Annotated in this window: 58 protein-coding genes (2 of these 58 cut by a window edge); 23 read left to right on the top strand and 35 right to left on the bottom strand. The window is 53.0% G+C overall.

From position 1 onward, the window contains the following. The 3 genes in view from G549_RS0108875 to G549_RS0108865 are tightly spaced (each overlapping or abutting the next) and all read left to right on the top strand, a layout consistent with a single transcriptional unit that may run on beyond the window. On the top strand, positions 1 to 437 hold the 3' end of the coding sequence (locus G549_RS0108875) for an aminotransferase family protein (protein WP_051213575.1). It extends 898 nt beyond the left edge of the window; only the last 437 of its 1,335 coding nucleotides appear in the window; the start codon falls outside the window, past its left edge; the stop codon is at positions 435 to 437. Continuing rightward, a complete protein-coding gene (gene kce, locus G549_RS19670; protein WP_051213574.1) occupies positions 438 to 1,382 on the top strand; it encodes a 3,5-dioxohexanoate:acetyl-CoA acetone transferase in 945 nt (314 codons plus the stop codon). Continuing rightward, positions 1,382 to 2,404 (top strand): histone deacetylase family protein, encoded by a 1,023-nt coding sequence (locus tag G549_RS0108865; RefSeq protein ID WP_027834725.1) that lies wholly within the window; start codon positions 1,382 to 1,384, stop codon positions 2,402 to 2,404. The genes kce and G549_RS0108865 overlap by 1 nt, the downstream gene beginning before the upstream one ends. On the opposite strand, the gene G549_RS0108860 is transcribed toward G549_RS0108865, so the two are convergent. Further along, a complete protein-coding gene (locus tag G549_RS0108860) occupies positions 2,405 to 3,637 on the bottom strand; it encodes a M20 family metallo-hydrolase (RefSeq protein WP_210162413.1) in 1,233 nt (410 codons plus the stop codon). Continuing rightward, positions 3,624 to 4,286: a DUF1028 domain-containing protein gene (locus G549_RS0108855; RefSeq protein ID WP_027834723.1), complete on the bottom strand. Its 663-nt coding sequence runs from the start codon at positions 4,284 to 4,286 to the stop codon at positions 3,624 to 3,626. The genes G549_RS0108860 and G549_RS0108855 overlap by 14 nt, the downstream gene beginning before the upstream one ends. Positions 4,287 to 4,374: 88 nt before the next feature. On the opposite strand from G549_RS0108855, the gene G549_RS0108850 reads away from it, so the two are divergent. From G549_RS0108850 to G549_RS0108830, 5 genes are read left to right on the top strand one after another with little or no spacing between them, the layout of a single operon-like run. Continuing rightward, the gene (locus tag G549_RS0108850; protein ID WP_027834722.1) at positions 4,375 to 5,952 is read left to right on the top strand and encodes an ABC transporter substrate-binding protein; all 1,578 of its coding nucleotides are present in this window, start codon (positions 4,375 to 4,377) and stop codon (positions 5,950 to 5,952) included. Between the two features lie 51 nt (positions 5,953 to 6,003). Beyond that, positions 6,004 to 6,951 carry an ABC transporter permease gene (locus tag G549_RS0108845; protein ID WP_027834721.1) on the top strand — a complete coding sequence of 316 codons (948 nt, stop codon included), beginning with the start codon at positions 6,004 to 6,006 and terminating at the stop codon, positions 6,949 to 6,951. After that, on the top strand, positions 6,948 to 8,831 hold the full coding sequence (locus tag G549_RS0108840) for a dipeptide/oligopeptide/nickel ABC transporter permease/ATP-binding protein (RefSeq protein ID WP_210162412.1): 1,884 nt from the start codon (positions 6,948 to 6,950) through the stop codon (positions 8,829 to 8,831). The genes G549_RS0108845 and G549_RS0108840 overlap by 4 nt, the downstream gene beginning before the upstream one ends. Then, entirely contained in the window at positions 8,828 to 9,781 is a 954-nt protein-coding gene (locus tag G549_RS0108835) for an ABC transporter ATP-binding protein (RefSeq protein ID WP_027834719.1), read from the top strand. Before G549_RS0108840 ends, G549_RS0108835 begins: the two co-directional genes overlap by 4 nt. Then, entirely contained in the window at positions 9,750 to 10,514 is a 765-nt protein-coding gene (locus G549_RS0108830) for a FadR/GntR family transcriptional regulator (protein WP_051213573.1), read from the top strand. The genes G549_RS0108835 and G549_RS0108830 overlap by 32 nt, the downstream gene beginning before the upstream one ends. Here the strand turns inward: G549_RS0108830 and G549_RS0108825 are convergent. Continuing rightward, positions 10,501 to 11,712, bottom strand: a complete 1,212-nt coding sequence (locus tag G549_RS0108825) for a TIGR03862 family flavoprotein (RefSeq protein ID WP_027834717.1) — start codon at positions 11,710 to 11,712, stop codon at positions 10,501 to 10,503. The genes G549_RS0108830 and G549_RS0108825 overlap by 14 nt on opposite strands. Positions 11,713 to 11,787: 75 nt before the next feature. Here G549_RS0108825 and G549_RS0108820 point away from each other — a divergent pair, with 75 nt between their 5' ends. Further along, on the top strand, positions 11,788 to 12,471 hold the full coding sequence (locus G549_RS0108820) for a gamma-glutamyl-gamma-aminobutyrate hydrolase family protein (protein WP_036221789.1): 684 nt from the start codon (positions 11,788 to 11,790) through the stop codon (positions 12,469 to 12,471). Here G549_RS0108820 and G549_RS0108815 read toward each other — a convergent pair. Both G549_RS0108815 and G549_RS0108810 read right to left on the bottom strand, forming a co-directional pair. After that, positions 12,468 to 14,906, bottom strand: a complete 2,439-nt coding sequence (locus tag G549_RS0108815) for a sensor histidine kinase (RefSeq protein ID WP_051213572.1) — start codon at positions 14,904 to 14,906, stop codon at positions 12,468 to 12,470. The two genes, G549_RS0108820 and G549_RS0108815, sit on opposite strands and share 4 nt — an antisense overlap. After that, positions 14,896 to 15,567 (bottom strand): response regulator transcription factor, encoded by a 672-nt coding sequence (locus G549_RS0108810; protein WP_027834714.1) that lies wholly within the window; start codon positions 15,565 to 15,567, stop codon positions 14,896 to 14,898. Before G549_RS0108810 ends, G549_RS0108815 begins: the two co-directional genes overlap by 11 nt. Before the next feature lie 58 nt (positions 15,568 to 15,625). Here G549_RS0108810 and G549_RS19665 point away from each other — a divergent pair, with 58 nt between their 5' ends. Beyond that, the gene (locus G549_RS19665; RefSeq protein WP_169449634.1) at positions 15,626 to 16,765 is read left to right on the top strand and encodes an AbrB family transcriptional regulator; all 1,140 of its coding nucleotides are present in this window, start codon (positions 15,626 to 15,628) and stop codon (positions 16,763 to 16,765) included. A 43-nt stretch (positions 16,766 to 16,808) separates the two neighbouring features. Here the strand turns inward: G549_RS19665 and G549_RS0108800 are convergent, their stop codons facing one another. Genes G549_RS0108800 through G549_RS0108785 form a run of 4 tightly spaced genes read right to left on the bottom strand, consistent with a single transcriptional unit; the run spans position 16,809 to position 21,046 of the window. Next, positions 16,809 to 17,960, bottom strand: coding sequence for an ABC transporter ATP-binding protein (locus G549_RS0108800; RefSeq protein WP_425462132.1), 1,152 nt, complete (start codon positions 17,958 to 17,960; stop codon positions 16,809 to 16,811). Positions 17,961 to 17,964: 4 nt separating this feature from the next. Beyond that, positions 17,965 to 18,816 carry a carbohydrate ABC transporter permease gene (locus tag G549_RS0108795; RefSeq protein WP_205468121.1) on the bottom strand — a complete coding sequence of 284 codons (852 nt, stop codon included), beginning with the start codon at positions 18,814 to 18,816 and terminating at the stop codon, positions 17,965 to 17,967. 52 nt (positions 18,817 to 18,868) lie between these two features. Continuing rightward, complete coding sequence (locus tag G549_RS0108790; RefSeq protein ID WP_027834711.1) at positions 18,869 to 19,741, bottom strand: carbohydrate ABC transporter permease; 873 nt, start codon at positions 19,739 to 19,741, stop codon at positions 18,869 to 18,871. A gap of 60 nt (positions 19,742 to 19,801) precedes the next feature. Next, positions 19,802 to 21,046, bottom strand: coding sequence for an ABC transporter substrate-binding protein (locus G549_RS0108785; protein WP_027834710.1), 1,245 nt, complete (start codon positions 21,044 to 21,046; stop codon positions 19,802 to 19,804). Positions 21,047 to 21,295: 249 nt separating this feature from the next. Here G549_RS0108785 and G549_RS0108780 point away from each other — a divergent pair, with 249 nt between their 5' ends. The 9 genes from G549_RS0108780 to G549_RS0108740 all read left to right on the top strand — a co-directional run bounded on the left by G549_RS0108780 (position 21,296) and on the right by G549_RS0108740 (position 31,713). Further along, positions 21,296 to 22,033 (top strand): response regulator transcription factor, encoded by a 738-nt coding sequence (locus G549_RS0108780; RefSeq protein WP_027834709.1) that lies wholly within the window; start codon positions 21,296 to 21,298, stop codon positions 22,031 to 22,033. Then, the gene (locus G549_RS0108775) at positions 22,026 to 23,528 is read left to right on the top strand and encodes a sensor histidine kinase (protein WP_027834708.1); all 1,503 of its coding nucleotides are present in this window, start codon (positions 22,026 to 22,028) and stop codon (positions 23,526 to 23,528) included. The genes G549_RS0108780 and G549_RS0108775 overlap by 8 nt, the downstream gene beginning before the upstream one ends. Before the next feature lie 192 nt (positions 23,529 to 23,720). Continuing rightward, positions 23,721 to 24,896 (top strand): transporter substrate-binding domain-containing protein, encoded by a 1,176-nt coding sequence (locus G549_RS0108770; protein ID WP_027834707.1) that lies wholly within the window; start codon positions 23,721 to 23,723, stop codon positions 24,894 to 24,896. Further along, positions 24,893 to 25,513, top strand: coding sequence for an ANTAR domain-containing response regulator (locus G549_RS19660; RefSeq protein ID WP_051213569.1), 621 nt, complete (start codon positions 24,893 to 24,895; stop codon positions 25,511 to 25,513). The genes G549_RS0108770 and G549_RS19660 overlap by 4 nt, the downstream gene beginning before the upstream one ends. A 3-nt stretch (positions 25,514 to 25,516) precedes the next feature. Beyond that, positions 25,517 to 26,365 carry an ABC transporter permease gene (locus G549_RS0108760; protein WP_027834706.1) on the top strand — a complete coding sequence of 283 codons (849 nt, stop codon included), beginning with the start codon at positions 25,517 to 25,519 and terminating at the stop codon, positions 26,363 to 26,365. Position 26,366: 1 nt separating this feature from the next. Further along, entirely contained in the window at positions 26,367 to 27,287 is a 921-nt protein-coding gene (locus G549_RS0108755; RefSeq protein ID WP_027834705.1) for an ABC transporter permease, read from the top strand. A gap of 39 nt (positions 27,288 to 27,326) precedes the next feature. Next, positions 27,327 to 28,943 carry an ABC transporter substrate-binding protein gene (locus tag G549_RS0108750; RefSeq protein ID WP_027834704.1) on the top strand — a complete coding sequence of 539 codons (1,617 nt, stop codon included), beginning with the start codon at positions 27,327 to 27,329 and terminating at the stop codon, positions 28,941 to 28,943. Positions 28,944 to 28,954: 11 nt separating this feature from the next. Further along, positions 28,955 to 29,899 carry an acetamidase/formamidase family protein gene (locus G549_RS0108745; RefSeq protein WP_027834703.1) on the top strand — a complete coding sequence of 315 codons (945 nt, stop codon included), beginning with the start codon at positions 28,955 to 28,957 and terminating at the stop codon, positions 29,897 to 29,899. Between the two features lie 41 nt (positions 29,900 to 29,940). Beyond that, entirely contained in the window at positions 29,941 to 31,713 is a 1,773-nt protein-coding gene (locus G549_RS0108740) for an ABC transporter ATP-binding protein (protein ID WP_036221786.1), read from the top strand. 1 nt (position 31,714) lies between these two features. Here the strand turns inward: G549_RS0108740 and G549_RS0108735 are convergent, their stop codons facing one another. From G549_RS0108735 to G549_RS0108725, 3 genes are all read right to left on the bottom strand, one after another. Continuing rightward, the gene (locus G549_RS0108735; RefSeq protein ID WP_027834701.1) at positions 31,715 to 31,894 is read right to left on the bottom strand and encodes a PLDc N-terminal domain-containing protein; all 180 of its coding nucleotides are present in this window, start codon (positions 31,892 to 31,894) and stop codon (positions 31,715 to 31,717) included. A gap of 33 nt (positions 31,895 to 31,927) precedes the next feature. Further along, positions 31,928 to 32,812, bottom strand: coding sequence for a mechanosensitive ion channel family protein (locus tag G549_RS19655; protein WP_051213568.1), 885 nt, complete (start codon positions 32,810 to 32,812; stop codon positions 31,928 to 31,930). Between the two features lie 104 nt (positions 32,813 to 32,916). Beyond that, a complete protein-coding gene (locus tag G549_RS0108725; protein WP_027834700.1) occupies positions 32,917 to 34,509 on the bottom strand; it encodes a CHASE domain-containing protein in 1,593 nt (530 codons plus the stop codon). A 141-nt stretch (positions 34,510 to 34,650) separates the two neighbouring features. On the opposite strand from G549_RS0108725, the gene G549_RS0108720 reads away from it, so the two are divergent. Further along, positions 34,651 to 34,884, top strand: a complete 234-nt coding sequence (locus G549_RS0108720) for a CsbD family protein (RefSeq protein WP_036221783.1) — start codon at positions 34,651 to 34,653, stop codon at positions 34,882 to 34,884. Between the two features lie 55 nt (positions 34,885 to 34,939). Here the strand turns inward: G549_RS0108720 and G549_RS0108715 are convergent, their stop codons facing one another. The 3 genes from G549_RS0108715 to G549_RS0108705 form a co-directional block, all read right to left on the bottom strand. After that, positions 34,940 to 35,932, bottom strand: coding sequence for a sensor histidine kinase (locus G549_RS0108715; protein ID WP_027834698.1), 993 nt, complete (start codon positions 35,930 to 35,932; stop codon positions 34,940 to 34,942). A gap of 61 nt (positions 35,933 to 35,993) precedes the next feature. Beyond that, complete coding sequence (locus G549_RS21665; protein ID WP_027834697.1) at positions 35,994 to 36,161, bottom strand: DUF1328 domain-containing protein; 168 nt, start codon at positions 36,159 to 36,161, stop codon at positions 35,994 to 35,996. 36 nt (positions 36,162 to 36,197) lie between these two features. Beyond that, complete coding sequence (locus G549_RS0108705) at positions 36,198 to 37,004, bottom strand: response regulator (RefSeq protein ID WP_027834696.1); 807 nt, start codon at positions 37,002 to 37,004, stop codon at positions 36,198 to 36,200. Positions 37,005 to 37,143: 139 nt separating this feature from the next. On the opposite strand from G549_RS0108705, the gene G549_RS21320 reads away from it, so the two are divergent. Together G549_RS21320 and G549_RS0108695 are read left to right on the top strand one after the other, a co-directional pair. Next, complete coding sequence (locus G549_RS21320; RefSeq protein WP_051213566.1) at positions 37,144 to 37,347, top strand: NepR family anti-sigma factor; 204 nt, start codon at positions 37,144 to 37,146, stop codon at positions 37,345 to 37,347. After that, positions 37,344 to 37,907 carry a sigma-70 family RNA polymerase sigma factor gene (locus tag G549_RS0108695; protein ID WP_027834695.1) on the top strand — a complete coding sequence of 188 codons (564 nt, stop codon included), beginning with the start codon at positions 37,344 to 37,346 and terminating at the stop codon, positions 37,905 to 37,907. The genes G549_RS21320 and G549_RS0108695 overlap by 4 nt, the downstream gene beginning before the upstream one ends. 117 nt (positions 37,908 to 38,024) lie before the next feature. Here the strand turns inward: G549_RS0108695 and G549_RS0108690 are convergent, their stop codons facing one another. The 13 genes from G549_RS0108690 to ectA form a co-directional block, all read right to left on the bottom strand. After that, positions 38,025 to 38,537 carry a Dps family protein gene (locus G549_RS0108690; RefSeq protein WP_027834694.1) on the bottom strand — a complete coding sequence of 171 codons (513 nt, stop codon included), beginning with the start codon at positions 38,535 to 38,537 and terminating at the stop codon, positions 38,025 to 38,027. A gap of 103 nt (positions 38,538 to 38,640) precedes the next feature. Beyond that, the gene (locus tag G549_RS19650) at positions 38,641 to 39,726 is read right to left on the bottom strand and encodes an AI-2E family transporter (RefSeq protein WP_051213565.1); all 1,086 of its coding nucleotides are present in this window, start codon (positions 39,724 to 39,726) and stop codon (positions 38,641 to 38,643) included. A 71-nt stretch (positions 39,727 to 39,797) separates the two neighbouring features. After that, a complete protein-coding gene (locus tag G549_RS0108680) occupies positions 39,798 to 40,226 on the bottom strand; it encodes a hypothetical protein (RefSeq protein ID WP_156905520.1) in 429 nt (142 codons plus the stop codon). Between the two features lie 5 nt (positions 40,227 to 40,231). Continuing rightward, on the bottom strand, positions 40,232 to 40,546 hold the full coding sequence (locus G549_RS0108675) for an ElaB/YgaM/YqjD family protein (protein ID WP_027834692.1): 315 nt from the start codon (positions 40,544 to 40,546) through the stop codon (positions 40,232 to 40,234). A 106-nt stretch (positions 40,547 to 40,652) separates the two neighbouring features. Continuing rightward, complete coding sequence (locus G549_RS0108670; RefSeq protein ID WP_027834691.1) at positions 40,653 to 41,747, bottom strand: PRC-barrel domain-containing protein; 1,095 nt, start codon at positions 41,745 to 41,747, stop codon at positions 40,653 to 40,655. Positions 41,748 to 41,787: 40 nt separating this feature from the next. Next, complete coding sequence (locus G549_RS21315) at positions 41,788 to 42,450, bottom strand: PRC-barrel domain-containing protein (RefSeq protein WP_027834690.1); 663 nt, start codon at positions 42,448 to 42,450, stop codon at positions 41,788 to 41,790. 105 nt (positions 42,451 to 42,555) lie between these two features. Then, positions 42,556 to 42,714, bottom strand: a complete 159-nt coding sequence (locus G549_RS21660; RefSeq protein WP_084634135.1) for a DUF3309 family protein — start codon at positions 42,712 to 42,714, stop codon at positions 42,556 to 42,558. 185 nt (positions 42,715 to 42,899) lie between these two features. Next, positions 42,900 to 43,091: a hypothetical protein gene (locus G549_RS0108660; RefSeq protein WP_027834689.1), complete on the bottom strand. Its 192-nt coding sequence runs from the start codon at positions 43,089 to 43,091 to the stop codon at positions 42,900 to 42,902. A 150-nt stretch (positions 43,092 to 43,241) separates the two neighbouring features. Continuing rightward, entirely contained in the window at positions 43,242 to 44,678 is a 1,437-nt protein-coding gene (locus tag G549_RS19640; protein WP_036221779.1) for an aspartate kinase, read from the bottom strand. Between the two features lie 68 nt (positions 44,679 to 44,746). Beyond that, positions 44,747 to 45,682 (bottom strand): ectoine hydroxylase, encoded by a 936-nt coding sequence (thpD, locus tag G549_RS19635; protein WP_036221776.1) that lies wholly within the window; start codon positions 45,680 to 45,682, stop codon positions 44,747 to 44,749. A gap of 37 nt (positions 45,683 to 45,719) precedes the next feature. Continuing rightward, positions 45,720 to 46,118: an ectoine synthase gene (locus G549_RS0108640; RefSeq protein ID WP_027834688.1), complete on the bottom strand. Its 399-nt coding sequence runs from the start codon at positions 46,116 to 46,118 to the stop codon at positions 45,720 to 45,722. A 3-nt stretch (positions 46,119 to 46,121) separates the two neighbouring features. Next, positions 46,122 to 47,414: a diaminobutyrate--2-oxoglutarate transaminase gene (gene ectB / locus G549_RS0108635; protein WP_027834687.1), complete on the bottom strand. Its 1,293-nt coding sequence runs from the start codon at positions 47,412 to 47,414 to the stop codon at positions 46,122 to 46,124. A gap of 45 nt (positions 47,415 to 47,459) precedes the next feature. Continuing rightward, the gene (ectA, locus tag G549_RS19630; protein WP_036221772.1) at positions 47,460 to 47,993 is read right to left on the bottom strand and encodes a diaminobutyrate acetyltransferase; all 534 of its coding nucleotides are present in this window, start codon (positions 47,991 to 47,993) and stop codon (positions 47,460 to 47,462) included. Positions 47,994 to 48,354: 361 nt separating this feature from the next. Between ectA and G549_RS0108625 the strand changes: the two genes are divergently transcribed. Continuing rightward, complete coding sequence (locus G549_RS0108625) at positions 48,355 to 48,768, top strand: MarR family winged helix-turn-helix transcriptional regulator (RefSeq protein ID WP_117395227.1); 414 nt, start codon at positions 48,355 to 48,357, stop codon at positions 48,766 to 48,768. 4 nt (positions 48,769 to 48,772) lie between these two features. Here G549_RS0108625 and G549_RS19625 read toward each other — a convergent pair whose 3' ends face one another. The 7 genes from G549_RS19625 to G549_RS0108590 all read right to left on the bottom strand — a co-directional run. After that, positions 48,773 to 50,311: an indolepyruvate oxidoreductase subunit beta family protein gene (locus tag G549_RS19625; RefSeq protein WP_051213564.1), complete on the bottom strand. Its 1,539-nt coding sequence runs from the start codon at positions 50,309 to 50,311 to the stop codon at positions 48,773 to 48,775. Between the two features lie 3 nt (positions 50,312 to 50,314). After that, on the bottom strand, positions 50,315 to 52,459 hold the full coding sequence (locus G549_RS0108615) for a thiamine pyrophosphate-dependent enzyme (RefSeq protein ID WP_027834685.1): 2,145 nt from the start codon (positions 52,457 to 52,459) through the stop codon (positions 50,315 to 50,317). Next, positions 52,452 to 53,405, bottom strand: coding sequence for a branched-chain amino acid ABC transporter permease (locus G549_RS0108610; protein ID WP_027834684.1), 954 nt, complete (start codon positions 53,403 to 53,405; stop codon positions 52,452 to 52,454). Before G549_RS0108610 ends, G549_RS0108615 begins: the two co-directional genes overlap by 8 nt. Next, on the bottom strand, positions 53,405 to 54,292 hold the full coding sequence (locus G549_RS0108605; protein WP_036221769.1) for a branched-chain amino acid ABC transporter permease: 888 nt from the start codon (positions 54,290 to 54,292) through the stop codon (positions 53,405 to 53,407). The genes G549_RS0108610 and G549_RS0108605 overlap by 1 nt, the downstream gene beginning before the upstream one ends. After that, a complete protein-coding gene (locus G549_RS0108600; protein ID WP_027834682.1) occupies positions 54,289 to 55,014 on the bottom strand; it encodes an ABC transporter ATP-binding protein in 726 nt (241 codons plus the stop codon). Before G549_RS0108600 ends, G549_RS0108605 begins: the two co-directional genes overlap by 4 nt. Next, positions 55,011 to 55,784 (bottom strand): ABC transporter ATP-binding protein, encoded by a 774-nt coding sequence (locus G549_RS0108595; protein ID WP_027834681.1) that lies wholly within the window; start codon positions 55,782 to 55,784, stop codon positions 55,011 to 55,013. Before G549_RS0108595 ends, G549_RS0108600 begins: the two co-directional genes overlap by 4 nt. 61 nt (positions 55,785 to 55,845) lie before the next feature. Then, positions 55,846 to 55,892 carry the end of an ABC transporter substrate-binding protein gene (locus G549_RS0108590; RefSeq protein ID WP_027834680.1) on the bottom strand. The gene runs 1,162 nt beyond the window's last position, so 47 of the gene's 1,209 nt are visible here — the last part of the coding sequence; its start codon lies off the right edge, out of view — the gene reads right to left on this strand; the stop codon is at positions 55,846 to 55,848.

Genomic DNA, 55,892 nt, shown 5'->3' with positions numbered 1-55,892 from the left:
TCACCAACGCAGCAATGCCGCTGGCGGCCGCCGCTGGCATGGGCGTGCTGGATGTGGTGGAAGATGAGCAATTGTGCGCCCGCGCCAGCCGCATTGGTGGCATGGTTTATAACAGGTTGCGCGACCTTCAATCTCAATATCCGTTCATTGGCGACGTGCGGGGCAAAGGGCTGCTGTTGGCGTTCGAATTGATGGCAGATGCGACCACCAAACAGGTTTTGCCGAAAGAACTTAATGCCCATGCCAAGCTGGTGAATATCGCCTATGACAATGGCTTGATCATCTATTCGCGGCGCACCCGCAACGGGGCAGAAGGCGATCATTTTATGGTCTGTCCACCTTTGATCAGTTCCGCTGCGCAAGTGGATGAACTGATGGGATTGCTGGAAAAATCTTTGGCCCAATTTGCGGATCTTTATCTCAAAGAGGTGGCGTGAATGAGCAATAAAGTGATTGTGAGCTGCGCGCTCACAGGCTCCATACACACGCCTTCTATGTCGCCCCATTTGCCTGTCACAGGTGCTGATATGGTGCGCGAAGGCAAGGCGGCAAGCGACGCGGGAGCGTCTATTTTGCACCTGCACGCGCGCGATCCGGAGACGGGCCAACCCAGTGCAGACCCAGCGCATTGGCAGGGCTTTTACCCGCAACTAGCGGAGCAAAGTGATGCCATTTTGAACATGTCTACCGGCGGGTCAGCCGTTATGAGTTTGGATGATCGTTTGTCGGCGTCGTCTCAACTTCAGCCTGAGATGGCATCGCTCAATTTAGGCACCATGAATTTTGCGCTTTATCCGCTGGCGGACCGGATCAAGAACTGGAAGCATGAATGGGAAGAGCCTTTTCTGCGCAACTCAAACGATCTGGTGTTTAAAAATACACCGCGGGACATTGGGGAAATTGTGCGCACGCTGGATGTGCGACCAACTGTGTTTGAGTTAGAATGCTACGATATTTCTCATCTCTATATGCTTGACCATTTGGCGAATAAAGGGGTGTTGAAACCACCGTTCTTCTTGCAGTTTGTGTTGGGTGTGCTTGGTGGTGCGCCGCCTTTGCCTGAGGTGCTCTATTTCCTCAAAAACACAGCCGACAAATTGTTTGGTGCGGATTACACCTTTTCGGTAATCGGCGCGGGGCGGGCGCAAATGCAAATGGCTGCTTTGTCGATTGCCCTTGGTGGTCATGTGCGCGTGGGGCTTGAGGATAATCTTTATATTGCCAAAGGCGAGCTGGCGACATCGAACGCGCAGCAGGTTGAAAAGGTGAAAGCCCTGATTGAAGCCAATGGCAAGCAAGTGGCGACCCCCACAGAAACACGAGAGCTTTTGGGCATAAACCCAGATACGGACACTCAAACGATCGAGAGACGATATTTGTAATGAAGTTTTTCTTTGACGAAGCCCAGCGACAGCATAACCCGGTCAATTTTCTTTCCTCTGGGGCGCCACAGCCTAATCCGGAGCAGCCCGGGCGTGTGCAAGCTTTGGTGGATGGGGCAAATGCGGCTGGGTTGACCCAAAGCGCGACGGAAGATCACGGCATGGCGCCAATTGCGCGGGTGCACAGTGCTGAATATATCCACTTTTTGCGCCATATTTATACCCGGTGGCAGCGCATCGATGGTGCGTCGCCAGAAGTCATTCCCAACATTCACCCGGACCGACGCACGGTGAGTTACCCGAAATCTGCGGTTGGCCAAGCTGGGTTTCATATGGCCGACACCGCATGTCCGATCTCTGAACATACTTTTCATTCGGCCTATTGGAGTGCGCAAAGTGCGGTGAGCGCAACCAATGATGTTATGGCCGGCGCGAAGGCGAGTTATGGCCTTTGCCGTCCGCCAGGGCACCATGCTTTTGCCGATCTGGCAGGCGGATTTTGCTTTTTCAATAACTCGGCCATTGCGGCAGCGCATTTGAAACAGAACGGGTTACGGGCGGCAATTGTTGACGTGGATTTGCATCATGGCAATGGCACCCAAGGCATTTTCTACGCCGACCCAGATGTACTAACGGTTTCTGTGCATGCGGACCCGATCCGTTATTATCCGTTTTTCTGGGGTCATGCCCACGAACGTGGCGAAGGCGAAGGGTTGGGCACCAACCTCAACCTACCGTTGAAAATGGGCACGGGCGATGAGGGCTTTTTAGAAGCGCTTGATAAGGGCCTGGAGCGTGTGCGGGATTTTGGCGCTGATATCATTGTCGTTGCGCTCGGGCTGGATGCTTTTGAGGGCGATCCCTTTGGCGGACTTTCAGTCAGCGAACAAGGCTTTGCGGAAATTGGCCGACGCTTTGCACAAATGGATTTGCCGTGCGTGATGATACAAGAGGGTGGCTATTTGTGCGATGAGCTGGGCGACAATCTGACCGCTTTTATGAATGGCTTTAAAGGCGGTTGATTAAACCGTCTTCGCCAAATTCTCGATAAAAGATGCTAGGGCATGCACTGCATCGCCCATATCGCTGGGTGCCGCATATTCCTCTGGGTTATGGCTGATGCCATCTTTGCAGCGCACAAACATCATGGCCATGGGGCCAAGATCGGCCATGGCCGACGCGTCATGCGTCGCGCCGGAGGGTAGGGCAAGTGTCCGCCCCAGTTGCGCCTCTACCGCCTTTGAAAGCGGTTGGGTCAGGCTGTCGGCACATTGCTGTGCTGGCTGGGCGTAGGTCTTGTCGTAGCTTATTGTAAGACCATGCCTGTCGGCGATTTCTTTTGCCTGATCTTCTATTTTTTGTGCGGCTTCGGCGCGAATTGCGTCATCTGGCGCTCGCATTTCCACGGTCAACCTTGCTTCATCGGGCACGGAGTTCACCACATTTGGCGAAATGTCGAGCGCACCCACCGTGGCGCGCAGATGCTCAGTATTCAGCGCAAGCTCATGCACAAAGCTGATCAGCTTGCTCGCGCCCACGAGTGCGTCTTGTCGGTTGCGCATGGGCAAGGTGCCCGCGTGGCCGGACACGCCATGAAAGGTCACGCTATGGCGTTCAATGCCGCATATGGCGGTCACCACCCCAAGGGACAAATCTTCATCCTGCAGCATGGGGCCCTGCTCAATATGTACTTCAAGAAAGCCCAAAGCCTGATTGTTATTGCGCTTAAGTTTCGGGATATTTTCTGGCGAAAGGCCGAAGGCGCGCATCGCTTTATCGATGGAGATGCCATCGCGATCTTTCAGGTGAAGCACCGCAGGGTCATAGGTGCCGGCAAGCGCCCGCGAACCAATTAGTGCGGTGGGAAAGCGCACGCCTTCCTCGTCTGCAAAGGCAAGTATTTCGACGTTGAACGGCAGCGTTTTGCCCTCGGAACTGAGCTTTTTGAGGGCAAGAATGGGCAGAGCAACGCCCATAATGCCGTCATAGGCTCCACCATGGCGGACGCTATCTTGGTGCGACCCCATATAGAGCGTCTGGCTGGCCCCGGTAAAACTTGTTCGGCCAACCAATGTCCCTGCTGCGTCCAAATGTGTTTCCAGCCCGGCATCGCGCATCCAGCCCTCAATCAGCGCCAATGCGTCGGCATGTTCGCGTGTGAAGGGCAGGCGGGTTACGCCGGGTCCGTCTTCAGAGATTTTTGCGATTTCGGTAAGGCGTTCAGCCGCCAATTGTCCCCAATCAATCAAGGCCACGTTCCCTATTTTGCAAGGTCGGTACGGTGAGGTGCCAGTCGCGATATTCACCCGTCATAGCCCGCTCATAAAGCGCACTCAGATCTGTGAGTGGCTTTTCGCTATAGTCGATGCGCAGATCTATGGGCGCTTCCTTGGGTGATATAATCAACATCGCAGCGGACATGAGGCCGCGGGAATCGCCACCGGATTCCTGCGCTGCATGGAGCGCACTAAGCAGGCGTTCGCCCATATGGCGGTTGCCTTCCTGATAGCCTGCAATGGCATCGGAAATAACATTTTCATGCGCCAAAAGATTGCCAGAGGCGACACCATTTTCAAACTTTTGGGCCAAAGCGATCTGCGTGTTCTTGCTGCCGGTGAAGGCCGCTGCATTGCCCTTCGAATCAAGGGCTGCCAACTGCCGCGATTCGCGGCCCTGATCGGCACCTGTTACCGTGTTCACCGCTTCTTCAACGGCTTTTCCTTGCTGCAATAAATCTAAAATATCGTCGCGCCAGAATGTGCTGGGGGCGGCGCCTTGGCTGGCGGAGAGCCCCACATTGACGCGCCCACGTAACACCCAGCCACCCACACAAAGTGAGCCGGTGGCCGCAGCGGCGCCAAGTTGCTTGGTCTCTGGATCGAACACAAGAATTGAGTATGTCATAATAGCTCCTTGGGTTCTATTTATCATGAAAAATTGACGCTTGCAATTTATCATGATAAATACAGTTTGATCCGAAAGGGAGGTCAATATGCAAATTCTGAAATTAACGCGTCGCGCATTCGTCGCGGCCTCTATCGCAGCGTTGGGGATGTTCCCCGCGCTCACAAGCGCCCATGCGCAAACGCCAGCGGACGTGCTGGTGGTGGGCCAAATTGCAGAACCAAAATCATTGGACCCGGCGGCTGTCACCGCGGTTAATGATTTTCGGATTCTGGTGAACCTTTATGAAGGCTTGGTGCGCTACAAGCCCGGCACATTGGAAGTTGCTCCGGCTTTGGCTGAAAGCTGGGACATTAGCGAAGATGGCACTGAATATACCTTTAAGCTACGTGAAGGGGTTACCTTCCATGATGGGACGCCATTGAACGCTGAAGCGGTGAAGTTCAACTTTGACCGTATGTTGGATGAGGATCACCCTTATCACAACACAGGTCCATTCCCGCTGGCCTTCTTCTTCTCTGCTGTTGAAGAAACGATGGCGGTTGATGATTTGACAGTGAAGTTCAAGTTGAACGCGCCATATGCGCCATTTATGTCGAACCTTGCTTACCCAACAGGTTTGTTGGTGTCACCCGCTGCGGTGAAAGAGCATGGTGAGGATATTGGTCGTCACCCAACAGGCACAGGGCCATTCAAATTTGTTGAATGGGCATCAAATGAGCGTGTTGTTGTAGATCGGTATGCCGATTATTGGGGTGAGCCAGCCGGTGTGCAAGCCGTTGTGTTCCGCCCGATTACAGATGCCAATACCCGCGTGGCTGAAATGCTCGCTGGTGGTATCGACATGATGGTGGAAGTACCGCCAACCGCATTGTCTCAATTCCAAGGTGATGATTTCACCATTGTTGAGCAAGCTGGTCCGCACGTTTGGTTCCTGATTTTGAACGCCAAAGAAGGCCCATTTGCCAACAAGCTTGTGCGTCAGGCCGCCAACTATGCCATCAACAAAGAAGCACTTGTGAATGATGTGCTGGAAGGTACAGCCGCAGTTGCTGCTGGCCCAACACCACCTGCGTTTGCGTGGGCATATAATGAAGAGCTGGACCCATATCCTTATGATCCGGAAAAAGCCAAAGAATTGTTGGCCGAAGCGGGTGCGGAAGGTGCTGAGTTGACCTTCTATGTCACCGAAGGCGGATCTGGCATGCTTGATCCGGTTGCCATGGGCACGGCCATTCAGGCGGATTTGGCTGCTGTGGGGCTTGATGTGAAAATCGAGACTTATGAGTGGAACACCTTCTTGGGTGAAGTGAACCCTGGCCTTGAAGGCAAAGCTGATATGGCTGAGATGGCGTGGATGACCAACGATCCAGACACCTTGCCTTATCTTGCCCTGCGCACAGACGCATGGCCCGAAAATGGTGGCTTCAACTCTGGCTATTATTCCAATGAAAAAGTGGATGAGCTGCTTGAAAAAGCCCGCACATCTACAAGCCAAGAGGAACGTGCTGAACTGTATCGTGAAATGCAGGTTATCGTTCAAGAAGACGCGCCATGGGTGTTTGTGGCCAACTGGAAGCAAAATGCAGTGACCAACGACCGGGTGGAGAATTTCGATCTCGAACCATCCTTCTTGCTTCACCTGCAGAATGTGACCAAGAACTAAAACTGAATTGGCGGGCATAACGTCCGCCAATTTCTTTGATAGGGGGGAATAATGGCTGCCTATATTCTCAAAAGGCTGATATCGGCCATTCCGGTTTTATTCGGCATTACGCTCATTGTGTTTTTGATCATGGCGATGATCCCCGGTGATCCGGCGACCGCAATTTTGGGCGCCTATGCGACACCGGAAAATGTGGCAAAAATCAATAAAGACCTTGGCCTGGATGCTCCCCTGTTTCAGCGCTATTTCATTTGGTTGGGCAATATGCTCACTGGTGATTTCGGGCGCTCCTTTTCATTGAACCGGCCGGTTCTGGATGAAATTCTCGATCGGTTCAGCGCGACGCTTATTTTGGCGGGCATCAGCTTTGTGCTTTGCGCCATATTTGGCATTTTGGCCGGGGTGATTTCCGCTGCCCGGCAGTATGGCTGGGCCGACAAAGCCATCACCTTCACCGTGTTGATCGGCATTTCAATTCCGTCCTTCTTTTTGGGCATGGTGATGATTTTGGTTTTTGCGGTGCGGCTGCGCTGGTTCCCGGTTTCGGGCATGTACGCCATTTATGGCGGCGGCGATTTGCCTGATCTGCTCAATCATTTGGTGATGCCGGCATTGGCCTTGGCTGCGGTGGCGACAGGTGTCGTAGCGCGAATGTCGCGCTCGGCGATGCTTGAGGTGTTGCGGCAAGACTATATCCGCACCGCACGCGCCAAGGGCGTGCACGAGCGCAAGGTGATATTGGGGCACGCGCTGAAATCAGCGATGGTGACCATCATTCCTGTGCTCGGCATTCAAGCCGGGTTTGTGCTGTCCGGCGCGGTATATATTGAAATGGTTTTCCAATGGCCTGGCATTGGCCGCATGTTGGTGGATGCGATTTTGAAACGCGATATTTTGCTGGTGCAAGGCGGTGTGGTGTTCGTCGCGGCCTGTTACGTGCTGTTCAACATTATTGTTGATGTGGCCCAGTCTCTTCTCGATCCGAGGATCAAATCATGATCCAGTTTCTCAAACTATTATTCCGCAACCGTTTGGCAGGCCTTGGCGCTGTCGTGCTGACTTTCATTTTGCTGCTGGCACTGTTGACGCCGATTTTGCCGCTGCCCGATCCTGACATCACCGCGACCGGGGACCGCTTTATGCCGCCCTTCTCGGATGGCCATTTATTGGGCACTGATCATTTGGGACGCGACCTGCTTTCCCGCTTGATGTGGGGCACGCGATTGTCGCTGGCGGTGGGTGCAGCGGCAGCTTTAATCGCGGCCTTTATCGGTTCGACCATCGGGATTGTCGCCGGCTTTTTGAGTGGTCGCACGGACAATGTGATTATGCGGCTTGTCGATATGCTGATGGCCTTTCCCTATATCCTGCTGGCGCTGGCGATTGTGGCGGCGCTTGGGCCCGGGCTGATCAACGCTTTGATCGCTGTGGCTGCGGTCAATATCCCGTTTTTCGCGCGGAATATACGTGGCGTCACGGTTGGGTTGGCCAACAAAGAGTTTGTCGATGCGGCGCGGCTGAGCGGCATGAGCAATATCCAGATCATATTGTCTGAAATTTTGCCCAATGTGTTGCCGGTGATTGTGATTGCCATGTCGACCACTGTGGGGTGGATGATTTTGGAAACCGCGGGCCTGTCCTTCCTCGGCCTTGGGTCGCAACCGCCACAGGCGGATTTGGGCTCTATGCTTGGGGAGGCGCGCGCCGCACTGATCACCTCACCACACACCTCGATTGTGCCGGGCATCATGATCTTTTTGATCGTCATGTCGATCAATCTACTGGGCGATGGCGTGCGGGATGCGATTGATCCGCGCTTGAAATCGGGCGCGCTGTCGCGGCCTTTGCCTGCCACAATTGTGGAACGCAAAGAGACGCCGCCAGTTGCGAGCGATGATTTGTTGGCGCTGCAGGATCTGCGCACCGAATTTCATGTTGGTGACCGGACTTATAAAGCGGTGGGCGGCGTTTCGCTTAAAGTGAATAAGGGCGAGTGCCTTGGCATTATCGGCGAGTCTGGCTCTGGCAAATCGGTCACCGCCTTGTCGGTGATGGGGCTGGTGGCCTCACCGCCGGGCAAAATTGTGGGCGGCGCGGTTAGCTTTCAGGGCAATGATCTTGTGGGCGCATCTTACGACGAATTGCGCGCGCTGCGCGGCGACCGTGTGGCCTATATTTTCCAGGACCCGCTGTCCACGCTGCACCCGCTCTATAAGGTTGGGGATCAACTGATCGAGGCGATGCAGGCACACCGGCGTATGCCGCAAAAAGAAGCGCGGGCGCGGGCAATTGAGTTGCTCGATTCCGTCCGCATTCCGAATGCGGCGCGGCGGGTGGATAATTATCCGCACGAAATGTCTGGCGGTATGCGCCAGCGTGTGTCCATCGCCATGGCGTTGGCCAACGAGCCGGATGTGATCATCGCGGATGAACCGACGACGGCGCTGGATGTGACGGTGCAAGCACAAATCTTGTCGTTGCTGGATGATTTGCGGCGCGAGCGTGACTTGGCGATTGTCTTCATCACCCACGATTTTGGCGTGGTGGCGCAATTGTGTGATCGCGTCGCGGTGATGTATGCGGGGCGCATCGTGGAAGAGGGGCCAACAGCTGCTATTCTTGATGATCCGCAACATCCTTATACCAAACGATTGATGGCTTGTGTGCCGGAATTGGGCGGCGGCAAGCGCGAATTGCACGCCATTGCCGGGTTGCCCCCTGCTGTGGATCGGTTGCCGCAAGGGTGTGCGTTCGCGCCGCGGTGCGAGTTTGCGCAAGATGTGTGCAGGCAAGGTGAGATCAAGCTAGAGCCAAATGGCGACCGCGCCGTGCGGTGCCTATTTCCCGATAAGGTTAGCCAAACTGAGGTGACATCATGAATGCACTTGAAGTGAAAAACCTCACCAAGACGTTTGAGGTAGGCAAAACCCTGTTCACGAAAGGGCAGGGCGTGAAGGCCGTGCGTGGCATGAGCTTTGATGTGCGTGATGGTGAAACGCTGGGCATTGTGGGTGAAAGTGGCTGTGGTAAGTCCACCTTGGCGCGGATGCTGGTGGGGCTGTTGCCGCCCAGCGAAGGCGACATTCAGATTGAGGGCAAAGTGCAGGACAAGGCCAACCCCCGCGAGTTTGGCCAGATGATCCAATATGTGTTTCAAGACCCGATCTCTAGCCTGAACCCGCGTAAAACCATCCGTCAGATTATTGAAACGCCGTTAAAGCGGTTGCATGGCATGGGCAAAGCCGAGCGGAGCAAGCGGATCAGCGAGATTTTTGCTTCGGTCAATCTGCGGGAAGAGTTTTTGGATCGCTATCCGCACGAATTTTCCGGTGGGCAGGCGCAGCGGATCGGCATTGCGCGGGCTTTGGCCGCGGCGGCCCGTATCCTGATTTTAGATGAACCTGTGTCCGCGCTGGATGTGTCGGTGCAGGCGCAAGTCTTGAACCTGCTTGCGGAATTGAAGAAAGAGTTTGGCCTCACTTACCTGTTCATCAGCCATGATTTGGCAGTTGTGGAAGCGGTGAGTGATCGGGTGATGGTTTTGTATTTTGGGGCGATTGTGGAAGTTGGGCCAGCCGATGCCATCTTCAAACATGCCAAACACCCCTACACCAAATTGCTGGCGGATAGTGCGCCAGTGGTGGGGCGGGCGCTGGAAGCGCCAAAGCAAAAGGCCGATGAATTGCCTGATCCGCTCAACCCGCCAAAGGGCTGCCCGTTTGCCAAGCGCTGTATATATGCTACTGACATTTGCGAAACCACTGATCCGGCGCTAATCGAAATGGGAGAAGATCACTTTGCCGCTTGTCACAACCCAATCAAAGGATGAGCCACGGCTGAGCCGGCCTGTCCGCGTAGCCGAAGCCATAAAAGACTGGGTGGTGGAAAAAGGGCTTAAAAAGGGTGATCGCCTGCCAAGCGAACCGGAGATGATCGAGCAGTTTGGCATGGCCAAAGGCACCATCCGTGAAGCCATGCGGATATTAGAGGCGCAGGGCTTGGTGCGCACCCGCACCGGACCTGGTGGCGGCAGCTTCGTGCACGAAGTGTCCAAGCAGCGGGCGCGGGCCTTGCTGGGGAATTATTTCTATTTCCAAGATCTGACCATTGCTGACATTTATGAGCTGCGCTGTACGCTGGAGCCACAATTGGCCGCTTCGCTCGCGGGCAAATTGTCGGATGAGTTTTTGGACCAGCTTGAGGCCAATATTGCCAGCTATCCGGAGCCGGCCCAGTCGGCGGATGAAGAGCGCGAGCAACATATCGCCTCGCTGCGGTTTCACGCTTTGCTGGCCACGCAGTCCAAGAATAAGCTGCTGGGTTTTTTGATCGACTTTATGACCAACATGCTGGCGGATCTTACGGTTTATCGCAAATTATATAACCCACCGAATGTCGAGCTTTGGCAGCGAGGCCGGGACTATCAGGAGCATCTGGTGCAGGCGCTGCGCGATGGCGATGCGGCAGCTGCACATCAGATTATGGGTGACCATATGGCGACCGCGCAAACCCTGATGTCGCTGCAAGAAGCGGAAATGCAAAAGCGGTTTATTTCTGAATAGCCCATTGCATCAACCCCGATGCCGCGGCGCGGCCCGTGGCCAAGCAAGCGGTGATCAGATAGCCACCCGTTGGCGCTTCCCAATCAATCATTTCACCCGCTACAAAAAGGCCGGGGCGCTTTCTGAGCATGTAGTTGGAATCCATTTCATCCCATTTCACGCCGCCTGCGCTGGAAATGGCGTGGGTGATCGGTTGGGGCGCGATGATTGGTAAGGGCAGTGCCTTGATCAATTGTGCGAGTTCTGCTGGCGTGCGTTTGCTGACGTCAGGTTGCACCTCGCGCACAAGCGCGGCCTTCGCGCCGGTGAGTTTGGCGCCTTTGCGCAACAGGTTGGACAGGCTTTGCTTGGGCTTTTGTTTTTCCAGTCTGGTTATGAGCTTTTCCACCGTTTGGCCGGCGACCAGATCAAGGACCAATTCGGCCTTACCTTTTTCCGCGATTGCGTCGCGTAAAGCGGCGCTGTGGTGGTAGATCAGGCTGCCTTCAACACCATTCTTTGTAATGACAAACTCGCCCAATTGGGTGCCAAAATCGCTTGTGGCCCCAACGGATTTGATGGGCGCGCCCGCAAACTTTTCTTTAAAATGGTCACTCCATTCCACCACAAATCCACAATTGGCGGGTTGGAAGGGCGCAATATCGATATCAAGCTGATTTAGATATTCAATCCAGTCGCCGTTGCCACCCAAACGGGGCCATGAGGTGCCGCCGAGGGCGAGAATGGTGCCGTCGTGCTGGGCTTTCACTATACCTTCGGGGGTGTTGAACACCAATTTGTCGGCATCAAATCCGGCCCAGCGGTGTCGGGTTTTAAGGGTAACGTTTAAATCGTTCAGCCGCCCCAGCCAATTGCGCAGCAATGGTGACGCTTTCATGGCCTTCGGGAACACGCGACCAGAGGAGCCGACAAATGTTTCTGCTCCCATTTCATTGGCCCAGCGGCGAATATCCATGGGCATCAAATCGTCAAGTGCTGGCGCGAGGGCGGCTCTGGCGCGACCATAGCGAGATTTGAACTGGTCAAATTCTTCATTGTGGGTGATGTTTAGGCCAGATTTGCCTGCCATCAAAAATTTGCGGGCCGGGGTGGGCATGGCCTCATAGATGGTGACATCGTGGCCATGTTGGGCCAAAAGTTCTGCCGCTGCTAAACCCGCTGGCCCACCGCCGATGATCGCAAAATTTGAATTTGTCATAGCGGCAACTGGTGCCATAGGGTGCGTTAGGTTGCAAGACAATTGCGTTGTGTCGACCGTGTGCGAGGAGTGAGAATGCTGCCTAAAATTGCGATTTTGTTGGATGAGAATACGAGTGAAGGCGGCACCCGCTATGAGTTGGGCAAAAACTATGTCGAGGCGATAGTGCGGGCGGGCGGCCAACCTGTTGGACTATTCTTTTCGCCAGGCCAATTGATTGAGGCAGCTGATATTTATGATGGCCTTTTGTGCCCAGGCGGGCGGTTTGCCTATCCCGATCACTTCTACGCACAGGATTGGACATCAAAGTCGCCAGCAAGCGACCGTTTTCAATCGGAGTTACAGTTGGTGGAGGCATTTCTCGCGCGCGACAAGCCAGTGTTGGGTATCTGCGCCGGTATGCAGCTTTTGGCCTGTATTCGCGGCGCCAAGATGACGCCTGATCTGGTGACGACCGAGCATGTTGGCAGACATGATGGGGCCGATTTGTGGCATGAAGTGGATATTGTGCCGGAGACAAGATTGGCCACGATCACTAAAGCGCGCTCAATTGAGGTCAATAGTTTGCATCGCGAAGCATTGGTTGCTGTGCCCGATACTGTGGTAATTGGCGCTTATTCTGATGATGGAATAATCGAGGCGATTGAATTACCGGATCAAAAATTCGCCATCGGGGTGCAATGGCACCAGGAGAAGTTTTGTCGCGAAGAACATCCCGGCAACGCTTTATTTGATGCGTTCATCGCGGCCGCGTCCTAGTCGATATTTTGCACGGCTTGTTGCCAGCTTTCCAAAAACTTTTCGCGTTTCATCTGATCGAGATAGGTCAACAGGCCGATCGACAGCCGGATAGGCACAAAGCGGCCAGAATCGATTGAGAGCAGATTGTCCCTATTGGCTTGATTGATGCTCAAATATTTCTCTGAAATGGGCAGGAGGCCGGACCGTTCGGAAATCACGGATTGCCCGGCGTCGGAGAGCAGGAATTGCACAAAATTCCGCGCCCATTCGCGATTGTCGGCTGCTTTGGCGACAAACACTGTTCGCGACATAACCGGGTTAAAATCGTCAAAGAAATGCACGCCCAAATCTGGATTATCTTCCAGGGCATTCAGCGCATATGAGCCGATCACGTTGAGGCTCATTTTCAGTTCGCCCCGGGCCGTGGCTTCTATCATGCTGCCGGTGCAGCAAAAAACGCGTACGCCGGCCCGTCCCAAGCTTTCCGCGATGCGGAAAAACTGTTGTGACAGCCGTGCTTCTTGCGTGGCGAGCAGATAGCCCGCGCCAGATTTTCGAATATCGTAATACCCGATTTGCGCCCGCAGCAAATCTTCGTTGTCGCGAATGAAATTGGCCATTTCCGCATGGGTTTCAGGCAGGCTCTGCCCTTCAAATGTGGGCTTGTGATAAATCACGGCTGCCGGTTCAAAAGTGTAGCCGAATAGTTCTGATCGCCATGATGCCCATGATTTGAGGTTGGGCAACGCCTGCGCTGGGATTGCTTGCGCGAAGCCTTTGTTAACCAGATCAATTTGCAGGTCCATCGCCGAACTCATCACGATATCCGGCGTGTCTGGATCATTGTTGAGTATGCGGCGATAAAGGTCTGCGGTTAGGATTTCTGTGTATTTGACGCTGACGCCGCGATTGGCGGCCATAAAGGCATCAACAACGGGTTGGAAGGCGGACTTATCAGTTGCTCCCCATATTTCAAGCACTGTGGCGTCGGCGCGGGCAGGCTGTAGTTGCGCAAAGGAACCGAGGCCGACAATCGCCAGCAACAGGATGGCAGCAAGGCGTTGCGCTTGAAAGATCATACGCGCGAGAAGACCGCCATTTGGGCTCTCCCGCAATTGCAACTCGCCGCTGTGAGCATCGACCACCTCCTTGACGATGGCGAGGCCCAGGCCTGAGCCTTTCGCGTTGATATCCAGAGATTTGAAGCGTTGCAAAACTGTCTCCCTTTGGTGAATGGGAATGCCGGGGCCTTCATCTTCCACTTCAATGGCGATGTGATCCTCCCCCTGTGGTGTTAAGCGCAACGTGATTTCGTTTTTCTCCGGCCCATGTCGAATGGCATTTTCGATGAGATTTTTGAGCGCTTCATTTATGGATATCTGGTCGCCATAAATCATCGCTTCGTCATTGTCCACGCTGGCATCATCAAGGGTCAGATTAACCTCGCGCAAGCTGGTGTCGCGCAACATATCGGTGATCAAATCTCGGACCAGTTTTTTGAGGTCAAATTCGCTCATGGCCTGGTTTTCAGCCCTGTGAATGACCATGGCGTGGGAGAGCAATTGATTGGTCAAGCGCGTGGCGCGGGCGGCTTGGTCTTCCGCTCGCTTCAGGCGACGGCGCATTTGGGTTTGGTCTTTGGCGTCGGCGGCAAGAGATAAATGCCCTTGCAGCGCGGAAAGGGAGGTGCGGGTTTGGTGCGCCACATCGGCCATAAATGCTTCGCTTTGCTGCCTTGCTTGCTCGAGGCGGGCCATAAAGCCATTGATGGCGTTGATCAGCCCCACCACTTCGCGCGGCGGTTGCAAGCTGAGTTCGGTTAAATCCGTGGGTTCGCGCTTTGATAGGTTCTGCTCGATCTTTGCCAAAGGCTGCAGGGCTTTGCGGATGGCAAACCAAACAAAGGCCAGCCCGATGAGCGAGATCATCGCGACACCTGTCAGGCCCGCTAGAAACAGGGAGAAGGCATGATTGTCGCGGGCAATCGTGGTTTGGGCGATGGTGATTGTGACCCATTTGCGTGCATTGGGCGTGATGATGCTTCGGCTTTGCTGCACAACGCGGACACGGGTGTCCAAAAATTCCTGATCGCTGAAGGCTGGTGCGGCATTTTTCTCATTTTCGGCGATTTCGGCCAGTTTGGGGTTGCCGGTCAACAAGGTGCCATCTTCAGTTGTGAGACTATAAAATACCCGGTCTTGCGGCGCGAGGCTGAGAATGTCGAGGGCCGAGTGCGGCAGGTCGATGGCGATTTCCTCGTCGGCGTAAGACACTTTTTCCAAAATTGATAAGGCCGCCCCGGCCAACAGCAAGTCGTAGCTTTTGTTGGCCGCATTGCGGGTAAAGCCGATCAGGAAAATGGAGATAATCACCAAAAGGAGGGCAAAGCCGACACCCATCGCCGTCATCAACCGGCGGCGCAGGGAATAATGTGCGCCTGCTCTAATGCTCATTCACATACACCATATAGCCAAGTCCGCGGACAGTTTTGATGATCAGCGGGGTATCTTCAAGCTTTTTGCGCAAACGCGTTACATGTTGTTCCACGGCATTGAGGCTTGGGGCTTCCTCATAGGTATAAAGTTTGTCCGCCACATCTTCTTTGCTCAGCACGCTGCCCAAATGGCTGAGAAAGATCTCCATCAATTGCACCTCTTTGTTTTTGAGGTCCATGTCTTTGCCGTTCACATAGGCGCGGCGGGCGAGGCGGTCATAGGTGAAATTGTCCGCCACAAACTCATTGATGGCGGTGCCCGCGCTGCGGCGACCGAGCACGCGGACGCGCGCGCCCAATTCGCGGAAATCGAACGGTTTGACCATAAAATCATCTGCCCCGGCATCAAGGCCCAAGACGCGGTCTTCGATTTGTGATCGTGCAGTGAGCACCAAAACGGGAATATCCACTTGCCCGGCGCGCATGGATTTTAAAATCTCAAACCCGGATTTGTCGGGGAGGTTTACATCGAGAATAACCAGATCGAATTGTGCATGTTTGAGCAACAGGTCGGCGGTTTCACCATTGGTTTCAAGGTCGACGACATGACCTTCATCCTGCAGTCGCTCAACAATTGTTTCAGCCAGATCTTGATTGTCTTCCACCACCAATATGCGCATGGGCTTATCATACGCTTGAATGGGGTTTGGCCAAGTCCTTTTGCTGAAAGTCAGCTTGATGTCAGCTACAAGTCAGCTTAAGGACATCAATATCTGCTATGTACCCAAGAACTTCTCGCTCGAGCAGGGGACTGATTTGATCACCTACACCTCATTCAAGCCGTTTATTTTGCCCATCAAAACATTGGCCGTTGGCGCGTTGGGGGCGGGGTTGGCGGTTGCGCTGAATTTGCCCGCCGCACCTCTGTTGGGGGCGATGTTGGCCACCGCAGCACTTGGCTGGGGCGGGGTGCGGCTTTCATTGCCAGATCGGTTTCGTGACGCCGGTTTGCTGGTGATTGGTTTGTCGCTTGGGTCAGGCTTTACCCGCGATATGCTTGGCGATGCGGGGGAATATGCATTTAGCTTGGGCTTGCTCTCAATTTCAATTGTGGTGTCGATGTTAGCCAGCTCATGGCTGCTGACCCGTTATTGGCGGCAGTCGGCAACGACAGCGTTGTTGGCGAGTGCGCCCGGCACGCTTTCGCTGGCTTTGGCCATGGCGGCTGAAGGCAAAGGCGACAGCACCACCGTCATTTGCTTGCAATCAATGCGCCTGCTGATGTTGGCGGCATTTTTGCCATTGCTGGTGAGTTTTATGGGTGCTGATGGCTCTGGTGGCGCAAATGCGGATCAGGTGTTGAGTTGGACCATGCTGGGGTTGTTGACCCTTTTGGGCATTCTGCTCGGGCTTGTGTTTGGCCGCCTGCATTTTCCGGCGCCGTTTTTGCTGGGGGGCATGGTGGTGAGTGCTATTGCGCATATGGCGGAATGGGCGCATGGGTTGCCGCCGGCAATGGTGATCTTTTTGGGCTTTGCCTTGGTCGGCGCGGCCAGCGGCGCCCGGTTTTCCAATATTGCGTTGCACGACTTGGTCAAAAATCTGGGGGCCGCATTTGCAAGCGTTGCTGTGGCTGCCGCTGTGTCAGCGCTGTTTGCCTTTGCGGCCAGCGCGGCTTCAGGTTTGCCCTTGGCGCAAATCTGGGTGGCCTATGCGCCTGGGGGCGTGGAAGCGATGGCGGCGATCGGGTTGGCGCTGGGGTTTGATCCTGCCTTTGTGGCGTTGCACCATTTGTTCCGCATCAGTTTGTTGATTGCTATTTTGCCGTTGTTCGTGAAAATCGCCACGAATGCTGGACAAAAAAATGCCGGGCATTAATTGAATAAGCACCCGGCGAGGAAGGAAGAGTGGGTGTGCGCACCTAAGCGATGCGCGCACCGGTTTCGGGTTCAAAGACGGATGCCTTTGACAAGTCGAAAGCAAAACTTGCTGTTTCACCTGCAATAATCGTGGCGTCTGCGTTCAAACGCGCTGTGACCTGTTTGCCTGCGAGATTGGTGACCACAAATGTGTCGGACCCAGCGGGTTCCACCACATCAACACGACAGTCGGCAATTTGCCCCTTGGTGATGTGTTGGTTGGTGGAATCGGTGATGTTTTCGGGGCGCAACCCGAGAATGACCGATTTTTTGCCGCTCTTCAGCCCTTCAATTTCACGGTCAAAATCAAGGACGATGTCCTCCATATCGGGGCGTGTAATTGAAATCTTTGTGGCGTCGCCTTGTTTTTCTGCGCTGGCTGGAATGAGGTTCATCGACGGCGAGCCCATAAAGTCAGCCACAAACATGTTGGCGGGCTGATTGTAGATCTCGTTCGGCGTTCCAGCTTGCTGGATGACGCCATCCTTCATCACCACAATTTTCGTGGCCAATGTCATCGCCTCAATCTGATCGTGGGTCACATAGACGATGGACGCGCCCAAGGTCTGGTGCAGCCGTTTGATCTCTGTGCGCATTTCCACCCGCAGTTTCGCGTCCAAGTTGGACAAGGGCTCGTCGAACAGGAAGAGCTGTGGGTCGCGCACAAGGGCTCGGCCCATGGCCACACGTTGACGCTGGCCCCCAGAAAGCTGCGAGGGTTTGCGGTTAAGCAAATGATCGATTTGCAGCAATTTTGCCACTTCGTCGAGCTTGCGCTGTTGTTCCTGCTCCGCGACGCCGCGCACCTTCATGCCGAAGGTGATGTTTTTGCCCACGGTCATTGTGGGGTAAAGCGCGTAGGACTGGAACACCATGGCGATGTCCCGATCTTTGGGCGAAACGCCCGTCATGGAGCGTCCGCCAATGCGGATGTCACCATTTGTGGACGATTCCAACCCTGCGATGCAGTTGAGTAGGGTGGATTTGCCACAACCCGATGGACCGACCAGCACCAGAAAGTCACCCGGCTCAATGGCCACATTGATGTCTTTGAGGATTTTGACCGAACCAAAACTCTTGTCCAGATTTTCAATGGCCAAAATGTTCTTTGCGGTTTGCGGCGTTGCCATTTCTTTTTTCATAGCGTTTGACATGGGATTATCCCTTCACAGAGCCCGCGGTGAGGCCGCGAATAAAGTATTTACCTGCAACCACATAAACGAGAAGGGTGGGCAATGCGGCGATGATGGCTGCGGCCATATCCACATTGTATTCCTTCACGCCGGTGGTGGCGTTGACGATGTTGTTCAGTGCAACGGTGATGGGTTGTGTGCCTGCCTGGCTGAAGGACACACCAAACAGGAAATCATTCCAGATTTGGGTGAACTGCCAAATGACCGTGACCACAATGATGGGCGGCGAAACCGGCAAGAAGATCGAAAAAAAGATCCGGAAGAACCCGGCACCATCCACCTTGGCCGCTTTCACCAGTTCCTGAGGGATGGTGACATAGAAATTGCGGAAAAACAGGGTGGTGAAGCCAATGCCATAAACAATATGGACCAACATCAAGCCTGGAATGGTGCCTGCAATTTTCAAGGCGCCAAGTGTGATCGCCATGGGCAACAGCACCACTTGGAACGGAATGAAACAGCCGAACAGCATCAAGGCAAACAAGATGTTTGAGCCTTTAAAGCGCCATTGCGCCAACACATAGCCATTGATCGCCCCCAAAAGGGTTGAGATGGCAACTGCTGGGATGGACAACAGTACCGAATTCCAGAAGTAAGGCTGCAGGCCATTACATTGGATGCCGGTACACGCGCCGGACCACGCCTTTCCCCAAGATGAGAAATCAATCTCCCGTGGCAAGGACAGCAAGGAGCCTGTGCGGATTTCGTCAAGGCTTTTGAGCGAGGTCACAACCATCACAAAAAGCGGCATCAAATAGTAAAGCGCGAACAAGATCAGCAGCGTGTAGAGCCCGAGGCGAAGGGCGATGCGTTTCATCAACCGATTGCGGTTGGCCCGTTCGTCAAGCTGGTGATCGTTCATTGAATGATCAGTCATGGCGAGGCCTCAGTTCTGAATAAAGGTAGGGCACAATAATGGCGGTCACGATCATCATCATCACCGTAGCGCTGGATGCAGCCTGGCCGATATCGCCCCGCGAGAAGGCCATGGCATACATATAGGTGGCTGGCAGATCAGTGGCATAGCCGGGGCCGCCGCCTGTAAGCGCGATAACCAAGTCAAAGCTTTTAATCGCCAAGTGAGACAGGACGATAAAGGACGACAAGAAGATGGGAGCCATTGAAGGGATGATGATGCTCATATAGATGCGCGGCGTGGAAATGCCATCGACCATGGCGGCGCGAATGATCTCGCCGTCAACCGATCTTAGCCCGGCCAGGAACAGCGCCATCACAAAGCCTGATGACTGCCACACCCCCGCAATCACGACCGTGTAGATCGCTAAATCGGGATTGACGAGCCAATCAAAGGTGAAATTTTCAAAGCCCATGTCGCGGAATACGGATTCAATGCCCAATCCTGGGTTCAAAATCCATTTCCATGCGGTACCCGTCACAATAAAGCTGAGGGCCATGGGATAGAGGTAAATCGTGCGCAACGGGCCTTCAGTGCGGATTTTTTGATCCAGCATAATGGCGAGGATCAGGCCAATTACTGTGGCAAAAAGGATGAAAAGAATGCCAAATATTGCAAGGTTGGTCAGCGCAACTTCCCAGCGTGGGCTGGCGGCGAGCTTTTCATATTGAATGGGGCCAACCAAATCATATTTGGGAAGAAGCCGTGACTTTGTGAAGGAGACATAGGCTGTCCAGCCGATGAAGCCGTACACAAAGACGAAGATGGCGATCAAACTGGGCGCGAGCACCAGCTTGGGAACGTGTTTTTCGAGCCAATCGGTCATTGGTGAACTCCAAGGCCCCCACGCAACATGGATGTTGCGTGGGAGCTGATTAGGGGGAGATTATTGTGACGCAGCAACGGCTTGTGACAGTTGCGCAACGGCATCTTCAGAGCTCATATCTGAGTTGAAGTGTGCTGTAACCACATCGGTCACTGCACCCGCTTGTGCCCCGCGCAGCGCCATGCCGTGGGCATAGCTTGGCAGAAGTGAGCCATTTTCAATCGCGTCGCCCAATTCTGCATTCGATTGACGACCACAGAATTCAAACTCGTCCATAGACACATCCAAACGGGCTGGAATTGAGCCTTTGTTCAAGTTGAACACTTTTTGGAAGTTTTTGCCCATTGTGAGCTTGGCCAAGAGTTGCTGACCAGCCTGACGGTCATCGCCATCTACGTTGAAGAACGCAAAGCTATCGACGTTGTATAGGTATGCGCCTCTTGAAGGTGAAGAACAGTAAAAGTCTTCGCCTGGCTCTTTCCCAGCAGCGATAAATTCGCCTTTGGCCCAGTCGCCCATGATTTGGAAGGCGGCTTCGCCATTGATGACCATGGCAGTTGCCAAGTTCCAGTCACGACCGGAGAAGTTGTCATCAACATAACCGCGCAATGTGCGCATTTGATCAAACACTTGCACCATTGTTTCTGATGTCAGCGCGTCTTGATCAAGATCGACCAATGCATCGCGGTAGAATTCTGGGCCACCCAGGCCAACAACAACGGCTTCAAACAAAGTCGCGTCCTGCCAAGCCTGACCACCATGTGCCAATGGCAAAATGCCCATGCCTTGCAGTTTTTCGGCTGCAGCGTTGAACTCGTCCCATGTTTTTGGTGGCTCAATGCCGGCATCTTCCAGGATGCTGGCGTTCGACCAAATCCAATCGATCCGGTGAATGTTTACAGGCGCTGCACAATATTCACCATCACATTTGAGGTGATATTGAATGGCTTCTGGCAACAATTCATCCCAATTTTCGGCTTCTGCAACATCTTGAATGCTGCCCAAAGCGCCTTCTTCATACCATTCCTGGATGGATGGGCCTTTAAGCTGCACAGCTGTTGGTGCGTTGCCTGACAAAACGCGTGCCCGCAATGCGGTCATTGCGGCATCGCCGCCGCCGCCAGCAACAGGCATGTCTGTCCATGTGCCGCCATTTGCTTCAAACTCTTCCATGAGCACTTTCACCGCAGCAGCTTCGCCGCCAGATGTCCACCAGTGCAACACTTCAGCTTGTGGTTCGGCTTGTGCTGTAGTTGCTGCCATGCCGAGCGCAAACGCGCTTGAGACCAAAAGCATATTTTTCATTGTTTTTCCTCCCGCAAAAAATTTGCTGAACCCGAGACCGCCCCTTTGCGGACCGGGTTTGAACAGTTGCGAGTGCGGCGGCACGATTCACAAGAGGGAACATGCGCTCTACTCGGTTTGGGCCGAAGTTTTTGGCCTCGATTGTTACATGTTGTTACATGGCGGCTTTGCTTGTTACAATTTGTTACCCACAATATGCGACACACACGTGCAATGTGGATAAATGCATTTTGCCAGTTGGGGGGATTTATGACAATTCGGCGTATATTGGTTGTAGATGATGATCCTGATGTGGGCATCATGCTCAAGCAATATTTGACCCGAGAAGGCTATGCGGTGGAAATCGCACATGACACTGCAACCGCTTTGATTAAGGTGGGGCAGCAACGGGTGGATTTGATCTTTTTGGATGTGATGCTGGGGGAGGAATCTGGCTTCGATGTCTGTCAAAAATTGCGCGCTGAAAATGCGGTGCCTATCATCTTTTTGTCGGCCCTTTCAGCCGATCATCACCGATTGACCGGCTATCAGGTTGGGGGTGATGACTATATTGCAAAGCCCTTCAATCCGGGGTTATTGCTGGCGCGGGTAAAAGCGGTTTTTCGGCGCACGCAACGCGCCAGTTCCTTGAGCTATCGCCGCGATATTGCAACATATACATTTGGCAAATGGACCTTTCACGGCGACCGGGAAGAGTTGGTCGATCAGGACGGGGTGGAGACTATTTTGTCGAAGCGGGAAACTGCTTTGCTCAAGGCGTTTTTGGCCAATCCGCAAATCGCTTTGACGCGCGAGGAGATTTCCAGCGTGCTGACGGGGGAGGACGCGCCACAGGATAAGTTGGATGCGCAGCAAGGCCGCGCCATCGATGTGTTGGTTGGTCGATTACGCCAGAAAATTGAGCAAAATGCCAAGGCGCCCAAACTGATCAAGACCATGCGTGGGACAGGCTATCAATTGTGTTGCGCGGTGCAACGTCATGAATGAGCCCACGCCGCAAAGCGGCACGTCCAAGAATTTGTCGGCGACCTCCATTTCTTTTGTAATGATGGTTTTTGCTTTTGTCGCGGGGTTGGCAGCAGCCATCTTGTGGGAAAGCTCGAACAGCGCATGGCGCGCACATTTGGACCGGGGCTTTAATGCGGGCGTGGCTCTTTATGGTTTGGTCTCTGAATTGCGCGCCAACCCAGATGGGGTGCTACCTGAAACAGACTTTCAAGTCAGTGTGGTGCGGCCCATGCAGGAAATGCGCAACGGGGTGGAGCAAACGCTTTTCAATGTCTCCAATCGCTTGATTTATGAAACCAGCTTCTCGCTGCGCCAGAGCGGGCAGGGCCTGCCTGTGGGCAGCGGGCGCATGGGCATCCGCATTTTTTCGTCCGATGTGCGATATGCGATTGCCGAAGTGCAGAACCCGCAAAGCAAAGGGTTGGCCTATCAGTTTGGCGAAATATCGCGTGGGATTGCGCAAATCTGTTCTGACGCGACCATGTTTATTGAATTGGATGAGACACGTTGGCTCAAAGCGCAGGCGCCGGGGGTTTGGGCCTGCACTGCACGGCCTGCGGATTATCGATTGCTTGCTCTTTTGCTCGGCACGCTGGTGATTGGTATTTTGTTCAGCGTGGCGAACGGCTTTTCATTGATGCTGGATCGGCTGGCACGACAAATCTCAAAAGCTGCGCGGAGTGGTTTGATTGAAGAAATCCCCGAGCGCGGTGTGGCCGAAGTGCGCCGATTGACCGCTGCGGTGAATGAGTTTTTCAAAAATGAGCATGAGCGTTTGGAACAGCGCGCGCTTTTAATGTCGGGCATCTCCCATGATTTGGGCACACCTGCAACACGCCTGAAGCTGCGCACGGCCTTGATCGAAGATGATGGATTGCGCGAAAAGCTGGACCGCGACATTGATCAGATGACCGATATGATCGACGGGGTATTGAGCTATACCCGGCATGAGATGGACCAGGAACGGCCGAAGAAAATCTCGCTGCGCTCACTGGTGGAAGCACTTGTCGATGACTATCAGGATGTGGGTGAGCCTGTGCAGTTTGTGGCGCCAGAATTGGTGAATTTAGATCGACCGGGTAGCGTATTTTCACAAACCAGCGAAACCACAAAGCTCTTGTTGCAAGATCATCAGCGCGTTCTTTGTCGTTGCAAGCCAAATGCATTGCGGCGGGCGCTGACCAATTTGATCGATAATGCGATCAAATATGGTGAAAAAGCTGAAGTTCATTTGTTGGCCACGTCCGATCAGGTCACGATTAAGGTCATCGACCATGGCTCACACGTCAGTTTCGACATGCCTGAACGTTTGGTCGAGCCATTTGTGCGGGGTGAAAATGCGAAACTGACCAAGGGGACTGGCCTTGGTTTGACCATCACTAATTCGGTTGTGCGCGGCCATGGGGGCGAGTTGGAATTTGAGCCATTGGCCGATGGATTGTGCGTGACCATGACCCTGCCTAGGTGGATATGATTTTATAGATTTCGCATTAACTAGCTGAAATAAAACAGTAAAATTGGTTGGACAAATTTTTTGTATTTCTTGTTGACTAATTTTTGAACTGGCTCTACCGTTTTTAAGAACATAGTTTGGCAATGAAGCCCCTCCACTGACCGTAGTCGATCTGCGTTCAGTGGCGGGGCTTTTTTGTTTTGGGGAGGAATGATGTCAACGCAAATTCCGATTGGGCTTTTATTTTCGGTGACGGGTACCGACAAATATATCGGTATTGACGCTTTGGACGGCGCGATGATGGCGCTTGAAGAGGTGAATGCCGATCCCAGTTTTGACTTTGAATTTGTGCCTCACGTTCGCGATCCGGGCGACAGCCTGTCGCTGTTCCGTCGCTATGCTGAGGAGCTGCTCACCGAACATAATTGCCGCAACATTATCGGTACGGTGACCTCATCGTCGCGCAAGGAAGTGATCCCGGTGGTGGAAAAGCACGATGCGTTGCTGTGGTATTGCTGCCCTTATGAGGGCTTTGAAAGCTGCGAGAATGTCATCTATATCGGCTCCACGCCAAGCCTTCACATGGTGCCCTTGTTTGAATATGTGGTGCCGCGCTTTGGGGCGAATGCCTATATTGTCGGCTCCAACTATATTTGGGGTTGGGAAACGGGGCGGGTGGCCCGCGAGCTGCTCACCGCGTGCCATGGGCAGGTGCATGGCGAACGCTATGTTCCCATCGGTTCGGAAGATATTGGCCGCCTTATCGATGAGATTGAGCAAAAGCGTCCCGATTTTGTCCTCAACAATTTAATCGGCCATTCAAGCTACGCCTTCTTTGAGGCTTATAAGGCATTGGGTGAACGCGACCCGCATTTTCTGCCGGAAAATTGCCCCATCGTCAGCTGCAATATTACGGAAGCGGAAATTGATAGCATCGGGCAAGAACAATTGCTGGGGCATTTGACCACAGCGGTTTATTTCGAAACCCAGCCCAATGCCGAAAACCAATCCATGTTGGATGCGGTGCACCACCGCTATGGCGGTGAACGCCGCGGGTCGACCTATATGGTCTCGAACTATACGGCGATTAAAATGCTGGCCGCCGCGATCAGAGATACGGGTAGCGACGAAGTTGATCCCGTGCGCACCAATTTGCATGCCCGCAGATTTGATACGGCATTGGGGCCCTTGAAAATTGATCAATGGACCAACCATGCGGCCCTGCGGCCAGGGGTTGGTCGGTTTGACGGTTTGGGTTTTGAAATTGTTTCCGCCGCTGATGAGCTGGTTGAGGCTGATCCTTATTTCGTGCATTTCGATGCGAAAGAGTTCGCGCGCAAGATTGCGGAGCAGCAAAAAGTTGCGCCGCATTTGAGGGTGGTGAAATGACCAATTTCAACACCCCAAATTTTAGAGGCTGGCGCGCGGTCATTGTCCACCGCCACAGCGAAAATATGGAGCGGTTGATACGGCAGTTGGCGCGGTTGGGCATCGAGGCCGAATTGGTCTGGCCCTCACTCGAAGGTGTCGAAAGCGCTGACATTGTGTTCTTCGATGGGGACAACGCTTATGACGGTGTTTTTCCTTGGCCGGAGGGGCATGCGCCGGTGCCGATGATTGCTTTGATGGGGTCGGAGGCGCCGGGGCGGTTGGAGTGGGCTCTGCGCCAGGGTGTTTCCGCTCATCTGCTTAAACCAATCGGTTCCGGTGGTGTGTTCTCCACCCTTGTCTTTGCTGTGGCCAACTTTAACCAGCAGCGCGAACTGGCTGCTGAGATCACCGAGATGAAATCAAAAGCGCGGTTGCGTCCGAAAGTGGTGCGCACGGTGATTTCAGTGATGCAGCAACACGGGCTGGATGAAGACGCCGCCTATAAGCTGATCCGCGATGAAGCGATGAAGCGGCGGCAAAGCGTTGAGGCATTGTGTGAATCTGGATTTTTCGATCCAGGCAATGGGCACCATTCGCCCCCAAAACCAAATAGAAGAAATACGGGTTCAAGGTAATTTATGTCGGTCCTGCGCCAGATTTTAGCCAGACCTTTAGCGGTCTTTGGCCTCCTCATTGTGCTCTTAACAGTGATTTTTGCACTGTTTGCGCCTTGGCTCACCCCTTATGAGCCAGACGCACAAATGTTTGATGGGCTCACCATTGAGGGGGCGCCCTTGCCCCCAAGTGCCAAGTTTTGGCTGGGGACGGACCTGCTGGGGCGCGATCTGTTTTCGCGTCTTGTCTATGGCGCGCAAACCTCACTGATCATCGGCATTGTCGCAAATGGCGCGGCGGTGACCATCGGCGCATTTGTTGGCATCACCGCCGGATTTTTCCGCGGGTGGATCGGCGCAATTTTGATGCGCTTCACCGATTTGATGATGGCGTTTCCTGCCTTGCTGCTGGCGATTGTGCTGGCCGCGATCTTCAAGCCGAGCCTTTGGATTGTGGCGCTGGTGATTGCCATGGTGAACTGGGTGCAGGTGGCGCGGGTAATCTATTCGCAAGCGGTTTCTCTATCGGAGCGTGATTTCATCACCGCCGAGCGCAGCCTGGGGGCCGGGTCGTGGCGTATTCTTTATCATCACATTCTGCCGCATATGGTGCCGACCTTGCTGGTCTGGTCCACCTTAGGCATTGCCACAACGGTGCTGCTGGAGGCGACGCTCAGCTATCTCGGCGTCGGCGTTCAGCCGCCAATCCCGAGCTGGGGCAATATTATTTTCGAAAATCAAACCTATTTCACCTCGGCGCCGTGGTTGGTGTTCGTGCCCGGTGCGGCGATCGTGATGTTGGCTCTTGGATTTAATCTGGTCGGTGACGCTTTGCGCGACATTCTCGACCCCACATTGAAGGGGAAGAACTAAGATGTACGCTTATGTCATTCGTCGTCTGGTTGAAGCCGCACTGATCCTTTTGGGCGTTAGCTTTATCACCTTCATTCTGCTTTATCTGGTGCCTGCCGATCCGGCGCGGCAAATTGCGGGCCGGAGTGCGACCGCGCAAACCGTTGAAAATATCCGCGAACAATTGGGCCTCAATCTGCCGTTTTACGAGCAATATTGGCGCTATCTGGTCAATTTGCTGCAAGGCGATTTTGGCCGCTCCTACTTGCAAAAATCGGAAGTGGGCGAGCTGATCGCCGCACGGTTGCCGGCCAGCTTGTTGCTGATGGTGGCCGCCATCTGCACCGAATTGGTGATGGGCGTGATGATCGGCGTCATCGCCGCCATCAAACGCGATACGCCGCTCGATAAGGGCTTGATGGTCTTTTCCTTTGTTGGCGTGTCTGCGCCACAGTTCGTCGTGGGTATCTTGCTGCTCTATGTGTTTGCCGTGCAGTTGCAATGGTTCCCGATTGGGGGCTACGGCACCTTTGCGCACATTGTGTTGCCCGCGCTGACATTGGGTGTGCTGGGTACCGGCTGGTATTCGCGGATGATGCGCTCGTCGCTTATTGATGTGATGACGCAGGATTATATCCGCACCGCCCGCGCCAAGGGCATGCCGCGTATGCGCGTTATTTTCCGCCACGCGCTTCCCAACGCCTTTTTGCCCATCATTGCCATGATCGGCATCGATATCGGCTTTTTCATGAGCGGCATTGTGGTGGTGGAATCTGTCTTTGGCTGGCCGGGCATTGGTCAACTCGCGTGGCAAGCCATTCAACGGGTCGACATTCCAATCATCATGGGCGTCACGCTGGTTTCAGCCTGCGCCATTGTTTTGGGCAACTTGGTCGCTGACCTGGTCGCGCCCTTTGTCGACCCCAGAATTAAACTGAAATAACCAAAAAACTTCCAAGAGGAGGGAGGATCTAAAATGAAAATGAGAAATAAACTATTGGCAGGCGTTGCAGCCGTGGCCATGACAATGGGGGCAGGTGGTGCCCTTGCCGACAGCATGGGTGGCAATATCATTGTCACCTATAAAGATGATGTGTCGACGCTTGATCCAGCCATTGGCTATGACTGGCAGAACTGGTCGATGATCAAAAGCCTGTTTGATGGCTTGATGGATTATAAGCCGGGCACAACTGAGTTGGTGCCGGACTTGGCTGAAAGCTACACCATTTCGGATGATGGATTGGTTTATACCTTCAACTTGAAGCCAGGCGTGAAGTTCCATAATGGCCGTGAGTTTGTGGCCTCTGATGTGAAATATACATTGGATCGGGTGGTCAACCCAACCACACAAAGTCCGGGCGCTGGTTTCTTTGGGGCGATTGACGGCTTTGACGCGGCATCATCTGGCGACGCTGACGGCCTGTCCGGTGTGAAAGTGCTGGATGACCAAACCGTTGAAATTACCTTGTCTCGTCCAGACGCGACGTTCTTGCACGTGATGGCGTTGAACTTTGCCCATGTGGTGCCAAAAGAAGCGGTAGATGAGCATGGTCAGGATTTCGGCAAGCATCCAGTGGGCACCGGTGCCTATGAGATGACAGACTGGACCTTGGGCCAGCACGTAATCTTCTCACGCTTTGATGATTATCACCATGAAGGATTGCCAAAGCTCGACCAGATCACCTTTGAGGTTGGCCAAGAGCCCATCGTGGCTTTGTTGCGCTTGGAGCGTGGCGAAATCGACATCGCTGGTGATGGCATTCCGCCCGCAAAGTTCCTAGAAGTAACAAGCAATCCTGAATTTGATGGGTCCATTGTTGAAGGCTCGCAGTTGCATACGGGCTATATCACCCTCAACACGCAAATGGCGCCATTCGACAATCTCAAGGTGCGTCAAGCGGTGAACATGGCCGTCAATAAAGACCGGATTGTGCGGATCATTAATGGCCGTGCGGTGCCCGCAAATCAGCCCTTGCCGCCTTTGATGCCTGGCTATGACGAAAGCTATGAAGGCTTTAAGTTTGATCCTGATGCGGCCAAGGCCTTGTTGGCTGAAGCTGGCTTTGCTGATGGGTTCACCACGGAGCTTTATGTGGCCAACACCGATCCGCAGCCGCGGATTGCCCAAGCCATTCAACAGGATTTGTCCAACATTGGCATCAGGGCTGAAATCAAGTCGCTTGCCCAAGCCAACGTGATTGCCGCGGGTGGCGAGAAGGATCAAGCGCCGATGATCTGGTCTGGTGGTATGGCATGGATTGCTGACTTCCCAGATCCTTCTAACTTCTATGGTCCAATTTTGGGCTGTGGCGGCGCTGTGCCGGGCGGTTGGAACTGGTCTTGGTATTGCAATCCAGAGATTGATGAACGTGCGATTGCAGCCGATGCAATGGCCGACCCATCACAAGCGGAAGCGCGGATTGAAGAGTGGAAGAAAATCTTCACCGAAATCCAAGATGAAGCGCCTTGGGTGCCTGTGTTCAACGAACAGCGTTTCACCATTCGCTCCAAGCGTTTGGCCGGGCCTGAAGGTATCTTCGTCGATCCAGTGCACATTCCGGTCCATTATGACCATGTCTATATTTCTGAAGGAAACTAAGGACAAATATTATGTGTAATGCGCCGGATTATACAATCCACCGGCATCACCATCACTTTGGCTGGGACAATTCAATTGTCCCAGTTCAAACTGTTGCGCCGGGCACAACGCTTGAATTTGAGTGTATTGATTCATCTGGCGGGCAAATTACGCCAGAAAGCACGACGGCCGATATCGCCAAGCTCGATTTCGCCAAAATCAATCCCGTGTCTGGCCCGATCTTTATTGATGGGGCAGAGCCGGGCGATGCGGTGAAGGTCAAGATTGAAGGTTTCGGTCCGTCCGGCTTCGGTTGGACAGCCAATATCCCAGGCTTCGGGTTGTTGGCGGACCAGTTTGAAGAGCCATCTTTGCAGCTTTGGCATTATGACAAAGACAAATTGGGTACCTCTGCCTATGGGCCGGGTGGTCGTGTGCCGCTCAAGCCTTTTGCGGGCACCATTGGTCTAGCGCCTGCTGCACCGGGTGAGCATTCGGTTGTGCCACCACGTCGGATGGGGGGCAACCTCGACATTCGAGATCTGGCGGCGGGAACCGAGCTTTATTTGCCAGTGGAAGTTGCTGGGGCGTTGTTCTCTATGGGTGACACTCATGCGGCCCAAGGGGATGGCGAAGTGTGTGGTACGGCGATTGAAAGTCGCATGAACGCCATTGTCACTCTCGATCTGGTGAAGGGGGCGAACCTCAATATGCCGCGCTTCACCACACCGGGGCCCGTGACCAATCATTTGGATCAAAAGGGATATGAAGTGACCACCGGCATCGGCGACAGCTTGATGCAAGGCGCGCGTGATGCGCTTTCAGGCATGATCGATTTGTTGTGCGCACAGCACAATATGAATGCGGTTGATGCTTACATGCTGTGTTCGGTTTGCGGCGATTTGCGGATTTCCGAAATTGTCGATCAGCCAAACTGGGTCGTCTCGTTTTATTTCCCTCGAGTCGTATTTGAATAGGATGGTCCCCTTATGGGGCCATCCAAAATTTGGGCAAGTTTATGCAACAGAAATCGCAACCAATTTTGGATGTTCAAGGTGTCTCTATCTCGGTGAAAACCGACGAGGGCCTGAAGCAGGTGGTCAATCAATTCACCTATCACGTTAATGCCGGGGAAACCTTGTGCATTGCGGGTGAATCTGGTTCCGGCAAGTCCATTACCTCCCTTGCGACAATGGGGCTCTTGCCCAAATCTTCCGCTATTGTGACGGCTGGTAAAGCCATTTTGGATGGCGAAGATTTGCTGCAAATGCCGGAAAAGCGGCTGGAACATGTGCGCGGCAATGATATTGCCATGATTTTCCAAGAGCCAATGACCTCGCTTAATCCGGTGATGACCATTGGTGATCAATTGCGCGAAGTGCTGCGCTTTCACAAAGATATGGACGGCCGTGCTGCCGACGCTCGCTCCTTGGAGATGCTGGAAGCTGTGCGCATGTCGGAGGCGAAGAAGCGGCTGGAGCAATATCCGCATGAGCTTTCTGGCGGTATGCGCCAGCGGGTGATGATTGCCATGTCGCTTCTGTGCAGCCCAAAGGTGTTGATTGCGGACGAACCAACCACGGCGCTGGATGTGACCATTCAGGCGCAAATGCTGTCCCTGATGAAAGAGCTGCAGCGGGAGTTCAACACTGGCTTGATATTGATCACCCACGATATGGGTGTGGTGGCTGAAATGGCTGATCGTGTGTTGGTGGTCAATCGCGGTGAAATGGTGGAAGAGGGCGAGGTCAACTCGATCTTTGCGACCCCTACGCAACCATATACGCAGGAATTACTGGCCGACTTGCCCAAACTTGGGGCGATGAGCGGCACGACGAAAGAATTGGCTGTGCCTGAAGCGGATCGGCAGGCGGCAAAGGCTCAGCCTTTATTGCAGGTCAAGGATTTAACCGTTCGATTTGACATTATTGGTGGCGTGTTGCGGCGCCCGGTCAAGCGCGTCCACGCCGTTGAAAAGGTCTCGTTCGATTTGCGGGCAGGGGAAACCTTGTCGCTGGTGGGCGAAAGCGGTTGCGGCAAGTCCACAACAGGGCGGGCATTGCTTAATCTTGTGAAGTGGCAAGGGGACATCCAATTGGGTGGACGCAGCACCCGCGATTTGTTTGCGCAGGATGAGCTGGCTGCTCGGCGGCAAATTCAAATGATTTTCCAAGATCCTTATGCGTCGCTTAACCCGCGCATGAGTGTGGGCGATTTGGTGGGTGAGCCCCTCGTCATCCACCAGATCGGCACCGCGCAGGAACGCAAGGATCGTGTGGCGGATTTGTTCAAACGGGTTGGTCTTTCACCGGATCAACTTGATCGTTATCCGCATGAATTTTCGGGCGGGCAGCGACAACGCATTTGCATTGCGCGGGCACTTGCGCTCAATCCGCAAATCATCGTTGCAGACGAAAGCGTTTCCGCGCTGGACGTGACAGTTCAGGCGCAGGTGCTGGATTTGTTGCAGGAGTTGCAGGAAGAAATGGGGCTGTCTTACATCTTTATTTCCCACGACATGGCCGTGGTGGAGCAGGTGAGCCACCGGGTGGCTGTGATGTATATGGGGCAAATTGTGGAAATAGGATCGCGTGAAGCGATCTTTGAAAACCCTGCCCACGACTATACCAAGGCCCTGCTGGAAGCTGTGCCGATACCTGATCCGCAGATTAAGCGTGAGCGCACATTATTAAGCGGTGGCGAGATCCCGAGCCCGGTTCATGGGCTGGACTATCAGCCGCAATATGTTGATTTAAAGCATATCACGGCTGAACATTTTGCTGCCGTTTAGGCTACCGCTTCGGCCCAAGCAAATACCAGATGATCAAGCCGAGAACCGGCATCAACAGAATGATCAAAATCCAAAGTATTTTGGAAACGGTTGAACTGGAGGATTGGGCAACCTTGATGATGGCCCAAATATCAATGATCAAAATAATCAGCCCCAAGAGGCCGCCGACTTCAAAACCCATTCTAATCGTCCTTTCATTAATGTGCGGCGTGGCCTAGGCGCTTGCGGCACTCTTTTTATTGTTGTTGAGGCTTTCAACTACCTCATCCTGTACTAAAATCTGGCGATGAGGGAACGGAATTTCAATGTCCGCGCCGTCCATGGCCTTTTTTACGGCTTCGAGAACGTTCATCCGTGCGTCATAAAAGTCGTCTGTTGAGGTCCACCAGCGGGCGCGAAGATTTATGGAGCTATCGGCAAATTCCCATACCCCAATATCCGGCTGCGGATCAGATGAAACGGCCTCCACCGATTTTATGGCCCTCAAAATCGTCTCTTTGGCGTGGTCAATATCGGCGTCATAAGCGATGCCGAATTGATAGTCTGTGCGCATAATTGGATCACGCGTGACAATGGTGAAGGCGTTGGTGAAGACCTCGCCATTGGGGATGGACACATCCTGTCCGTCGAAAGTGCGAATCCAGGTTGAGCGTGTCGAAATCTCACGCACGATGCCTTCATACCCGCTTGCTTTTATCCAATCGCCTGCTTTGAAGGGCTGGCGCAACAAAATGATGAGGCCCGCGAGAAAGTTCTGCAAAATATCGCGGAAGGCAAAGCCGATGGCAACTGACCCAACCCCGAGAATTTGGATGAGTTCGGCGGCGCCGACACTGGGCGCAATGATGGAAACGGCAACCAATAGACCCGCAAACACAACCGCCATATAGGCGATGCGGCCCAAGGCAACGCCAACACTTCGATTGGCACGACTGGCGATGATTCTGGTGGTGATTTTCCTGATGAACCCGGCCAAGATCATGATCAGGATGAACACGATCAGGGCAATCAGGATTTGCGGCACCATCGCAAAGAAACCCTGAATCATTTCAGATACAGTATCGATTGACGCATTCGCCTGTTCGACGAGTGGCTCCATATTGATAAACTCCCCAATTGGGCAATTCCTTGCCGTTGGCGGTTTAACGAAAACTGAGTTTATTTGTTCCCTTGCGCTTTAAAAAAAGTGAAACCCATGCGGATTTACTTGTTCAGTGGGAACTCAATTTTCACCAGAAGGCCATCGTCGTTGAATTTGCGTTCAATCGTGCCGCCCAATTCGCCGCGAATATTTGCGTCAATGAGTTTGGTGCCAAAGCCTTTGTTTTCGGTTGGTGCATCCGCATGTTGTGATTGCTCCTGCCATTCCAAGTGGAGCATTTTTCGCTTCCTCTTGCCGGTCACCTGCCAGTTCACCGAAAGCTTGCCGTCTGCCTCAGAAATGCCCCCATATTTGAGCGCATTGGTTGCCAATTCATGGCACACCAGACCGATCGCCTGGGTGGCCTGTTCGTTTAACTGCACCTTGGGGCCGTCGATTTGATAATCTTCTGAACTGTCGCCAAAGACTTGTTCAAGCTCGGCTGTGATGAGGGCGTGCAAGTCCGCCCGCTGCCATTTCGAGCGGGTCAGCAAATCTTGAGATTTTGCCATTGCATGCAGGCGAGCGGTGAAGCTTTTGGAGAACTCTTCCATGTTCTCAGCGCCTTTTTCGGTTTGGCGTGCAATGGCCAAGACGCGTGCGATTGAGTTTTTGATGCGGTGCCGCATTTCTTGCAGCATCATCTCTTTTTCTTTTAGCGTTTCTTCAACAACGCGCTTAACTTCATTGGCCTGTCGAATTGCGTTTTGTTGCGCCATGATGGCGACGGCCAAGGCGAAAGCCAACACGGCCGACAAGGTTCCCAATATCATAGAGCTGAGATGGGGAAACTGATTGTAGAATGCATCCGTTTCGTGGGCTTCAATGTTCCAAACGCGTCCAGCAAATTCAAGTTCTCGTGTCACTGTGTAGATTGCGTTTTGCGGTTCAAATGTTGCAGTGGTGAACAAATGCTGTTCATTGTCGGTTGTTCTAAACGCAACCATTGGTGTTTCTTGCCCTGAAAACGCAGCAAGATGTAAATCGCCAGCGCGGAATGGCGCATATACGAACCCGCGCACATCTTCTTTGACTATGGTCGCGGCGTCGGAGCGGCCGAAGGGCAAATAAACCAAGAAGCCAGCTTGTTTGTTCGCCGTAATTTCCTGCACAAGTTCAACCGGTTTGCTCGCGGCTGCCTCACCAGTTTGTAGCGCCCGCATGATGGCCGCGCGGCGCGATGGGTCCTGAAACATGTCGTATCCGAGTGCGGCTTTGTTGCGTTCGTCCTGCGGCTCTAAAAGCACGATGGGCGTACGAAATTCTTGATCTGTTTCGGGCCAAACGGCACGACCGAGGGCGTAGTTGGTGGAGATATCGAGCTGTGCGTCAATCTCGTCGCCGGTTTTAATGAAGCGTGCATAGCCGATGCCTTGGACGCCGGCATATTTGTCATTAATCCCCAGGCCGGCAACAAATTGCTGGAAGGATTTTCCATCCACTTCGCCATTTGTTGCGATGAACAGGGCCCTGGTTGAGGACAGCAGGGCAATATGTTGCCGCAATCGCTCCTGCAACTGATCTATCGCTTCATCCGCGAGAATCTCAAAGCGTTTTTGCTCGGCGTTGACTTCAGCGCGATAGACCACTGTGGTCATGCCGATACCCAGGCTGCTCACGAGGAGGAAAACGAGAAGTGGAAGAAAGCGCTTCATAATTTGTCCAAAGAGGTTGAGCGACAAATTATAAATGCAAATCTGATTTGTCGCAATTTGCTACATATAGCGGATTTTGTATGGCCGGAACAATTGGTTGGTAAAACCGTTATCTCCATATAACCACGAAAGGAGATTGTGATGAGTTGGCAGAATGCTTCAGGAAAATGGGAACAAATCTCGGGTAAGTGGGAACAGTTTAAAGGCGAAGCCCAAATCCAATGGGGCAAGCTCACAGACGATGACCTCGATATTATTGACGGCAACCGCAAAAAGCTTGTGGGGAAGTTGCAGGAAAAATATGGCAAAGCTGAGGAAGAGGCAGAAGAAGAAATTGACCTCTGGCTCGTGAATTCCCGCTTGGAAGAGCACTAGTCGCTGACGCGACCCCATTTGAAAACGACTGCGATGGCGACCATTTAGGTCGCCATTATGCGTTTGAGGGGAAGCTGATCGAATATCTAATGCAATCTTCAGAGAAGGCATAATCTGCTTTTCCTGAAACAGCGTTGGGCACAACGCGTTCAAGGATCGTGCTCCCAAACCGTTTGTGTTGTTCACTCGGTTTTTCTGTTCTTGTCTGAGGTTCCACCCAAGTCAGCGTAAGTGTTGGCGTTGTGCTTTGCACTTGCTGGAGTTTGGCGCAGACTTTAATTTTTGCGTTTTGGCGGACAAAATCACCATAATTGACGGCGTTTGAGAGCAGTTCATGCAATGCTAGGCCGATGTGCACGGTGGCATTGGGGCTGATGAGGACATCTTCGCCTTCAAATTGAACAAGCTTTTTGACCTGCAGGGGAAAATAATTCAATTGGCGTTCCAGCAAGTCTTTAAGGCTGGCCCCCTGCCAATCTGTTTCCATGATAGAATCTTGGGCCAATGCGAGGCTTTGAAGTCGGCCGTGAAAGCTTTCCACAAAACGTTCCAGATTGGGGGCGTAGCGGGCGGTTTGCGACGCGACACTTTGAATGATGGCCATCAGGTTTTTGGAGCGATGGCTAACCTCTTTGAGCAGGGTGCGAAGGGTTTTTTCGCGCCGCCGCTCATCAGTCAAATCATTCACTGTTGTGAAAATCTGGCGCCCGTTCTCGCGGTCAAAAACAAGTTCGACCAAAAAGTGATAGGTGCGCCCGCGCTCATCGACCCACTCGAACTCACGCTTTTGGCCTGTCTCAAATATCGCTTTTTTCACCTCGGTGAGTTTTTTACCAAGTTCTTGGCCAAAAATGCTGAGGTCTGTGGGGGGGTCGTCCGACCCTGGGGACATCCAGTCAGTCGGCAGGTTGGCAATGTAGTGGTAGTCAAAATTAGCGTCCTGTAGCGTCACACAAACGCCGGAACGAACAAGGGCAAATGTCAGATAGTCCCGTTGCCTGGCCTTGTCTGTTTCTTGCCGTTCCCAAGTTAGCGAATGTCTGTGCATAAAGAACTCTTGAAATGATGAACAGGCGGCGCTTCAGCGCCACCTGTGTGAATTTCTTCGACTAAGGCTTCCTTCGGACAAATCCGGTGATCACAGAAATGATCAGGAAGATCAAGAACAGATAGAACAATATTTGTGCGATACCTGCCGACGCGCCCGCGATTCCGGAGAAACCAAATATACCTGATATGACAGCTACAGCCAAAAAGATCAGAGCATAATATAACATGTTTTCTCTCCTTTTGTTACTGTACAGTCAACGTATCTAGGCAGATTTAGTTCCCTTTTCTGCGCTGTGATCTTCAAAAAACAGTGCCTGGCTAATCAAGGCCTTGACGGTTTCTTCCCGGAAAGGCTTGGTCACTAGGAATGTGGGTTCCGGGCGTTCACCGGTGAGCAGCCGCTCGGGATAGGCTGTGATAAAGATTACCGGAAGTGCATCTTTCTCCAAGATTTCATTCACTGCATCGATGCCTGAACTGCCATCGGCCAACTGAATGTCGGCCAGAACAATGCCGGGCCGTTCTTTGGCAAAAAGCTCCCGTGCCTCGTCGTGAGTGCGGGCAATGCCGGTGACCGAGTGGCCAAGATCATCAACCAATTGTTCAATATCCATGGCAATGAGCGGTTCGTCTTCGATGATCATCACACGGGTTGTGACCTGACGGGCGATATCCTGATGTGCTTGATCAAGAAGCACAAGGACGTTTGCGCGATCCGTATCGAGGATTTCGGCAATCTCATCATGGTCGAATTCTTCTACGCTGTGGAGCAAGAACGCGTTGCGCGCTGTTGACGGTATTGCAGCCAAATTGGCGCTCGCGCGTTGTTCCCAGCTATAGGGGCTGTCCATATCGTGCATTTTCACATCTGTAGATTGGTGGAGCATGCAGAACAGTTTGTAGATTGCGACTTTGTCGTTTGAAGCCTCAGGAAAGCTGTTCACGTCTTCAATAAGTGTTTCCAGCACCAAGGCGACATAGGCATCACCAGATGATTGCGAACCAGTCGTTGCGCGCGCGAACCGTCTCAGATAGGGCAAATGAGCCGCGATGCGAGTGGATAGTGACATAAATTTCTCCAATCCCCAGAACAGGTGTACTCTGTCTAAAACGCAGGTCGACAAAAAGAGTTCCATTTGTCTGGAACTTTTTTTGTGGTTCGACGTTGAGTATACATGACTACGTAGTTTCGAAAAATAGGTCGACCAAATGACAAAAAATGCCAGCAAAAATGGCGGAGATTTGAGCGGAGGAATTACGGACTCCGCAGATGGAAGTGAAATGATCTCGGAAAAACTCAAACAGCTATACGATTCCGTTTGCGATGAGGGTATTTCTGACCGATTTCTTGATCTGTTGGAAAAACTCGATGCGGCGGAGAAAAATTCCTCAGATGATGGGCAATCTTCATGAACGCAACCTCAAAAACAGACCCATTTAAGCGGGAGCTCTTAGGTTGTTTGCCGGGCTTGCGTGGCTTTGCCATATCGCTGATCGGGCGCCATGATCGAGCAGACGATTTGGTGCAGGACACAATTGTCAAAGCATGGGCGAATAAAACAAAATTCGAACCCGGCACCAATATGAAGGCTTGGCTGTTCACCATTTTGCGCAACGAATTCTATTCGCAAATGCGCAAAAAGGGGCGTGAGGTGCAAGACACAGATGGTGTGTTCACGGACTCAATGTCCACGCACGCCGCACAACAAGGCTCCATGGATTTGCACGATTTTAAAAAGGCGCTTGCCCAATTGCCTGATGATCAGCGCGAAGCGATTGTTTTGGTTGGCGCGTCTGGTTTATCTTATGAAGAGGCCGCAGAAATCTGTGAGTGCGCGATTGGCACCATCAAAAGTCGCGTCAATCGGGCGCGAGAGAAGTTGAAGGAAATCTTGGGCGTGTCTGGCCACCGAGATTATGGGCCTGACCCTACCACTACGGCGGCAGTGACGAAGTCGCCAAGGATTCTTTAGTCGCCAAATATATGGTGTGGGAAAGCAGGGAAGGTGCCCTGCTTTTTTTATGTCTAAGGCAGCAAAAAGGGCCGGCAAAATTGCCGACCCCAAACCTTAGATCTATTTTATCGGATGCTATTCGCTGGCTGTTGCCCGCAACATCCAAATGGCCTTTTCGTGGAAAGTCAGCCGCGCCGTCATCAGGTCCTCTGTGACGACATCTTTGTTGTCGCCGGCCGTTTCAGCCGCATCGCGCATCTTGCGGGCAATCGCCTCGTGCTCGGCAATCAAATCCTGCACCATGTCGATGGCAGTCAGGTTTTCGACGTCCTTGCCTTCTGGCGCAAATGTTGACGCGTTATTGATGTTGTATGGGGCGACATTGCCCAGTGCACGTACACGCTCAGCGATCACATCAATGGCCTCAAACAGGTCCTTGTAATGCTCCTCTGTCAGTTCATGCAGCGGCTTAAACAAGGGGCCAACCACGTTCCAGTGGTAAATATGGCTCTTGACCATCAAGCGATAGCTCTCGCTCAAAGTCTCCGATAGTGTTTTGGAAATATCCTTCCGAAAGCCCTCATCGAGGCCGGTATTAATGTCCTCTGAAGTTGATTTGGCGTTCATAATTGAAGAAACATTTGACATGTTTTCCCCCTTTCATTGAAGGCTTACTTTATAATTTGCGGCGCCAAAACACTGGCGCCCGCGCTTAGTTCAAAAACGATTGAGCCGCTCGAATGTTCCTGAGTTATCCAGGTTTTTGCTGTTTTTTGTTTTCGGTTACGCCGGTGTGGGCGGCCAGGTTTTGAATGACTGTCGTCATGATGAGCAGCATGGGGACAGCGATGAAACCGCCCAGTGGGCCCCAAGCCCAAATCCAGAATGTGATGGCGAAAAATACCAGAAACGGATTGAGTGTCATCGCGCGGCCCAAAATGCTGGGGGTGATAATCTGCGCTTCAATGCCATTAATGATGGTGTAAATGATCACCGGGATCAGCGCGGCATTTACCGTGTCAAACGTTACCAACCCAACGCCGAACAATGTCGCCATCATAATGACCGGTCCGATATAGGTGATGTAGTTCATCAACCCAGCCAACATGCCCCACAAAAATGGTGCGGGGATGCCAACAGCCCAAAGCGCAAATGATATGGTGAGCCCCAAGCCAATATTGATAAAGGTGATGGACAGCAAATAGCGAGAAATGAACTTCTCGACTTCATCAAAAATAACGGCAAACGTTGTGCGGGAGCTGGTTGTTGCGAACAATCCGATGATAAAGGATTTAATCTGCTCTCGCGTCGCGATGAAAAAGTAAAGGCTAACCAAAAAGATCAGTATTTGTGCGAGCGCTGTTGGCGCTGAAACGGCAACGGTCTTAATGGGTGAGCCCTCTTCGACTTGCACCACCATATCGGCCGATTGGCTGGTAAATTTATCGAGTTGCTCACGCGCGCCCTCAATGGCAGACATCATGCCTTGCCAATCTGCCAAGATACCTTGAAGTTTGTACCACAGCTCAGGTAGGCGGGATATCCAGCCAGATAGTGGAAGGATAAAAGCTGTGAGCATGGTCATAATGATCAGGAAAAAGATAAGCACGACAGCGCCGCCAGAAATGACGGGCGGTACGCCAAATCGTTCAATTCGATCAGCGAGCGGGCCGAACATTAGCCCAATCACGATCGAAGACACAAATGGTGCGAGAATAACTTGTCCCCAAATAAGCATTGTCGACAACGCCAATATGATGACCAGGCTGTAGGCCGCCAATTGCAAAAGGCTAATCATCCAGGGGGCGACTTGCAGTTTATCAAAGCGCGATGACATGGGGCATCCATTAAGTTCGTGAGTGAAGTTTTGCGGGCGTCTCTTGACGTGCAGCGATAGCGCGGGGCGCGCTATCTTGGGATTTGCTTGGTATCGGGTTTTTCTTGCTCTTTGGAGAGCAATGACCAGCCGATAAGCGCAATTGCTGGAGCCAATAGAGAGTTTTTCTCTAACGCCCGATCCACAGTTGAATGTGTAAGCGTTGTCAGCAATTGATGCTGTGTCAATGTTTGCTGCGCCTGAGCGCGCTTGTCTCGATAGCTCTTTATCGCCCAGATGATCATGGTGAGCACCATCATGCCCGCCGCCACAATCAATGACGCATAAATTGCGTTTGTGGCCTGCTCCAAGGCGAGCCAGGCTGCTGCGACGAGTGCCAGATAGGCCACCGCGCCTGTCGCCAAGCACACAAACAGCAATACGGAATTATCCTGTACCCTGTTCATCATGATGCTCGACAGGCGGGTTGCCAAAATGCTGGGGCCTTTGTGTTGAGACATGGCCATTACCCGCGTTGTCCGCGTGCCAATAGGGCCAGTGCGATACCTGCACCCAACGCCAAACCAACAGACTTGATCGGCTGCTTTTTGATATAATCGCGCACGTGCTCGACCTCTTCATTGGCGAACTCTGCTGTCTTTTGCGTGGTGTCGGAAACAGCGTCGCTCGCTTGATCAAGCTTGCTTTCGCCTCGTTCCGTCACGGCCTTCATAAGGGCGTGTACATCACTTTGCAGGCCTTCAATTTGAGATTCCAGTGCTTTAACCAGGTCTGTCTCATTGTTTGGATTTGTTTTTGCTGTTGTAGCTTTGGTCGCCATTGTTACCTCCTTGTTGTCTTGCTGTATAAACGTTGAGTTTAGGCTTTCGTTCCAAAAAAAGAGGCGCCAATATTAGCGCCTCTTCTTTATATATATTTGGTGTCATCTATTGGATGATGACGCCATCGGGGTTGGTTTCATAGCCCTGTTCAGAATATGTGGGGCCGGCCTCAAGCGTTTCTTTGGTGAACTCTGAGCGTACACGGAAGCTGCCATTGGCGTCGGTATACACTTTCAATTCACTCGCGCTCAGGGCGACGGGTTTTTCACCAAGACCCAGGAAGCCGCCAACATCAACGATATAGGCTGTGATTTGACCATCTTGGGTGAACAAGACGTCTGAGATTTCACCTACGTCTTCACGGTTAGGGCCATAAACGCGTGTGCCCATCATGTCTTCGGCACTCAGTTCGCCCGTGGCCACAGTTTCCATCGTGTCTGCATCCCAGCTCCAATCGGTGTCAGCCGCCATTTGGGTAGAACTATCGGCTTGCATGTCACCGTCTTGACCTTCGACAGCCATATCTTGACCGTCAGTCATATTGGTATCGCCTTCGGCGGACATGTTGTCGGTGACGTTATCCATGGCTTCTTGCGCTTTTAGTCGTGCATCCTTCAGCCATTGTTGACCTTCTTCGGTCCAGGACAGACGTTCAGCGCTATATTCGCCTTCGGCTTCAACGGCCGCGCGGTCAAATGCAGGCGCTGCCTCAAGGTCGGCTTGTGTCATGGTTGTGACAATCACACGCTCGCCATCGCGTTCTTCCCATTTAATGTCGTCGATGGACAGGGCGATCTCTTTCTCACCCATGCCGAGGAAACCGCCGACGCCGACGATAATCCATTCCGCATTGCCTTCTTCATTCATGACCACATCGTGAATATTGCCCACGGACTCATATCCGCCTTCGGCAGATATATGCACTTCTCTGTCCAAGAAATTTGAAGCCAAGAGGGCATTTGCACCAACTTCAACGCTGTTGTTCATGGTTGGCGCGTCGCCTTTGGTATCGACGGTGGCTGAGCCATCTGCTGTGGCTGCGCCATCAACGCTCACGCCATCATCGGTGCTGATGTCTACATTTGTCTCGACGCCGGCTTCGGCATCGGTGGACAATGTATGGCTGTCGGCAAAGCCGGCAGGGGCCATCAAGGTCAATAATGCTGTTGTTGCGAGTAGTTTTTTTGTCATCTTATTCATTGCAATTCTCCATGTTATTTCTTTGCTTATCGGCGCGCTGTTACTGCAATGCAGCGTTCAAGCGCGCTTCCCCTTCTGCAGTCCAGGAAAGGTCCTGGGCTGTGTAATTGCTGCTTGTCTCGATTTCGGCGCGGTCAAACGCGTCGGCTGCTTCCAGTTCAGCTTGGGTCATTTGCGTCACAACAAGTTTTTCATTGTCGATTTGCGCCCAGGCCACTTGTTCTGCAGCGATCGCTACTTCTTTTTCACCAAGGCCAAGGAAGCCGCCAACGCCGACAATGAGCCAATCGGCATTGCCGTCATCGTCCATCACGACGTCGTTCACATCGCCGACAACTTGAACATCGGCATTGGCGGAGGTGTAAATTTCCTCACCAAGGAGATCCGTTGCCAACATGGCACCAGCGTTTAATTCAGCGGTGGCTGATGCGTTGTCACCATTGCCGTTCAATTCGGCTGTGCCGCTGGCTGATGCATCGGTGCTTGTATCTGAATTGTCTTGATTTGCTTCTGTGTCGGTATCAATGCTTGCTTCCACATTGGCATCTACCCCGGCATCTACGCTGCCGCTATTGCTTTCGCCTGCGCTGGTTTCAACGCCTGCGTCCAGTGATGTGTCTGCGCTCACCTTCAATCCATCTGCATAAGCTGGTGCAGAAATCAAAGTAACGAGAGCTGTTGAGATTAGTAGTTTCTTTGACATTTATTTCTCCTTTCCAATATTTATCCGCTTTTATTATTATTGAAGCGGTATATTTTATGAACTAATCAATATAGATTTTGTTCCGAAAGAAATTCTGTTTTTTTATCAAATGTAGCCAAGCATCCATATCAGGAGGAACGCGACAAGAATGATGCCTACAAGGCCGACAGGCCGATAGCCCCAGCCGCGCGAGTAGGGCCACGCTGGTGCAGATCCGACAACTGATATGATGAGAAGTAGTAGTATTAACGTTGTAAAACCCATTATGTCCTCTGCATTGTTTTGATCGTTATTGATGATCAACAATACAAACGAGATTGGGTTGGTTTAGTTCCGAATTCTATTGTGGTTATATTTGGGCAAAAAAATGGACCAATTGTGAAGCAAGGGCTGGTTGGGGGGGAGGGGGGTGCTTCGCAATTGGCCCAAATTTTGGAGGTCGTACTTACTTATTCGCTAGGCGTCAGCTCTTCAGGAATTTGGAGTTCAACTGAAACGCTTTCTTGGTTGCTGAAGTACCCATTGTAAGCCAGATAGCCTACAAAGATGAGCGCAGCAGCCAGAATGATCGCGACAAACCATCCCAGCGGATTGGAGGAATTTGAAACGACTATAGTTTCTTTTTCTGACTCGTTGGACATGATGTCGCTCCTTTTGTTCTGCCTAAACAACGCGCGACTTCCAGCTTGGTTCCTCAGCTGTTCATTTTTTTTAAAAAAAGACACCAGCGCACAAAAAAAGCCGCCCAAAAAGGCGGCCTTTGAAGAGTTTATTGGGGACAGATCAGCGTGTTAGGCTGCCAGCTTTTTGCCCAATGTCTCTGTTTTTTCAACCAATGCTTCATGCAAGATTTTGATGGATTCTTGATAATCTGAACGATCCACAATGATTTGCACGTCAACATTACGCAGCAAGTCCTGCATGCTCAGTGGTGTGATCCCCGCTTGGGCAAGGGCCAAGATGGCACGTGCGGCAACATCGCAACCCTTCAGGTTTCGGCCGATCGCTGAGATGAAGGCTACTTTCCGCGAGCTGATTTCAGCTGCAGGGAATTCCTTCGATAGATCAGATTCCACGCGTTTGATGTTTTTCAACGACCCTTTGAGGAAGTGCGTGATGGTGTTGGCGTTTGATGTTTTGGAAATGATCTGCACCTTGTGGCGTGTCAACGCATCCAAAATACGGGTGTCGTAGCCCTTAACGCCCACCATGTCCTGCTCGAAAAACTCAAAGGCAATCACATTGTCGAGGCCAGTGATGATTTCCACACCAGCTTTTTTGCCCTGATCCGTCGCATTGATAGTCGTGCCAGGATGCTCAGGTTCAAATGAGTTTTTAATGCGCAATGGAATGTTCGCCTGACGCAAGCCTTTGGCGGCTGACGGGTGAATAGCTTCCATGCCCATATTTGAGAGTTGGTCGGCCACGTCATAATTGGTGTCGCCAATCACTTGCACTGCATCTTCGCCCACCACTTTAGGGTCAGCGGAAGACAAGTGGAACTCCTTATGGATGATCGCTTCTTTGGCTTCCGTGATCACGGCGATACGTGACAAGGTCACTTCGCTATAGCCGCGGTCATAGGTTTTCATCAGCGCTTCTTTAGATTGCGCATAGCCTGTCACGATTGGCAGTTCCTTGCTAACATCAATGTCCTTAAAGGCGTGTTTGATATTTTCATCCAAGGTATATTGCTGTTCATCGCGCCAGCCAGAAAGGTCGACCATGCGTGCATTTACGCCGTTTTGCTGCAACAGCAATGCGGTGTTGTAAGCTGAATGCACTTCGCCCAGGGCAGAGAGCATCTCGCGCACCGTCAACAAATGATTGTCGAGGCGGAAATGGCCATATGAACAAAGGCGGTGTAGATCGATCAGGCAAGAGCGTACGCCCTCAATGCGCTCGCGTACAAAGGCGTTGGACGCGCCGAGTGCTTGCTGATCATCAAAAATTTCGGCGTTGATCTGCTGCATCCGCTTGGACAATTTGTCCAAAGCGTCACCCCAAGCCCAATCGCTCTCTGCGCTTGAGAATAGCGCGTAGACGCCGGGTGCGCCGGATTTCTTATGTTCAAGCAAATCGTTGGTAATGCCACCATAGGCGGACACTACGAAGATACGATTATAAAGTGCGTCACCTTCCCGGTCCCCGATCAGAACATTTTTCAAAAGTTCATGGGTACGCGACATAGATGTCCCGCCGATTTTCTCAACTGTGTGGTTCGGCATGGTTACTCCTTCATTGGACGCTAATCTATGTGCACCGCGTTGGGCGGTGCACGTTTGGCTTTAACAGCCTATTCAATATGCCCTTCAAGCAGGGTCAGTGGCTCTTTTGGATCTCGGCGGGCCAAGAAGTTCGGTCTTGGCTCATCGGCACCAAAGGGGGCCTCAAGCTGGTTTGACCACGCGTTGTAAACGAAAAAGGCGTTTGAGCGTGGGAAGGGCGTTATGTTTCCGTTTGAGCCGTGCATGGTGTTGCAATCGAACAAAATCACAGTGCCTTTTTTGCCTGCGGCATATTCGATGCCGTGTTTTTCAGACATTTTGGCCAGCGTTTCTGCTGACGGCGTGCCCACTTTTTGTCTTTTCAGTGAGCTTTTGTGATTGTCCTCGGGCGTTTCGCCAACGCAAGACACATAAGTGTTTTGCGAGCCCGGCATCAACATGAGCGGGCCATTTAACGCGTCATTGTCGGTCAATAGAACCGATGCTGAAATTGCCCGCATACGTGGCATGCCATCTTCGGCGTGCCACGTCTCAAAATCGGAATGCCAGTAGAACTCTTTGCCTGTAAGGCCTGGCTTATAGTTGAGCCGTGATTGATGCACATAGACTTCGTCATCAAGCAAAAACCTGACGGGCTCCGCGATGCGCACATCTTCGGCTAGACGGCGAAAGACTTCGCTTTGCAGGTCTAGATCGAAAATGGTGCGCACATCATTGGTGTCCGGCTCGGTGATCAAGCTCTCTTGAGTTAGTTTACTGCCGTCAGACCGAAGGCGCGCACTCTCTTCAATGAGAGCATCAATCTCACCAGGCAAAAAGATCTTCTCCAGGACGAGAAAGCCATCACGTTCAAACTTTTCAACCTGGTCCTGTGCCAGCGGGGCGCCTGGGCGCCATTCTGACCAGACGACTGGGTCTTTACGCTCCAGACAACGTTCGGCGTCTGTTAAGCGTGTGACGTAATCATCTTCTTGTTCAATCGGTTTAATCGAAGCGCTACTCATGGCTCGCTCCTTTTCGTTAGACAACAAACTAAAAACTCTACTCTGCTGCAACCTCCGCGGCAGGTGCATATGAACCATCTTCGCGGTGCACTTCTTTGCCCGTTACTGGTGGGTTGAATGTGCAAGCAAAGGTGATTTGGCTTTTCGCAGACAGCTCGTGCTTGTCATTTTTATCCAAGGCATAGATCACGCCCGGCTTGATTTCGTGCACTTCGCCTGTTGCCAAATCTTTGATCTGGCCTTCGCCCTCAATGCAGAATACCGCTTCGAGGTGGTGCTTATAATGGAACACATGTGATGTGCCGGCCTTGATGCGGGTCACGTGGAACGAGAACCCCATATTGTCATCAGCCAGCAACAGCCGCGTGCTGTCCCACCCTTCGGTGGAAATCAGTCGGTCTGTTTCACGTGCTTTATTCAAATCGCGTACAATCATTATTTACTCCGCTGCTGAGCGTTGGTTCTTGTCGACAAGGGTGCAATCAAATGCGGTCTCGATGATGTCGAGGCCCTTGGCGAATGTTTCTTTTTCAATGGTCAGTGGCGCCAAAATCTTGACGATTTCGTCGTCGCTGCCTGATGTTTCCACGATCACACCATTTTCAAATGCGTGTTCGCAAATGTCAGAAGCAGCTTCGCCGCTTTCGCAGTTGATGCCCATCATCATGCCGCGACCTTTAAGGCCAAAGCCATATTTGTCGGCGATAGACTGCAGGCGCTGCTCGAGATATTCAGATTTCTCTTGAATCTCAGCTTGGAAGCTGTCGTTTGACCAGAACTTCTCGATCGCCACTTTTGCGGTGATAAAGGCATGGTTGTTGCCGCGGAACGTGCCGTTGTGCTCGCCTGGCTTCCAGATATCAAGTTCTGGCTTCAATAGGGTCACAGCAAAAGGCAAGCCCATGCCTGAAAGTGATTTGGCCATGGTGATCATGTCGGGGTCAATGCCCATTTCTTCGAATGAGAAGAATGTACCAGTGCGGCCACACCCAGCTTGAATGTCGTCAACGATAAACAGGGCGCCATGTTTTTTGGCGATGGACTGCATTTTCTGCATCCACTCTTTTGAAGCGACGTTGAGGCCACCTTCGCCTTGTACGGCTTCTACCAAAATGGCGGCTGGAGCATCGATGCCTGCTGAACTGTCGCTGAGCATAACGTCGAGCTGCTCGGCCGTATCAACATTTTCACCGAAATAGCCATCAAATGGGGCACGGTGCACGCCAGACAAGTCCATGCCTGCGCCGCCGCGCTTGCCGGCATTACCAGTTGTCGCCAAAGCGCCAAGGGTCATGCCGTGGAAGCCATTGGTGAATGAAATCACGTTGGTCCGGCCCGTAACTTTACGTGCCAGCTTCAATGCAGCCTCGACCGCGTTGGCCCCTGTTGGGCCAGTAAACATGGTCCGGTAGTCCATATTGCGGGGCGCAAGAATGTGCTCATGGAATGTTTCCAAGAAGTCGCGCTTCGCATTCGTGTGCATGTCCAAGCCGTGGGCAATGCCATCATGGCTGATGAAATCGATCAAGGCTTGCTTCATGTCGGGGTCATTGTGGCCATAGTTGAGCGACGCACAGCCCGCAAGGAAGTCGATATATTCTTTTCCATCGGTGCCAAAGATATTGGCATTTACCGCGCGATCAAACATCTTTGGAAAGGCGCGACAATAACTGCGCACTGCACTTTCACGACGTTCAAACACAAGAAGATCTTGTTGTTCACTATTGGTCATCATTAATCCTTCGGATTTAATCAGTTTAACGTGTGCGCTCAGCGGTTAAGCTACAGAACGCAACACAGGGTGATTTTGTTTCACGGGTGCAATTGAAACGAGGTGCTCAGTGTCACCTTGGCCGTCCAAATGCTTCTCTTCGTCAAACATCACTTTTTTGCTCAGGTCGGCACCAAAATTGTCGGCGATTGCGCCGAACAGGGCCCAGCTGGCTTCATTGTCTTTCGTGATGGTGCTTTCGATTTTTCGCACATCTTCACAAACATCGCGCTTTAGAGCGGTGTGGATCAGTTGTTTTGCAATGCCCAAGCCACGTGCCTCTTCGGTTACGCAGACCTGCCAAACAAATAGCGTGTCAGGCTTTTGTGGTGGGATGTATGCGGAGAGCCAGCCAACAGGCTTACCATCGACTTCAGCAATCACGCATGTATCTGAAAAGTGCGTGCATTGCAGCAAGTTACAATAGATGGAATTCTCATCCAGCTTGCCAGAGTTCTTTACGATATCCCAAACGATGGACCCGTCATTTGCATTAGGTTTGCGAAATGTAGGGCGCGGCTTGATGCTATTCGTTTTCATTTTTCAACAATCCGTGTGTTGTGAAAATTCAAATTCGCTTTTTATTTAGCTTCAACTAACTAAATGTCAACCGTTAAAGAAGGGAAAAGTTCCATGGAAAGTGCAGAAAAAGCGCGTTTATAGGCAAATGTGTCAGAAATATATGTCCGAAACCCTTTGATCGTATTAAGGAAACGCGAGAGTCAACAGTGATATAATTTGTTTTTACAAACTTATTTTCTATCTTGGTAGAAAGTGAAGATTGGGATAATGTTCGCTGTCTCATTTTGTGTGTGAGGGTGGTGTGGAAGAGAAAACGAAATCGGTTTTAAGTTCGATCCGGCGAATCCTTAGGGCGGCCGATACAAATTCAAAAGCATTGATGCGCGCGTCGGGGATCACGCCGTCGCAATTGGTGTTGTTGCGTTTATTGGATGAAAAGGGTGAACGCAGCGCCGGGCAAATTGCTCAGGCGATGGGCATTACCCAGGCGACCACAACGGGGTTGGTGCATAAACTGGAAGCGCGGGGGCTGATCGAGCGCAAACGCGGCGAAACAGACAAACGTCAGGTCTGGCTGTCATTGACGGGGGCGGGGCATGCGGCCCTTAGCCAATCACCCGATGGCGTTCACGAGCGCTTTGAACAGGAATTTGAAAATCTGTCTGATTGGGAACAGTCGATGTTGATTGCATCGTTGGAGCGCATTGCCGCCATGTTGGATGGTGGACAAGAGGATGTTGCGCCAATCTTTGATGCTGCAGAACTGACACCCTTTTCAAAATCTGAGTTTTAGGCGATTAGCTATTGGCGTCGTGATCGTCGCGATTTGTTTCGCTGGCCAGCAGGGTAACGCCCACGGTTTTGATCGCGCCATCCAAGGCGTCGCCATTTTCATCCATCAACGCGGCGTCGCGCCACCGGCGCACCCACTCTGCCGCATCTGGCAGAAGGCTGACCAGATGTAGGTTCTCGAAGATGCGCGCAAACTTGCTTAGGGAGCGATGGTGCGTGTCGCTATAGCCTTTAATCAGGCGGCGGCATTTGATGAGCTCAAGCGCCAAGTCTGGATTGTTGGCAAGGTGCCGGTCAACTTCCTCCAGCCAAGCCTTCCGGTGGCTGCGCTCTATTTGATCGCGCAGCGTATGTTTGCGCCACCATTTTAATCCCCCCAGCAGATAGAGTGTGCTGAACCCCCAGAACCCGTTGCTGCGGATGCGGCGACCTTTGTTAACCCGGCGATCCAGCCAGGCGAAGCGCTTGGGACTGTCCTCAAACCAACGGCCCAGCTTTGGCGGCATCAGGCCGCAGATCTCTTCGGCGCGTGGATGGAAATATTCCGTCAGCTTTAACCCGTCCGCCGATTGCAGCTGCACTTCGCTTTCAATGCGGCTGAGGCGCTGCCGTCGGGTTTTCAGATCGGCGACACGGATCAGATCATCATAGGCCGTGGCATTGGCCAAATGCTTGGCCAGTTCGGTCAGAATGTCTGGGCGGTCGTCCGGAATGCGCTGTGCGAATTGCTCCACCGTGGTGAGATATGCATCGCCATAGGTCACGTCTTGAAATTCAATGCACTTTTTAAGGCCAGCCAGCGCCAATTCTTGGGATTCATTTGGCAACTGTGCGATGCGCTGCTGTAGGGCATCCCATTTGGCCATCAGCTTTTGCGGCCCCTTTGCTTTGGCGGTGGGTGCGGTTTGTTGTGCAAGTTCTGGTGCGGAGAGCGGTTCTGCTTTTAGCGCGGCATTGAAGGCGGCGATGCTTCGGGCAGCGGCGCGGCCAGATTGTTCGAGAATGGCCTCAAACTGCGCGGGCGTGAACGGCAGCGCTTTGGAGGCGGCGAGGGCGCCGAACAGGCTGGCGGAGATATAAGAGCCGTTCTGAATGGCGAGCTGATCATAATTGTGCAGCAGCACTTTTTGCGCCGATTTGTGCGCAGCGTGGAAGATCACTTGATCCTTAGCGCGCCCGTCGCCCGGATTGATTTTTTCGGATACGGCGTGCAATCGATGGCTGGAGCCGATCAGACAGGTGCGGTTGGGGCTGACAAAGCCGCGCTGGATGGCGCGGCCGACTTCCATCAGCTCTGCCGCGATCAGAATATCGACATCGCCTACGCTCGGGGCAAGGGAGAAGATCGGGCGCTTTTCTTGCTGCGGTGCCATTTCCACATAATAGATGGTTGCGCCGGTGCGTTGGGCAACGCCTGCTACAGCGGTGGATTGTGCCACCCATCCATTTTGCTCAGCCAGATCAACGATCCAATTGGTGAGCACGCCGCCGCCTTGGCCGCCCACGGCGAGAATGGCCAGTTTGATGATTTGATCTTGCGCCATCACCTACGCCTCAAAACGCAATGATTTGCGGTCGCGCCGCGCCAGCAGCCAGCTCATAAAATTGGTGGAGAGCTTGCGCCAGATTTTGTGGGCGGTACCCGGATTGTGGATGCGCTCGGCTTTATAGAATGAAGGGCAGAGAATGGCCGCATCGGCCACTTCTCCGCAATTGCCACAGCCAACGCAGGATTGATCAATATGGGCGACCGGATCATCGCGCAGCGGATCATCAAGTTTTTTCACGGTGAGCGATGGGCAGCCGGACAAGCGCATACAGGCATGGTCGCCGGTGCAAATGTCCTCATCGACGCCGAATTTCGGCTGGGTGATGGTTTGCCCTTCGGCAATCGCTTTTGCTTTCAGTGGACGCTCGCGCCGTTGGCGGTTGAGCATACATTCAGAGGAGGCGACGATGACCTTTGGACCCGTCTCATCTGTGGTGAGCGCCTCTTTCAGGGTCTCGCGCATTTTGCCCACATCATAAGTATTGTCGATTTCGCGCACCCACTTCACGCCCATGCCTTTGACGGCTTTGCCGATGGGGTTGTTGGTGTTGCGGGATTTGTTGTGGGCGCGGGATGACAAAATATCCTGCCCGCCTGTGGCAGCGGAATAATAATTGTCGACAATCACTGTTACGCCATCATGCTCGTTGAATGAGGCATTGCCAATGGAGGAGGTGAGACCATTGTGCCAAAAGCCGCCATCACCGACAAAGCTGATCGAACGGCGTGCGCCTTTGGCATTGAGTGCGGAGGACGACGCAGGGCCGAGACCGTACCCCATAGTGGTGCCGCCAATTTCAAACGGCGGCATGATGGAAAAGAGGTGGCAGCCAATATCTGAAGAAATGTGGTGCGGGCCGAGTTCTTCCTCCACAAGTTTGGTGGCCGCGAAAATCGGACGCTCTGGGCAGCCGGTGCAAAAGCCTGGCGGGCGCGCGGGCACCGTATCGTCGAGTTCCGGCTGCGGTAGGCGTTGTGGCTCATTCGGTGCCCGATGTTGATCATTGACCAGATCCGGGGCGTGGCTGGTGATAAAGCTGCGCAGGCCGTCTAACATCACTTGACCCGTCAACTCACCGGCCAGCGGCAGTACGCCTTTGCCTGCCAAATCGGTATTGATTTTATGTTTGAACAACAGGGCCGCGACGGCTTCTTCAAGGCAGGCCGGTTGCCCTTCTTCCACCATCATCACCGCCTTTTTGTCGGCGCAGAAATCCACCACTTCGTCCGGCACCAGCGGGTAGGTGACATTCATCACATAAAGCGGCACTTTGCTGTCGCCATAAAGATCGGCCAGCCCCATGCGCTGCAAGGCCCGCATCACATTATTATACATGCCGCCCTGCATGATGATGCCGATGTCGCCCTGGTCGGGGCCGAAATGCTCGTTGAGCTTGTGCTGTTGGATATAGTCGATGGCGGCAGGTAGACGCTGTTCTACCTTTTCCTTCTCATGCAGATAGGAGGCAGGGGGCAGCACAACTCTGTCGGTTTTGCGCTTTGGGTTTTCCAACGCATCGCGCACGGTGAAGGGCGGCGGCACATTGTCTTTGGTGTCAAAATGCCCATGCACATGGCAGGCGCGAATGCGCACTTCCAGCATCACCGGGGTGTTGCTGGCCTCGGACAGGGCAAAACCATGCCCCACCGCGTCAACAATTGACGGCAGATTGGAGCGCGGATCGAGCAACCAGATCTGGCTTTTTTGCGCAAAGGGATGGCTGCGCTCCTGCATGATGGAGGAGCCTTCGCCATAATCTTCGCCAACAATGATCAGCGCGCCGCCTGTAACCCCGCCAGAGGCGAGATTGGCCAAAGCGTCTGACGCCACATTGGTGCCCACGGTTGATTTAAATGTGACCGCGCCGCGAATGGGATAATTTACCGAAGCGGCGAGCATGGCGGCAGCGGTGGCTTCTGAGGCGCTGGCTTCGAAACGGACGCCGAGTTCGCTGAGCAAATCTTCAGCGTCGGCAAACACATCCATCAAATGGCTGATGGGCGCACCTTGATAGCCGCCCACATAGCCAACGCCATTTTCCAGCAGCGCTTTGGTGATCGCCAAGATGCCTTCGCCGCGAAATGTGTCACCATCGCCAAGGCGCAGTTTTTCAACCTCTTTGGCGAAGCTCCGTTCAGCCATGGCTTTTCACATTCAGTTTCGGCGCTTTCTCCGGGAATAGCCCGGCACGGAAGCGTTGCAGCACAAATTGCAAGAATAGCCCGATCAGCAACATCCGGATATAGCTTGAACGGGTGGCCCAATCTGGCGGCAATTGCTGGGTGATGATTTCAGTCATCGACCAGATCGCCCAAATGATCAATGCGCCCGCAACTGCGCCTTTATTGTTGCCGCTGCCGCCCGCGATCAGCATCACCCACGCCAGGAAGGTGATGAGCAAAGGCTCGGTGGCATCCGGGCTGAAGAATTTGAAATAATGGGCACTCAATGCCCCGGCCACGCCCATAAAGATCGCGCCGATCACAAAGCTCTGGGTGCGGAAGGATTGCACATCCTTGCCCACAGATTCTGCGGCGGCTTCATTGTCGCGGATGGCGCGCATGACGCGGCCCCACGGGCTTTTATACAGGCGATGGGCGACCCAGAAGGTGATGGCAACAATGATCCACACAAAGACGAAGAACACCATTTCGCTTTCGCGCCCGGTGAAGAACTCTTCCAGCGGGCGCGGAATGCGCGAGACGCCGAGGCTGCCATTGGTGAGCCATTCTTCATTGATCACGGCCAGCCGGATGATTTCGGCAATGCCGATGGAGGCCATGGCCAGATAATCCGCCTTCAAACGCACGCAGATGCGGGCGATGGCCCAACCGACTATGCCGGATAGGGTGCCCGCGACCACGAGGCCGACCACGATGGGCAGGTCAAACCCGCCGACATGATTTGGGGTATTGGCTGAGGTGATGATGGCGGCTGAATAGGCGCCCACCGCGTAAAAGCCTGCAATGCCCGCATTGAAGAGGCCGCCAAAGCCCCATTGCATATTAAGGGCAAGGCAGATCACCGAATAGATGCCGCCCATGATCAAAAAGGAGATCAGGTAAAATAGAATACCACTCAGTTCCATTAGAGGAGCCTCCCTTTAAACAGGCCGCGTGGGCGGAAAATCAGGATCAGCAACATGATCACAAAAGCGATGGCGCTTTTATAGCTGGGTGAAATCAGACTCTCGCCAAAGAAGGGATAGGTGCAGATTTCTTCTGCGATGCCGATGATCAGGCCGCCTGCGATGGCACCCAGCGGCTTGCCAATGCCGCCCAGCAAAGCCGCGGCAAACATGGGCAGCAACAGGTTCCAACCCATCATGGTGTGCACGTCGGTATCGAGGCCCACAAACACCCCGGCGATGGCGGCGAGGCCTGCGCCGATAATCCATGTCCAGCGGATGGTTTTTTCCGGATCAAGCCCGGCCACGCTGGCCAGCGCTGGATCGTCTGACACGGCGCGCATGGTTTTGCCCATTTGCGTATGGTGCAAGAACCAGTGCAGGCCTAACGTGATCGCTGCGGTGGCGAGAATGATTTGAATGTGGCGGGTGGCGATGCGCAAGCTATCGAACAGCACAATCGGCTTTTGGAACCCGACGGAATAGACCTGGCTTTCCGTGCCCCACACCAATTGCACCACCGAACGGAAGATCAACGCCACGCCGAACGAGGCGATCACCGTGTAAATAGTAGGCAATTGCCGCAGGGGTTTATAAAAGGCACGGTCTGCAAACAGGGCTACAAGGCAGGTGAGGGCGACCGCAATCGGGATGGCGGCAAGGGCTGGAATGCCCAGAAGCCAGACGGCGGAAAGCCCGAAATACGCCCCCACAGTCATCAAATCGCCATGGGCAAAATGGGCGAAGCGTAAAATGCCGAAAATCATCGACACGCCAACCGCGCCCAGCGCATAGATAGCGCCAAGGGTGATGCCGGGGACCAAATAGAAATTGATAAAATCCATCATTTTGGTGCCCCTCCACCTAAGAATGATTTGCGCACTTCGTCGTTTTTCAGCAGCTCAGCGCCCGTGCCTTCATAGGCGTTCTTGCCATTGACCAGCACATAGGCATAATCCGCAATGCGCAGCGCCTGTTTGGCATTCTGCTCAACCATCAGGATGGAGACGCCGCTATCGCGCACCTGCAAAAGCAGGTCGAAAATGACTTCCAGATAGGCAGGTGACAGGCCCGCGGTGGGTTCATCTAAAAGGATCAAATGTGGGTCGCTCATCAAAGCACGACCTACGGCCACCATTTGCCGTTGCCCGCCGGAGAGCTCGCCCGCTTGCTGGCGCAACTTGTCCTTCAGGTCTGGGAACAGGGTCAAGATTTTGGCCTTGGTCGCCGCCTTGTCTTTTGGGGGCGCGGCAAAGGTGCCCACATCGAGGTTCTCTTCCACCGTGAGGGTGGGGAACACATTGTGGGATTGCGGCACCGCCGAAATGCCCATGGGCACCAGTTCTGACGTTTTGGCGTCAAAAATGGAGCGGCTTTCAAACACAATATCGCCAGACATGCGTTTATTGAGGCCGAATATCGACTTGAGCAACGTGGATTTGCCGGCGCCGTTGGGGCCGACAATCACCACAATTTGCCCGTCATCCACTTTGGCGTGCATGTCTTCAATGATCGGCAATTTGCCGTAGCCCGCCGTCAAATTTTGCACATCAAGAATTTTATAACTCATATGGCTTCCTGATATTTGCCGCCGCCAAAATAGGCTTCGATCACACGTTCATCGCGGCTGACTTCTTCCACCGTGCCGGTGGTCAGCAGGGTGCCTTGCGCCATCACAATCACGGTGTCGCAAAGGCGGGAAACATAATCCAAATCATGCTCAATAAGGCAGATGGTGTAACCTCGCTCCTTGTTGAGCTGGATGATCTTTTCCGCGATTTTGCCCAATAGGGTGCGGTTGACGCCCGCGCCGATTTCGTCGAGCAGGATGATTTTGGGGTGCTGCATCAGCGCACGGCCCAGTTCCAGCAGCTTTTTTTGACCGCCGGACAAATCGCCCGCCAATTGGTCTTTCAGCTGTTCAATTTCCAAAAAGCGCAGGGTTTCCATGGCGCGATCATAGGCGGCCTGTTCCTGCAGTTTGCACTGGCCGGGGCGGAAAATGGCGTTGAGCATGTTTTCGCCCAGCTCGTTTTTTGCCGCCACCATCAGATTTTCGACCACCGTCATGCGGTGAAATTCATGCGCAAGCTGAAAGGTGCGGGCAATGCCCATGGCTTGACGCTTGTGGGCGGGCAGGGCGGTGATGTCTTCACCTTCCAGCAGTACGCGACCGGAGGTGGGGCGCAAATGCCCGGCAATGACGTTGAAGGCGGTGGTTTTGCCTGCGCCATTTGGGCCGATCAGTCCGGTGATCTTGCCCGTTGGGATTTCAAAGCTGCAGCGATCAACCGCGGCAACGCCGCCAAAGCGCATGGTGATATTTTCAAAAGCGATCATGGATGTGTCCTGACCTTAGCGTGCTCGCGGCAGAGGGGGCCGCGAGCACCAAAGCGTTTGACTATTCAAAGATTGCGACTTGCTTGTAGCTGTCGCCATCCACTACGA

This window comes from Maritalea myrionectae DSM 19524, assembly GCF_000423365.1.
Classification (GTDB): Bacteria; Pseudomonadota; Alphaproteobacteria; order Rhizobiales; family Devosiaceae; genus Maritalea; species Maritalea myrionectae.
This window is presented reverse-complemented; position numbering and strand designations above follow the sequence as displayed.

Excerpts from the sequence above, each read along its gene's own strand:
- G549_RS0108775 (WP_027834708.1), top strand. The coding sequence starts at position 22,026 with ATGAATGAGCCCACGCCGCAAAGCGGCACGTCCAAGAATTTGTCGGCG.
- G549_RS0108825 (WP_027834717.1), bottom strand. The coding sequence starts at position 11,712 with ATGACAAATTCAAATTTTGCGATCATCGGCGGTGGGCCAGCGGGTTTA.
- G549_RS0108785 (WP_027834710.1), bottom strand. The coding sequence starts at position 21,046 with ATGAAAAATATGCTTTTGGTCTCAAGCGCGTTTGCGCTCGGCATGGCA.
- G549_RS0108715 (WP_027834698.1), bottom strand. The coding sequence starts at position 35,932 with ATGCACAGACATTCGCTAACTTGGGAACGGCAAGAAACAGACAAGGCC.
- G549_RS0108800 (WP_425462132.1), bottom strand. The coding sequence starts at position 17,960 with ATGTCAAACGCTATGAAAAAAGAAATGGCAACGCCGCAAACCGCAAAG.
- G549_RS0108790 (WP_027834711.1), bottom strand. The coding sequence starts at position 19,741 with ATGACCGATTGGCTCGAAAAACACGTTCCCAAGCTGGTGCTCGCGCCC.
- G549_RS0108865 (WP_027834725.1), top strand. The coding sequence starts at position 1,382 with ATGAAGTTTTTCTTTGACGAAGCCCAGCGACAGCATAACCCGGTCAAT.
- G549_RS0108745 (WP_027834703.1), top strand. The coding sequence starts at position 28,955 with ATGTGTAATGCGCCGGATTATACAATCCACCGGCATCACCATCACTTT.
- G549_RS0108720 (WP_036221783.1), top strand. The coding sequence starts at position 34,651 with ATGAGTTGGCAGAATGCTTCAGGAAAATGGGAACAAATCTCGGGTAAG.
- G549_RS0108625 (WP_117395227.1), top strand. The coding sequence starts at position 48,355 with ATGCGCGCGTCGGGGATCACGCCGTCGCAATTGGTGTTGTTGCGTTTA.
- G549_RS0108600 (WP_027834682.1), bottom strand. The coding sequence starts at position 55,014 with ATGAGTTATAAAATTCTTGATGTGCAAAATTTGACGGCGGGCTACGGC.
- G549_RS0108815 (WP_051213572.1), bottom strand. The coding sequence starts at position 14,906 with ATGAGCATTAGAGCAGGCGCACATTATTCCCTGCGCCGCCGGTTGATG.
- G549_RS0108735 (WP_027834701.1), bottom strand. The coding sequence starts at position 31,894 with ATGGGTTTTGAAGTCGGCGGCCTCTTGGGGCTGATTATTTTGATCATT.
- G549_RS0108640 (WP_027834688.1), bottom strand. The coding sequence starts at position 46,118 with ATGATTGTACGCGATTTGAATAAAGCACGTGAAACAGACCGACTGATT.
- G549_RS0108760 (WP_027834706.1), top strand. The coding sequence starts at position 25,517 with ATGTCGGTCCTGCGCCAGATTTTAGCCAGACCTTTAGCGGTCTTTGGC.
- G549_RS0108795 (WP_205468121.1), bottom strand. The coding sequence starts at position 18,816 with ATGAAACGCATCGCCCTTCGCCTCGGGCTCTACACGCTGCTGATCTTG.
- G549_RS19660 (WP_051213569.1), top strand. The coding sequence starts at position 24,893 with ATGACCAATTTCAACACCCCAAATTTTAGAGGCTGGCGCGCGGTCATT.
- G549_RS0108845 (WP_027834721.1), top strand. The coding sequence starts at position 6,004 with ATGGCTGCCTATATTCTCAAAAGGCTGATATCGGCCATTCCGGTTTTA.
- G549_RS19650 (WP_051213565.1), bottom strand. The coding sequence starts at position 39,726 with ATGTCATCGCGCTTTGATAAACTGCAAGTCGCCCCCTGGATGATTAGC.
- G549_RS0108840 (WP_210162412.1), top strand. The coding sequence starts at position 6,948 with ATGATCCAGTTTCTCAAACTATTATTCCGCAACCGTTTGGCAGGCCTT.
- G549_RS0108670 (WP_027834691.1), bottom strand. The coding sequence starts at position 41,747 with ATGAATAAGATGACAAAAAAACTACTCGCAACAACAGCATTATTGACC.
- G549_RS0108835 (WP_027834719.1), top strand. The coding sequence starts at position 8,828 with ATGAATGCACTTGAAGTGAAAAACCTCACCAAGACGTTTGAGGTAGGC.
- G549_RS0108680 (WP_156905520.1), bottom strand. The coding sequence starts at position 40,226 with ATGTCTCAACACAAAGGCCCCAGCATTTTGGCAACCCGCCTGTCGAGC.
- G549_RS0108675 (WP_027834692.1), bottom strand. The coding sequence starts at position 40,546 with ATGGCGACCAAAGCTACAACAGCAAAAACAAATCCAAACAATGAGACA.
- G549_RS0108855 (WP_027834723.1), bottom strand. The coding sequence starts at position 4,286 with ATGACATACTCAATTCTTGTGTTCGATCCAGAGACCAAGCAACTTGGC.
- G549_RS0108705 (WP_027834696.1), bottom strand. The coding sequence starts at position 37,004 with ATGTCACTATCCACTCGCATCGCGGCTCATTTGCCCTATCTGAGACGG.
- G549_RS21320 (WP_051213566.1), top strand. The coding sequence starts at position 37,144 with ATGACAAAAAATGCCAGCAAAAATGGCGGAGATTTGAGCGGAGGAATT.
- G549_RS0108810 (WP_027834714.1), bottom strand. The coding sequence starts at position 15,567 with ATGCGCATATTGGTGGTGGAAGACAATCAAGATCTGGCTGAAACAATT.
- G549_RS0108690 (WP_027834694.1), bottom strand. The coding sequence starts at position 38,537 with ATGTCAAATGTTTCTTCAATTATGAACGCCAAATCAACTTCAGAGGAC.
- G549_RS0108770 (WP_027834707.1), top strand. The coding sequence starts at position 23,721 with ATGTCAACGCAAATTCCGATTGGGCTTTTATTTTCGGTGACGGGTACC.
- G549_RS0108850 (WP_027834722.1), top strand. The coding sequence starts at position 4,375 with ATGCAAATTCTGAAATTAACGCGTCGCGCATTCGTCGCGGCCTCTATC.
- G549_RS19665 (WP_169449634.1), top strand. The coding sequence starts at position 15,626 with ATGTCAGCTACAAGTCAGCTTAAGGACATCAATATCTGCTATGTACCC.
- G549_RS0108820 (WP_036221789.1), top strand. The coding sequence starts at position 11,788 with ATGCTGCCTAAAATTGCGATTTTGTTGGATGAGAATACGAGTGAAGGC.
- G549_RS0108610 (WP_027834684.1), bottom strand. The coding sequence starts at position 53,405 with ATGGAACTGAGTGGTATTCTATTTTACCTGATCTCCTTTTTGATCATG.
- G549_RS0108595 (WP_027834681.1), bottom strand. The coding sequence starts at position 55,784 with ATGATCGCTTTTGAAAATATCACCATGCGCTTTGGCGGCGTTGCCGCG.
- G549_RS19640 (WP_036221779.1), bottom strand. The coding sequence starts at position 44,678 with ATGCCGAACCACACAGTTGAGAAAATCGGCGGGACATCTATGTCGCGT.
- ectB (WP_027834687.1), bottom strand. The coding sequence starts at position 47,414 with ATGACCAATAGTGAACAACAAGATCTTCTTGTGTTTGAACGTCGTGAA.
- G549_RS0108750 (WP_027834704.1), top strand. The coding sequence starts at position 27,327 with ATGAGAAATAAACTATTGGCAGGCGTTGCAGCCGTGGCCATGACAATG.
- G549_RS19655 (WP_051213568.1), bottom strand. The coding sequence starts at position 32,812 with ATGGAGCCACTCGTCGAACAGGCGAATGCGTCAATCGATACTGTATCT.
- G549_RS0108755 (WP_027834705.1), top strand. The coding sequence starts at position 26,367 with ATGTACGCTTATGTCATTCGTCGTCTGGTTGAAGCCGCACTGATCCTT.
- kce (WP_051213574.1), top strand. The coding sequence starts at position 438 with ATGAGCAATAAAGTGATTGTGAGCTGCGCGCTCACAGGCTCCATACAC.
- G549_RS21315 (WP_027834690.1), bottom strand. The coding sequence starts at position 42,450 with ATGTCAAAGAAACTACTAATCTCAACAGCTCTCGTTACTTTGATTTCT.
- G549_RS0108725 (WP_027834700.1), bottom strand. The coding sequence starts at position 34,509 with ATGAAGCGCTTTCTTCCACTTCTCGTTTTCCTCCTCGTGAGCAGCCTG.
- G549_RS0108615 (WP_027834685.1), bottom strand. The coding sequence starts at position 52,459 with ATGGCTGAACGGAGCTTCGCCAAAGAGGTTGAAAAACTGCGCCTTGGC.
- G549_RS0108695 (WP_027834695.1), top strand. The coding sequence starts at position 37,344 with ATGAACGCAACCTCAAAAACAGACCCATTTAAGCGGGAGCTCTTAGGT.
- thpD (WP_036221776.1), bottom strand. The coding sequence starts at position 45,682 with ATGAGTAGCGCTTCGATTAAACCGATTGAACAAGAAGATGATTACGTC.
- G549_RS21660 (WP_084634135.1), bottom strand. The coding sequence starts at position 42,714 with ATGGGTTTTACAACGTTAATACTACTACTTCTCATCATATCAGTTGTC.
- G549_RS0108605 (WP_036221769.1), bottom strand. The coding sequence starts at position 54,292 with ATGATGGATTTTATCAATTTCTATTTGGTCCCCGGCATCACCCTTGGC.
- ectA (WP_036221772.1), bottom strand. The coding sequence starts at position 47,993 with ATGAAAACGAATAGCATCAAGCCGCGCCCTACATTTCGCAAACCTAAT.
- G549_RS21665 (WP_027834697.1), bottom strand. The coding sequence starts at position 36,161 with ATGTTATATTATGCTCTGATCTTTTTGGCTGTAGCTGTCATATCAGGT.
- G549_RS0108660 (WP_027834689.1), bottom strand. The coding sequence starts at position 43,091 with ATGTCCAACGAGTCAGAAAAAGAAACTATAGTCGTTTCAAATTCCTCC.
- G549_RS19625 (WP_051213564.1), bottom strand. The coding sequence starts at position 50,311 with ATGGCGCAAGATCAAATCATCAAACTGGCCATTCTCGCCGTGGGCGGC.
- G549_RS0108740 (WP_036221786.1), top strand. The coding sequence starts at position 29,941 with ATGCAACAGAAATCGCAACCAATTTTGGATGTTCAAGGTGTCTCTATC.
- G549_RS0108780 (WP_027834709.1), top strand. The coding sequence starts at position 21,296 with ATGACAATTCGGCGTATATTGGTTGTAGATGATGATCCTGATGTGGGC.